Annotated in this window: 59 protein-coding genes, 2 pseudogenes, 1 riboswitch and 1 other annotated feature (1 of these 63 cut by a window edge); of the genes and pseudogenes, 17 read left to right on the forward strand and 44 right to left on the reverse strand. The window is 26.7% G+C overall.

What is annotated here, in order from left to right; translation table 11 throughout:
- Nucleotides 1-54: 54 nt before the first annotated feature.
- The 9 genes from HMPREF1092_RS08805 to HMPREF1092_RS08845 form a co-directional block, all read right to left on the reverse strand.
- Nucleotides 55-1,182, reverse strand: coding sequence for a BMP family ABC transporter substrate-binding protein (locus HMPREF1092_RS08805; RefSeq protein ID WP_002598318.1), 1,128 nt, complete (start codon nucleotides 1,180-1,182; stop codon nucleotides 55-57).
- A gap of 235 nt (nucleotides 1,183-1,417) precedes the next feature.
- On the reverse strand, nucleotides 1,418-2,263 hold the full coding sequence (locus HMPREF1092_RS08810) for a DegV family protein (RefSeq protein WP_002598319.1): 846 nt from the start codon (nucleotides 2,261-2,263) through the stop codon (nucleotides 1,418-1,420).
- A gap of 19 nt (nucleotides 2,264-2,282) precedes the next feature.
- Nucleotides 2,283-2,744, reverse strand: a complete 462-nt coding sequence (locus HMPREF1092_RS08815; RefSeq protein ID WP_002598320.1) for a tRNA (cytidine(34)-2'-O)-methyltransferase — start codon at nucleotides 2,742-2,744, stop codon at nucleotides 2,283-2,285.
- Between the two features lie 147 nt (nucleotides 2,745-2,891).
- On the reverse strand, nucleotides 2,892-3,737 hold the full coding sequence (locus HMPREF1092_RS08820) for a Cof-type HAD-IIB family hydrolase (RefSeq protein WP_002598321.1): 846 nt from the start codon (nucleotides 3,735-3,737) through the stop codon (nucleotides 2,892-2,894).
- A gap of 81 nt (nucleotides 3,738-3,818) precedes the next feature.
- Nucleotides 3,819-5,315, reverse strand: coding sequence for a VanW family protein (locus tag HMPREF1092_RS08825; protein ID WP_002598322.1), 1,497 nt, complete (start codon nucleotides 5,313-5,315; stop codon nucleotides 3,819-3,821).
- Nucleotides 5,316-5,518: 203 nt separating this feature from the next.
- Nucleotides 5,519-6,466: a glycoside hydrolase family 25 protein gene (locus HMPREF1092_RS08830; protein ID WP_002598323.1), complete on the reverse strand. Its 948-nt coding sequence runs from the start codon at nucleotides 6,464-6,466 to the stop codon at nucleotides 5,519-5,521.
- Nucleotides 6,467-6,516: 50 nt separating this feature from the next.
- Complete coding sequence (locus HMPREF1092_RS08835; RefSeq protein WP_002598324.1) at nucleotides 6,517-8,094, reverse strand: sensor histidine kinase; 1,578 nt, start codon at nucleotides 8,092-8,094, stop codon at nucleotides 6,517-6,519.
- A 9-nt stretch (nucleotides 8,095-8,103) separates the two neighbouring features.
- Complete coding sequence (locus tag HMPREF1092_RS08840) at nucleotides 8,104-8,808, reverse strand: response regulator transcription factor (protein ID WP_002598325.1); 705 nt, start codon at nucleotides 8,806-8,808, stop codon at nucleotides 8,104-8,106.
- A 182-nt stretch (nucleotides 8,809-8,990) separates the two neighbouring features.
- Nucleotides 8,991-9,902: a D-alanine--D-alanine ligase gene (locus tag HMPREF1092_RS08845; RefSeq protein WP_002598326.1), complete on the reverse strand. Its 912-nt coding sequence runs from the start codon at nucleotides 9,900-9,902 to the stop codon at nucleotides 8,991-8,993.
- Between the two features lie 205 nt (nucleotides 9,903-10,107).
- Here HMPREF1092_RS08845 and HMPREF1092_RS08850 point away from each other — a divergent pair, with 205 nt between their 5' ends.
- Nucleotides 10,108-11,001, forward strand: coding sequence for a DMT family transporter (locus tag HMPREF1092_RS08850; RefSeq protein ID WP_002598327.1), 894 nt, complete (start codon nucleotides 10,108-10,110; stop codon nucleotides 10,999-11,001).
- Nucleotides 11,002-11,035: 34 nt separating this feature from the next.
- Here the strand turns inward: HMPREF1092_RS08850 and nth are convergent, their stop codons facing one another.
- The 9 genes from nth to HMPREF1092_RS08895 all read right to left on the reverse strand — a co-directional run bounded on the left by nth (nucleotide 11,036) and on the right by HMPREF1092_RS08895 (nucleotide 19,358).
- On the reverse strand, nucleotides 11,036-11,671 hold the full coding sequence (nth, locus tag HMPREF1092_RS08855; protein WP_002598328.1) for an endonuclease III: 636 nt from the start codon (nucleotides 11,669-11,671) through the stop codon (nucleotides 11,036-11,038).
- 24 nt (nucleotides 11,672-11,695) lie between these two features.
- Nucleotides 11,696-12,400, reverse strand: a complete 705-nt coding sequence (locus HMPREF1092_RS08860) for a lysophospholipid acyltransferase family protein (RefSeq protein ID WP_002598329.1) — start codon at nucleotides 12,398-12,400, stop codon at nucleotides 11,696-11,698.
- Nucleotides 12,401-12,455: 55 nt separating this feature from the next.
- Entirely contained in the window at nucleotides 12,456-13,433 is a 978-nt protein-coding gene (queG, locus tag HMPREF1092_RS08865) for a tRNA epoxyqueuosine(34) reductase QueG (RefSeq protein ID WP_002598330.1), read from the reverse strand.
- 26 nt (nucleotides 13,434-13,459) lie between these two features.
- Nucleotides 13,460-14,047 (reverse strand): serine O-acetyltransferase EpsC, encoded by a 588-nt coding sequence (epsC, locus tag HMPREF1092_RS08870; RefSeq protein WP_002598331.1) that lies wholly within the window; start codon nucleotides 14,045-14,047, stop codon nucleotides 13,460-13,462.
- 38 nt (nucleotides 14,048-14,085) lie between these two features.
- Entirely contained in the window at nucleotides 14,086-14,994 is a 909-nt protein-coding gene (gene cysK, locus HMPREF1092_RS08875; protein ID WP_002598332.1) for a cysteine synthase A, read from the reverse strand.
- Between the two features lie 64 nt (nucleotides 14,995-15,058).
- Nucleotides 15,059-15,294 (reverse strand) — a binding site (T-box leader).
- Between the two features lie 92 nt (nucleotides 15,295-15,386).
- Nucleotides 15,387-15,977, reverse strand: coding sequence for an energy-coupled thiamine transporter ThiT (thiT, locus tag HMPREF1092_RS08880; protein ID WP_002598333.1), 591 nt, complete (start codon nucleotides 15,975-15,977; stop codon nucleotides 15,387-15,389).
- Nucleotides 15,978-16,060: 83 nt separating this feature from the next.
- Nucleotides 16,061-16,162, reverse strand: a riboswitch (TPP riboswitch).
- Nucleotides 16,163-16,236: 74 nt separating this feature from the next.
- Nucleotides 16,237-17,502, reverse strand: coding sequence for a magnesium transporter (locus HMPREF1092_RS08885; RefSeq protein WP_002598334.1), 1,266 nt, complete (start codon nucleotides 17,500-17,502; stop codon nucleotides 16,237-16,239).
- Between the two features lie 270 nt (nucleotides 17,503-17,772).
- On the reverse strand, nucleotides 17,773-18,423 hold the full coding sequence (locus tag HMPREF1092_RS08890; protein ID WP_002598335.1) for a hypothetical protein: 651 nt from the start codon (nucleotides 18,421-18,423) through the stop codon (nucleotides 17,773-17,775).
- 53 nt (nucleotides 18,424-18,476) lie between these two features.
- Nucleotides 18,477-19,358 carry a YegS/Rv2252/BmrU family lipid kinase gene (locus tag HMPREF1092_RS08895; protein ID WP_002598336.1) on the reverse strand — a complete coding sequence of 294 codons (882 nt, stop codon included), beginning with the start codon at nucleotides 19,356-19,358 and terminating at the stop codon, nucleotides 18,477-18,479.
- Nucleotides 19,359-19,583: 225 nt separating this feature from the next.
- On the opposite strand from HMPREF1092_RS08895, the gene pssA reads away from it, so the two are divergent.
- Complete coding sequence (gene pssA / locus HMPREF1092_RS08900) at nucleotides 19,584-20,105, forward strand: CDP-diacylglycerol--serine O-phosphatidyltransferase (RefSeq protein WP_002598337.1); 522 nt, start codon at nucleotides 19,584-19,586, stop codon at nucleotides 20,103-20,105.
- A gap of 28 nt (nucleotides 20,106-20,133) precedes the next feature.
- On the opposite strand, the gene HMPREF1092_RS08905 is transcribed toward pssA, so the two are convergent.
- The 9 genes from HMPREF1092_RS08905 to HMPREF1092_RS08945 all read right to left on the reverse strand — a co-directional run bounded on the left by HMPREF1092_RS08905 (nucleotide 20,134) and on the right by HMPREF1092_RS08945 (nucleotide 29,607).
- Nucleotides 20,134-20,514: a hypothetical protein gene (locus HMPREF1092_RS08905; RefSeq protein ID WP_002598338.1), complete on the reverse strand. Its 381-nt coding sequence runs from the start codon at nucleotides 20,512-20,514 to the stop codon at nucleotides 20,134-20,136.
- Between the two features lie 68 nt (nucleotides 20,515-20,582).
- Entirely contained in the window at nucleotides 20,583-21,017 is a 435-nt protein-coding gene (locus HMPREF1092_RS08910) for a hypothetical protein (RefSeq protein ID WP_207637625.1), read from the reverse strand.
- Nucleotides 21,007-21,555 (reverse strand): rubrerythrin family protein, encoded by a 549-nt coding sequence (locus HMPREF1092_RS08915; RefSeq protein WP_002598340.1) that lies wholly within the window; start codon nucleotides 21,553-21,555, stop codon nucleotides 21,007-21,009. Before HMPREF1092_RS08915 ends, HMPREF1092_RS08910 begins: the two co-directional genes overlap by 11 nt.
- Before the next feature lie 43 nt (nucleotides 21,556-21,598).
- Nucleotides 21,599-22,987, reverse strand: a complete 1,389-nt coding sequence (locus tag HMPREF1092_RS08920) for a SpoVR family protein (RefSeq protein WP_002598341.1) — start codon at nucleotides 22,985-22,987, stop codon at nucleotides 21,599-21,601.
- Between the two features lie 3 nt (nucleotides 22,988-22,990).
- Entirely contained in the window at nucleotides 22,991-24,169 is a 1,179-nt protein-coding gene (gene yhbH, locus HMPREF1092_RS08925; protein ID WP_002598342.1) for a sporulation protein YhbH, read from the reverse strand.
- A 6-nt stretch (nucleotides 24,170-24,175) separates the two neighbouring features.
- A complete protein-coding gene (locus HMPREF1092_RS08930) occupies nucleotides 24,176-26,098 on the reverse strand; it encodes a PrkA family serine protein kinase (RefSeq protein WP_002598343.1) in 1,923 nt (640 codons plus the stop codon).
- Nucleotides 26,099-26,200: 102 nt separating this feature from the next.
- Nucleotides 26,201-27,961, reverse strand: a complete 1,761-nt coding sequence (recQ, locus tag HMPREF1092_RS08935) for a DNA helicase RecQ (protein ID WP_002598344.1) — start codon at nucleotides 27,959-27,961, stop codon at nucleotides 26,201-26,203.
- 26 nt (nucleotides 27,962-27,987) lie between these two features.
- The gene (locus HMPREF1092_RS08940) at nucleotides 27,988-28,287 is read right to left on the reverse strand and encodes a hypothetical protein (protein ID WP_002598345.1); all 300 of its coding nucleotides are present in this window, start codon (nucleotides 28,285-28,287) and stop codon (nucleotides 27,988-27,990) included.
- Nucleotides 28,288-28,455: 168 nt separating this feature from the next.
- The gene (locus HMPREF1092_RS08945) at nucleotides 28,456-29,607 is read right to left on the reverse strand and encodes an MFS transporter (protein ID WP_002598346.1); all 1,152 of its coding nucleotides are present in this window, start codon (nucleotides 29,605-29,607) and stop codon (nucleotides 28,456-28,458) included.
- Nucleotides 29,608-29,733: 126 nt separating this feature from the next.
- Here HMPREF1092_RS08945 and HMPREF1092_RS08950 point away from each other — a divergent pair, with 126 nt between their 5' ends.
- Nucleotides 29,734-30,516 (forward strand): LysR family transcriptional regulator, encoded by a 783-nt coding sequence (locus tag HMPREF1092_RS08950; RefSeq protein ID WP_002598347.1) that lies wholly within the window; start codon nucleotides 29,734-29,736, stop codon nucleotides 30,514-30,516.
- A gap of 201 nt (nucleotides 30,517-30,717) precedes the next feature.
- Here the strand turns inward: HMPREF1092_RS08950 and HMPREF1092_RS08955 are convergent, their stop codons facing one another.
- The 6 genes from HMPREF1092_RS08955 to sdaAB form a co-directional block, all read right to left on the reverse strand.
- A complete protein-coding gene (locus HMPREF1092_RS08955) occupies nucleotides 30,718-31,029 on the reverse strand; it encodes a DUF5643 domain-containing protein (RefSeq protein ID WP_341349170.1) in 312 nt (103 codons plus the stop codon).
- Between the two features lie 479 nt (nucleotides 31,030-31,508).
- Nucleotides 31,509-31,715 (reverse strand): hypothetical protein, encoded by a 207-nt coding sequence (locus HMPREF1092_RS08960; RefSeq protein ID WP_002598349.1) that lies wholly within the window; start codon nucleotides 31,713-31,715, stop codon nucleotides 31,509-31,511.
- 10 nt (nucleotides 31,716-31,725) lie between these two features.
- Nucleotides 31,726-32,700, reverse strand: a complete 975-nt coding sequence (locus tag HMPREF1092_RS08965) for a diaminopimelate dehydrogenase (protein WP_002598350.1) — start codon at nucleotides 32,698-32,700, stop codon at nucleotides 31,726-31,728.
- Nucleotides 32,701-32,744: 44 nt separating this feature from the next.
- Nucleotides 32,745-33,503, reverse strand: a complete 759-nt coding sequence (locus tag HMPREF1092_RS08970) for a bifunctional hydroxymethylpyrimidine kinase/phosphomethylpyrimidine kinase (RefSeq protein ID WP_002598351.1) — start codon at nucleotides 33,501-33,503, stop codon at nucleotides 32,745-32,747.
- Between the two features lie 155 nt (nucleotides 33,504-33,658).
- Nucleotides 33,659-34,543, reverse strand: coding sequence for an L-serine ammonia-lyase, iron-sulfur-dependent, subunit alpha (sdaAA, locus tag HMPREF1092_RS08975; protein ID WP_002598352.1), 885 nt, complete (start codon nucleotides 34,541-34,543; stop codon nucleotides 33,659-33,661).
- 1 nt (nucleotide 34,544) lies between these two features.
- Entirely contained in the window at nucleotides 34,545-35,225 is a 681-nt protein-coding gene (sdaAB, locus tag HMPREF1092_RS08980; RefSeq protein WP_002598353.1) for an L-serine ammonia-lyase, iron-sulfur-dependent subunit beta, read from the reverse strand.
- 182 nt (nucleotides 35,226-35,407) lie between these two features.
- On the opposite strand from sdaAB, the gene HMPREF1092_RS08985 reads away from it, so the two are divergent.
- Entirely contained in the window at nucleotides 35,408-35,893 is a 486-nt protein-coding gene (locus HMPREF1092_RS08985) for a hypothetical protein (protein ID WP_002598354.1), read from the forward strand.
- 33 nt (nucleotides 35,894-35,926) lie between these two features.
- Here HMPREF1092_RS08985 and HMPREF1092_RS08990 read toward each other — a convergent pair whose 3' ends face one another.
- On the reverse strand, nucleotides 35,927-36,256 hold the full coding sequence (locus HMPREF1092_RS08990) for a hypothetical protein (protein WP_002598355.1): 330 nt from the start codon (nucleotides 36,254-36,256) through the stop codon (nucleotides 35,927-35,929).
- 240 nt (nucleotides 36,257-36,496) lie between these two features.
- Between HMPREF1092_RS08990 and HMPREF1092_RS08995 the strand changes: the two genes are divergently transcribed.
- Together HMPREF1092_RS08995 and HMPREF1092_RS09000 are read left to right on the forward strand one after the other, a co-directional pair.
- Nucleotides 36,497-36,994 carry a hypothetical protein gene (locus HMPREF1092_RS08995; protein WP_002598356.1) on the forward strand — a complete coding sequence of 166 codons (498 nt, stop codon included), beginning with the start codon at nucleotides 36,497-36,499 and terminating at the stop codon, nucleotides 36,992-36,994.
- 116 nt (nucleotides 36,995-37,110) lie between these two features.
- Nucleotides 37,111-37,611 carry a hypothetical protein gene (locus HMPREF1092_RS09000; RefSeq protein WP_002598357.1) on the forward strand — a complete coding sequence of 167 codons (501 nt, stop codon included), beginning with the start codon at nucleotides 37,111-37,113 and terminating at the stop codon, nucleotides 37,609-37,611.
- A gap of 41 nt (nucleotides 37,612-37,652) precedes the next feature.
- Here HMPREF1092_RS09000 and HMPREF1092_RS09005 read toward each other — a convergent pair whose 3' ends face one another.
- On the reverse strand, nucleotides 37,653-39,311 hold the full coding sequence (locus HMPREF1092_RS09005; protein ID WP_002598358.1) for a nucleoside kinase: 1,659 nt from the start codon (nucleotides 39,309-39,311) through the stop codon (nucleotides 37,653-37,655).
- A 131-nt stretch (nucleotides 39,312-39,442) separates the two neighbouring features.
- Here HMPREF1092_RS09005 and HMPREF1092_RS17540 point away from each other — a divergent pair.
- From HMPREF1092_RS17540 to HMPREF1092_RS09020, 3 genes and pseudogenes are all read left to right on the forward strand, one after another.
- Nucleotides 39,443-39,928: pseudogene (locus tag HMPREF1092_RS17540) on the forward strand (DUF421 domain-containing protein); the annotation flags it as partial.
- 327 nt (nucleotides 39,929-40,255) lie between these two features.
- Nucleotides 40,256-40,498 carry a YetF domain-containing protein gene (locus HMPREF1092_RS17760; RefSeq protein WP_317310769.1) on the forward strand — a complete coding sequence of 81 codons (243 nt, stop codon included), beginning with the start codon at nucleotides 40,256-40,258 and terminating at the stop codon, nucleotides 40,496-40,498.
- Nucleotides 40,488-40,868 carry a DUF4363 family protein gene (locus HMPREF1092_RS09020; protein ID WP_002598360.1) on the forward strand — a complete coding sequence of 127 codons (381 nt, stop codon included), beginning with the start codon at nucleotides 40,488-40,490 and terminating at the stop codon, nucleotides 40,866-40,868. Before HMPREF1092_RS17760 ends, HMPREF1092_RS09020 begins: the two co-directional genes overlap by 11 nt.
- Before the next feature lie 47 nt (nucleotides 40,869-40,915).
- Here HMPREF1092_RS09020 and HMPREF1092_RS09025 read toward each other — a convergent pair whose 3' ends face one another.
- A complete protein-coding gene (locus HMPREF1092_RS09025) occupies nucleotides 40,916-41,227 on the reverse strand; it encodes a DUF1540 domain-containing protein (RefSeq protein WP_002598361.1) in 312 nt (103 codons plus the stop codon).
- Between the two features lie 282 nt (nucleotides 41,228-41,509).
- Between HMPREF1092_RS09025 and HMPREF1092_RS09030 the strand changes: the two genes are divergently transcribed.
- The 7 genes from HMPREF1092_RS09030 to argF are packed head-to-tail and all read left to right on the forward strand — an operon-like array spanning nucleotide 41,510 to nucleotide 49,404.
- Complete coding sequence (locus tag HMPREF1092_RS09030) at nucleotides 41,510-42,730, forward strand: argininosuccinate synthase (protein ID WP_002598362.1); 1,221 nt, start codon at nucleotides 41,510-41,512, stop codon at nucleotides 42,728-42,730.
- A gap of 2 nt (nucleotides 42,731-42,732) precedes the next feature.
- Nucleotides 42,733-44,130 (forward strand): argininosuccinate lyase, encoded by a 1,398-nt coding sequence (gene argH / locus HMPREF1092_RS09035; RefSeq protein ID WP_002598363.1) that lies wholly within the window; start codon nucleotides 42,733-42,735, stop codon nucleotides 44,128-44,130.
- On the forward strand, nucleotides 44,123-45,157 hold the full coding sequence (gene argC, locus HMPREF1092_RS09040) for an N-acetyl-gamma-glutamyl-phosphate reductase (protein ID WP_002598364.1): 1,035 nt from the start codon (nucleotides 44,123-44,125) through the stop codon (nucleotides 45,155-45,157). The genes argH and argC overlap by 8 nt, the downstream gene beginning before the upstream one ends.
- 19 nt (nucleotides 45,158-45,176) lie before the next feature.
- On the forward strand, nucleotides 45,177-46,391 hold the full coding sequence (gene argJ / locus HMPREF1092_RS09045; RefSeq protein ID WP_002598365.1) for a bifunctional glutamate N-acetyltransferase/amino-acid acetyltransferase ArgJ: 1,215 nt from the start codon (nucleotides 45,177-45,179) through the stop codon (nucleotides 46,389-46,391).
- A gap of 14 nt (nucleotides 46,392-46,405) precedes the next feature.
- Nucleotides 46,406-47,263: an acetylglutamate kinase gene (gene argB / locus HMPREF1092_RS09050; RefSeq protein WP_002598366.1), complete on the forward strand. Its 858-nt coding sequence runs from the start codon at nucleotides 46,406-46,408 to the stop codon at nucleotides 47,261-47,263.
- Nucleotides 47,264-47,272: 9 nt separating this feature from the next.
- Entirely contained in the window at nucleotides 47,273-48,436 is a 1,164-nt protein-coding gene (locus tag HMPREF1092_RS09055) for an aspartate aminotransferase family protein (RefSeq protein ID WP_002598367.1), read from the forward strand.
- Between the two features lie 47 nt (nucleotides 48,437-48,483).
- Nucleotides 48,484-49,404 carry an ornithine carbamoyltransferase gene (gene argF, locus HMPREF1092_RS09060; protein ID WP_002598368.1) on the forward strand — a complete coding sequence of 307 codons (921 nt, stop codon included), beginning with the start codon at nucleotides 48,484-48,486 and terminating at the stop codon, nucleotides 49,402-49,404.
- A gap of 89 nt (nucleotides 49,405-49,493) precedes the next feature.
- Here the strand turns inward: argF and HMPREF1092_RS09065 are convergent, their stop codons facing one another.
- Complete coding sequence (locus tag HMPREF1092_RS09065; protein WP_002598369.1) at nucleotides 49,494-50,531, reverse strand: nucleoid-associated protein; 1,038 nt, start codon at nucleotides 50,529-50,531, stop codon at nucleotides 49,494-49,496.
- A 145-nt stretch (nucleotides 50,532-50,676) separates the two neighbouring features.
- Between HMPREF1092_RS09065 and HMPREF1092_RS09070 the strand changes: the two genes are divergently transcribed.
- Complete coding sequence (locus tag HMPREF1092_RS09070; RefSeq protein ID WP_002598370.1) at nucleotides 50,677-51,219, forward strand: class IV adenylate cyclase; 543 nt, start codon at nucleotides 50,677-50,679, stop codon at nucleotides 51,217-51,219.
- 66 nt (nucleotides 51,220-51,285) lie between these two features.
- On the opposite strand, the gene HMPREF1092_RS09075 is transcribed toward HMPREF1092_RS09070, so the two are convergent.
- The 7 genes and pseudogenes from HMPREF1092_RS09075 to HMPREF1092_RS09105 form a co-directional block, all read right to left on the reverse strand.
- Nucleotides 51,286-51,591, reverse strand: a complete 306-nt coding sequence (locus tag HMPREF1092_RS09075) for a PTS sugar transporter subunit IIA (RefSeq protein WP_002598371.1) — start codon at nucleotides 51,589-51,591, stop codon at nucleotides 51,286-51,288.
- Nucleotides 51,592-51,666: 75 nt separating this feature from the next.
- On the reverse strand, nucleotides 51,667-51,969 hold the full coding sequence (locus tag HMPREF1092_RS09080) for a PTS sugar transporter subunit IIB (RefSeq protein ID WP_002598372.1): 303 nt from the start codon (nucleotides 51,967-51,969) through the stop codon (nucleotides 51,667-51,669).
- A gap of 227 nt (nucleotides 51,970-52,196) precedes the next feature.
- Nucleotides 52,197-54,911: pseudogene (locus HMPREF1092_RS09085) on the reverse strand (sigma-54-dependent transcriptional regulator).
- Nucleotides 54,912-55,174: 263 nt separating this feature from the next.
- Nucleotides 55,175-56,008, reverse strand: coding sequence for a prephenate dehydrogenase (locus HMPREF1092_RS09090; protein ID WP_002598375.1), 834 nt, complete (start codon nucleotides 56,006-56,008; stop codon nucleotides 55,175-55,177).
- A gap of 20 nt (nucleotides 56,009-56,028) precedes the next feature.
- Entirely contained in the window at nucleotides 56,029-57,045 is a 1,017-nt protein-coding gene (gene aroF / locus HMPREF1092_RS09095) for a 3-deoxy-7-phosphoheptulonate synthase (protein ID WP_002598376.1), read from the reverse strand.
- A gap of 88 nt (nucleotides 57,046-57,133) precedes the next feature.
- Nucleotides 57,134-57,565, reverse strand: coding sequence for a type II 3-dehydroquinate dehydratase (gene aroQ, locus HMPREF1092_RS09100; RefSeq protein WP_002598378.1), 432 nt, complete (start codon nucleotides 57,563-57,565; stop codon nucleotides 57,134-57,136).
- Between the two features lie 4 nt (nucleotides 57,566-57,569).
- Nucleotides 57,570-57,671 carry the final stretch of a shikimate kinase gene (locus HMPREF1092_RS09105; protein ID WP_002598379.1) on the reverse strand. The gene runs 414 nt beyond the window's last position, so only the last 102 of its 516 coding nucleotides appear in the window; its start codon lies off the right edge, out of view — the gene reads right to left on this strand; its stop codon occupies nucleotides 57,570-57,572.

A 57,671-nucleotide genomic window follows, 5' to 3' on the forward strand; every position in this document is an offset into this window, starting at 1 on the left:
AGCATAAATACCATTATGTAAACAATTATATTGAGACTATCATTATATTTGCTTCTATTGTTCTTTAGCTTTTGATTTATGTTGTTCTTCTGATTGTCCTTCGGTTTCTTCTTTAAACTCTAACACCTCAAAAACTCTTTGTGGAACTTCAATTTCTTTATTTTTTAATTTTTTCATATAATCATTTAGTGTTCCAAATGTATTTTCAGAAACATTATTTTTTGTTTCTTTAGAATAATTAAATGCTCCTTCACTTATACCTAACTCTTTTAAATTTTTAATACCACTTTTAAACTTACCATCTTTAATTTCAGCACATATGTCAAAAATATTTTTATCCATATTTTTTACCATTGAAGATATTATTACATCTTTATATTCTGGATAATATTCAGCACAATCTACATCTACTCCTATTGCTTTATTTCCTGATTCTTTTGCAGCTTTAAACACACCTTCTCCAGCTGCTCCACAAGCTTCAAAAATTATATCACATCCACTTGCATATAACTCTTTTGCTTTTTCATATGCTTTTTTCTCATCTTTAAAATCTTCTGTATAGCGTACATAAGAATAATCAACAAGAGTCTCATATGCTTGCATATTATTTGTCTTAACTCCAGCTGCGTATCCACTTAAAAATCTAACTCCATTTGTATCATTTAATCCACCTATAAAACCTACTTTATTTGACTTTGTCTGTCCACCAGCTATTATCCCCATTAATAGTGCTCCTTCTTCTGATTTATATAAGACAGATTTTACATTTCCTTCAGCTACAACTGAATCTACCACTGCAAAATTTCTTGATTTTAATTGCCTTGCTGAAACTTTAACAGATTCTTTTAACCAATTTCCTAAGACAATTACTAAGTTATTATCTAAAGCTGTTTGATTCATTATTTTATTTATAACTTCTGGTTTTTCATCTAAATTTAATAATACTATTTCTGTCTTCATTCCAAGCTCTTTTCCAGCCTTTATAACACCTTTTTTCCCTATCTCTAAAAAAGGCTCATTTTCGTTATTTTCACATATTAAAGCAACCTTTAAATCACTATTAAAAAAATTTCTATCTCCAACACTTTTATTAGTACATCCTCCTAAGAACATAAGAACATAAAAGCACATGACAATTAATAACAGAACTACAATTTCTTTATTTCCTTTTATTCTTTCCATAAAATCTTCACCTTCTAAAAATACTTTTAAAATATTTTTTCCTCTTTAGAAAGTTTTAATTCATGAGTTATATAATTTATAAATAAAAATATTTTTATTATAATTTTTTATATTTATTTTTTATCTTTTAAATTACTATTTTTTAGTTTAAATATAAAATATTAATTCAATAATATTAATAAAAAAGCCTAGATTAATTAATCTAGGCATAAATATAAAAATAAATTATTGCGTTTTATTGATTTTCACTCATAAAGAAAACTCCAATTGCTTGACGTCCTGAGTGTATTGAAACTGAACATCCAACTGGTCCTTCTATATATTCAATATTATTTTTTTCTAAGTATTCTATAATTCCATCTTTTATTTCTCTGTTATCTCCAACACCAACTATTACAACTGGCATATCTTTTACTGGTTTTAATTCCTCCATATCAGAGATAATCTTTTTAACTGCTTTTTTGTTTCCTCTAACTTTCCCTTTAAGAGACATAACCCCATCTCTTACTTCTAAGATAAGTCTTATTCCTAAAAGTCCTGTAACTACACTTACAGCTTTAGGAAGTCTTCCTCCTCTTACAAGATTATCAAGAGATTCAAAACTTATAGAACTATCTATTGAACCTTTAACTTTTTCTAATTCTTCAACTATTTCTTCAATATTCATTCCAGAATCTCTTAATTTAGCTGCTTTTAAAACTAAAAGCCCAAGTCCAGCTGTTATAGTTTGTGAATCTACTATGTAAACATCATCTGTTTCTAACATTTGTTTTGCTAAACAAGCAGATTCATATGTTCCACTCATTCCTGATGACATAATTATTGATAAAACTTTATAACCTTCATCAATATATTTTTTATAAATTTCTTCAAATCTACTTGGAATTATTTGAGCTGTAGTAGGAAAAACATCTGTTTTTTCCATTTTATCAAATAATTCATTTGGAGTTATTTCGATTCCATCTAAATAACTTTCTTCACCAAAATTTATAAGAACTGGCATAACTTCTATGTCTAATTCTCTTAAAAGTTCTTTCGGTAAATCAACTGTACTATCTGTTATTATTTTTATTTTTTCCATTCCCTTATTTCCTCTCATTCTATTTCATATTTGGAAAACCTATTTGCCTTAAAGCTTCATAAGCTATTATTGCAACAGTGTTTGATAAATTTAAGCTTCTTGTGCTAGTTTTTATCATTGGAACTCTTATACCTTCATGTGCATTATGAACATCTTCAGGCACTCCACAAGTTTCCCTTCCAAACATTACGAAATCTCCTTCTTTAAACTCAACTTCATCATAATGTTCTCCTCCATGAGTAGTAGCTAAGTATATCTTTTTATCCCCATATTTTTTCATAAAGTCTTCATAGCTCTCATGAATTTCAAGATCCAATTCACTCCAGTAATCCAACCCAGCTCTTTTAACTTGCTTATCATCAATTTTAAAACCTAATGGTTTTATTAAGTGTAGTTTTGATCCTGTTAATACACAAGTTCTTGCAATATTTCCAGTGTTTTGAGGTATCTCTGGTTGATACATAACTATATTTAAATTCAAAAAACTCACCTTCTATTTCAAGCTTTGTAATTATCATAAGATGAGAAGTCTAAAGCACCCATCTTAATTTTATTTAAATTCTATACAACACATAATACTACATGTATTATTTTAAGTCAAAACTTTTTATTTTTAACTAAAAATTCATTAAATATCCTCTTCTCTTAGAATAAATTTTTCAACAGCTTTTCTTACTCCATCATTCTTATTCGTATCAGTAACATAATCAGCTATTTTTTTTAGCTTTGGAATTGCATTTCCCATAGCTATTCCAAGCCCAGCATACTCTATCATAGAAACATCATTTTCATTATCACCAATACAAATAACTTCTTCTCTCTTTATTCCATAATAATCAGCTAATATTTTTACTGCATTTCCTTTAGATACTTCTTTCATATTTATTTCCATACTTTTATTTCCTGATGTAAAGTAAGTAATTTCATCTATTTTGCCTATTTCTTTTCTAAACTCTTCCATTCTTTTAGCTGAAGTTGAGAATACAATAATTTTCGTTACTTTATCACTATATTTTTCCAATGCTTTTAACCATTTTTCTTTTCCTTTTATTGTTCTTAAATTCACTTTAAAATCTTCATGGTTTCTTCCTGGTAAAACTATTCTAGCAACAGTTGTACTCACATAACTGTTAGAAATTATACTACTAACAGTATGAAAATGTAATACTATCCTATATTTATTTGCTAATTCTAAAATTTTTTTAGTTATTTTTTCATTAAAACTACTTCTATATATTATCTCATTACTTCTTTTTTCTCTTATAATAGCTCCATTTGCCCCTATAACCGGAGAATCTACTCCTACTAATTCAGAAAAATACGCTGCATTATTATAAAGTCTTCCTGTTGTTATTACTATTTGTACTCCTTTTTCTCTTGCTTTTCGTAAAGCTATTTTACTTTCTTCTGATATTTTTCTTCCCTTCCCTAAAAGAGTACCATCCATATCAATACACATCATTTTATACTTCATATTTTCATCTCCATCTATAAAAAAGAGACATTCAAACAAATTAAATTTGATATGCCCCTTAATTATATAAATTTTACCACATTACGTTGTAGTTTCAACTGGTGGAGCCTCAGATCCTTCTTGTTGTTGCTGCTCTTCTTTTTTTGCAGGAACTTCTTCCTTCGGCTTATCTACTTTTATTTCTGGCTTTTTAGTTCCAACTTTAACAACTGAATCAGTTGTTGCATAAGTATCAGTTGACACTAGTTCTCTTTTTATTAGTTTACCATTTTCGTAAGTTAATTGATAGCCCTTTGATACATAACCTGTTTGACCTTTAGATTGAACTACTCTTTTTCCTTCTTCAAGATTAGAATCTTTCTCTATTTTCTCTTTTGGAGCAATAGTTCTTACTATTTCATTTTCCATATCATAAGTTTTCCCATTAAGAGCTGATTTATCTCCGTAAACATAAAATCTTATTACCTTTCCATCAGACATTCCCTTAATATAAATTGGAAAATCATATGGATTTTTAAATTTATAATCTAAATATCCCCAAGCTACTGTGGCATCAAGACTTGGTTTTGCATAACTAACAGTTAATGAATGATTATGTCTTTCTGTAGGTCTAATATTAGCTCTCATCATTGCTCTATAAAGTGCTGATGATACTTGACATATTCCTCCACCAATATCCATTTCAACTTTATTATTTATATAAACTGGTGCTTGTTTATATTTACTTTTATCAGTAGAAGTTGCCTTATCATAACTAAATTCTTCTCCTGGCATTAATACTGTTCCATCTACAAAACCAACAGCTGCTTGAATATTTGCTGATCTTTCAGGTGTAGATGTTGCAAAAGAAGACTCAAAGCTTCCCATTACATCTTTTATTTTTGACAGTTCTTCTTTAGTTACTTTTGGTTTTGACTCCACATAATTTAAGTTTATTATTGTTGGATTTTCTAAATCTCCATTTAAATTTTCTTTTAATGAATTGTTTAACTCTTCAACTTCTAATTTTTTTCCTAATATTTCTTCTGTAATATTCTTACTTGAACCTACTATATTTATAGTTGCATTTTTAGGTTCTATATTAAGATTTTTTTGAACATTTTCTTTTAGTTTTCCTAACTTTTTATCATTATATAAAAATTCTATTTCTAACTCTTTATTTTCTTTTCCTTTTATAATTTTATTTTGCTTAAACATGCTTTTATCTTTTCCATATTTAACAGCATCCTCTACAGCTTTATCTACATTATATTTTCCATCAATATCTTTATATTTACCTTTAAATTCTTTATCATCTACCTTAATTATTATATCTTTATTCGAAATTTTATCATTAAGATTATCATTTAAAATATTTTTAGCTTCTTCAGCTGATTTTCCTGATAAATCTACCCCTTTAACCGTTACTCCTGGATATATTTTATAATTCCAATCATTTAAATTATTTTTTATATTGGCAACATAGATTCCACCAGCTATTGCCACAGTTAATACACTTACTGTTGCAATACTTACACTTTTTTTATTTTTTTTCATAAAAGTAAGAAATCCCCTATCTTCACCACTTTTATTTCCCACAATTTTTTCCCCCTATTTTTTTGTATAAATTAAAATTTAATAGATAATTACATACTAATTATACATTATTTATTAACAAATTATAAGTATAATTTATAACTCTTTAAAAAATAATTTTAACCATATTCCAAATAATAGAAGCTATCTTAAGAATAACTTTTATTTTAAACATAGTTATTTTAAGATAGCTAAAAACTTTTATTTTATAATTTTAAAGTAACTTTACTTCTAACTTGTGATGCATTTCCTTCATAATCAAAAGCTTCTATAGAGAAAGTAATATTTCTTCCATGTGGCTTATATAGCTTAGTAATTGGTATTCTATATGAAGTATCTTGCCTATCTACTGTTCCAATCCAATAATTATCTGCAAAAATATTATATCCAGCTAAATCTATATCACTATTTTTAGTCCAAGATAAATAAACATTTCCATTTGAAACACTAGCTTTAAAGTTTTGTACTTGTCTTGGTTGAGTTAAAAGATCTAAATTATTTGGTCCCCAGTTAGCATCTACTGGATTATCTACACCATCTATTTGTTGACTATCAGTATATTGCCAAATTCTCCATCTTGTCCATCCCCCTGCATTTGGTGGGAAAGGAGGATTACCTGGTATTCTCGTATACATAGCTACCCAAAGTGGCATATTATTTAAAGGATATGTTCCATCACTTGATTGGAAGTTATTATTGTCTTGAATAAAGAATACAGATGCATAAAGCATAAGTCTTCTTCTTGTTTTAGATTCGAATCTATTTCTAAATCTATTAATCCATCTTAATAAAGCATCAGTATTCATATTAGGATTCATAGGTTCTTCTATATCTAAAACTGGCATTAAAGGTCCATAATTTTTATTTCCATAAGCTCTTTGCAATATGTCTATAAAATCATCACATTGCATATCTGCAGTACTTAAATCATATGAAGGAATTCCATAATGATATCCCCCTGATTTAATTCCATATTTTTTACACTCCTCTGCAAACTCTAAAAACTTTCTGTCTACCCTAAAGTAACCTGCTCTTGATCCTGAAGACCTTAAATAAATAAAATCAACTTTTGATGAAAGTACTTGAAAATTAGGATTTTGCGAATATTCATTTAAATCTATTCCAAAAGTACTATTAGGATTTCTATCTTGCATATTTCCTCCAAAAATAATATTGCTATTATATATTATTTTTGAATTCCGAATTAGTTACTAATACTTTTAATCTTTATATAAAAAGTTATATCATTTCCAACACATTCAGCCCACATATGACCTCCATGCATATTTACTATACTTTTTGCTATTGCAAGTCCAAGCCCAGTTCCTCCACTTTCTGTTGCTCGTGATTCATCACCTCTATAAAATCTATCAAAAAGCTTATTAAGCTTATCTTGTTCTATATTATCTCCTCTATTTCTAACAGAAATAACAGCTTCTCCTTCATTTTCGTAAAGTCCTATTATTACAGTTCCTGGTTTATAAGAATATTTAGAAGCATTACTAAGAATATTTTCTAACACTCTTACCATTTTATTTGGATCTAATTCACAAATTATTTTATCATCTATTATATTTTTTAAAAGAATTAAATCATTTTCTTCAAAAATCGGTGTCATCTCATCTGCTATTTGTGAAACAATATTGCTTAAATTGACTTTAGTCTTTTCTATTTTCATTTCTGCATTATTTAATTTAGTATATTCAAATAAATCTTCAATTAATATCTTAAGCTTTTCAGATTTATTAAATGCTATATTTAAATACTCATTCATTTCCTCTTCATTTTTATATCTTTTATCTTTCAAAAGACCTATATACCCCATTATTGAAGTTAATGGAGTTCTTAAATCATGAGAAACATTTGTAATAAGTTCTGATTTTGTTTTTTCTGCTGCTCTTTCTGATTGAATTTTCTTTTCTATTTCACTTGCCATTAAATTTATATTATTTGCTATATTTGAAACCTCATCTGCTCCTCTAATTTTTAATCTATATGACAAATCTCCATTGGCTATAAATTTTATTCCATCTGAAATTTCATCTAAATCTTTTACCTTTCTATTTATTACATATAAAAATGTAATAATAAATATTAAAGTTCCAACTAAAAGTCCTAACAACTCATTTGTTTGTCTATACTCATTTGTTTTTACAACAATCTCTGGAACTCCTTCATATATAAAGTAGTATTCTTTTCCTCCAATTTTTATTGGAAACATTTTAGTCATTTGCTTTGGTGAATATGAATTTATACTTCTTTCCCCTAAACCTATTCTTTCTTCAACATATTCTGTATCTTTATTAGGCATTTCACTAGCATTTACTAAAAGTTGAAATATACTAAATTGTGTTTCTTTTGCATCAGGACTTTTATAGATTACTTTACCATCTAAATCAGTTACATACCCTTTATGATTTTCTCCTAAAGCTAAGTTTTCTGATTTAAAAAATTCACTGAAAAATTTACTATCTTCTATAGTTATATTTCCTTCATCTACTTTCATCTTTAAACCTTCTGCTGCTGATTTTGCAGATTCAGTAAAAGCCTCTATCCCTACAATAGTCTCAACAGTTCTTCTGTTTTCTGAAAAAAATAATCTTGAAGACACCACTGCCCCTATTAAACTAATTATAAGGCAAAATCCAACTAAAAATATTAATTCATATTTTAAATTCGTCCTAATCTTATCAGATATTTTATTAAACTTCTCATTTCCTTTTATATAAAATTTTGATTTCGTAATATTTTCTTTTAGTTTTTCGATTCTCTTTATTCTCAAACCTCTCACCTACTTATCAATTTTATAACCTACTCCCCACACTGTTTTTATAAATCTTGGTTTTCTTGAATCTTCCTCTACCTTTTCTCTTATTTTTCTTATATGAACCATAACAGTATTATCTGATTCTAAATATTCTTGCTTCCATACACTTTCATAAATATTTGCTATTGAAAATACCTTACCTTTATTTTTTGCTAACAAAGTTATTATTTCAAATTCAGTTGGAGTTAATTTTATTAATTCATCTCCTTTATAAACCTGGTGTAAATCTAATTTTATTACTAAATCATCAATTATTATCTCATTTTCTAATTTCATACTTTCTGTACAACTAGACATATTTTTATATCTATTATATTTTCTTAAATGTGATTTTACTCTTGCAATTAGTTCAAGCGCATTAAATGGTTTACTTATATAATCATCAGCTCCCATATTAAGTCCAAATATTTTATCAATATCTTCACTTTTAGCTGAAAGCATTATTACAGGAAGCTCACTTTTTTCTCTTATTTTTATACAAGTTTGAATTCCATCTAATTTAGGCATCATAACATCTAATATAACTAAATCAATTTCTTCTCTATTTAAAATTTCTAAAGCCTCTAATCCGTTTTCACTTTTAAAAATTTCATAACCTTCACTTTTTAAATAAATCTCTATTAAATCTCTAATTTCTTTTTCATCATCAACAATAAGAATTTTTTCCATCTTAATCCCCCCCAATTTATACTCTAATGTTAACTTCTACTTCTTAATTTTTATCTAAGGTTTTTATTAATATTTCCTTAATATTTTATACACATATTGTATCATTATTTTATTTCTATATAAAATAAAAAGACTTTTTTATTTATAAAAAGTCTTTTTATCTACAAATTTAATTTTTTTATTTATCTTTTTTCATTTAAAGATTCTTCTATTATTTTATCTACTAAATCTGAATAGCTCATATTCAATCCTAATGCACTTTTAGGGAAAAGACTATTTTCAGTCATTCCTGGCAATGTATTAACTTCTAAAATATATGGAACCTTTTCTTTTGTAACAATAAAGTCAACTCTTGCATATACAGAACATTTTAAAGCTTTATATGTTCTTAACGCCATATCTTCAACTTCATTTTTTAACTCTTCATCTAACTGAACTATATATTCTTTAGCTCCTCCATCTTTATATTTTGATTCAAAATCAAAAAATTCTGATGTAGGCTCTATTGCTAATATAGGATAAACTTTATCTTTAATTATCGGACAAGTTATTTCTTCACCTTTTATAAACTCTTCAATCATAACTTCTGTATCTACTTTAAATCCTTCTTCAACTGCTTTTAAAACTTCTTCTTTTCTTTTAATAAAATAAGTTGCTACACTTGAACCTCCATGAGTTGGCTTTATAAATACAGGATATCCTAATTCCTCTATCTTTTTATAATCTAACTCTTCTATTGATTTTAAATTTATCCATTTAGCTGTTCTTATTCCTTCTGCTTTTAAAAGGCTTTTTGTCATATCTTTATCCATACATGCAGCACTACTTAAAGGTCCACAACCAGAATATTTTATTCCCATTGCTTGTAAAACTGCTTGAACAGTTCCATCTTCCCCAAATTGACCATGTAATGCTAATAGTGCAAAATCAATATTTTCTTTTTTTACTTTTGTTATTATATCTTCTTTTTCATCTATAATAATTTTAACTACATCATATTTTTCTTTATTTATATTTTTAAATATTGATTCTCCACTTTTTATAGATATTTCCCTTTCTGAAGAAATTCCTCCCATTATAATTCCTATTTTCATACTTTTTAATCCCCCATTATATCATCAAGTAAATATTTATCATTATACCATTTTATTCATTTAAAATACATATTTGCTAATTTTTTCTTTTTAGATAAAATATTTTTTCAAATTAAAACCTATATTTTATAACAATTATTATTTATTTAAACTATAATATAAGTGGTATAATTATTTTTAACTATATTTACAAAGGAGATACTTTATGAAAAATAAAAACAAAGCAATAATTCTTATTATAATTTCAGCTCTTTCATTTGCAGCTATGTCAACTTTTGTTAAGCTTGCTGGAAATAATATTCCATCTGTAGAAAAAAGCTTTTTTAGAAATTTAGTAAGTTGTGCTGTTGCATTCTATTTAATTAGAAAAAGTGGTGACAGATTATTTGGTAAAAGTGAAAATAGAAAATATTTAATTCTGAGAGCTTTATTTGGTACTTTAGGAATAATAGCAAATTATTATGCTATAGATAGACTTATACTTTCTGATGCTAACATGTTAAATAACCTTTCACCTTTCTTTGTTGTAATATTTTCCTTCTTATTCTTGAAAGAAAAAATAACAAAAAAACAGGTAATAATTTTATGTGTTGCATTTTTTGGAAGTTTATTTATTATAAGACCTACTTTTAGTCTTACTGTAATACCTTCTCTTGTAGGAGTTTCTTCTGCTTTATGTGCTGGAGCCGCATATACTTTTGTTAGATATTTAGGTGGTCGTGAAAATGGACCTACTATTGTATTTTTCTTTTCATTCTTTTCAATAGTAGCAACTGCTCCATTTGTTATTGCAGATTTTAAGCCTTTTACTCCTATAGAGTTATTTTATTTACTTATGGCAGGTGTAGTTGCTTCAGTAGCACAATTTGCATTAACAGCTGCATATAAATATGCTCCAGCTAAAGAAATTTCAATATACAATTATTCTCAAATAATATTCACAGCACTTATTGGTTTCTTATTATTTAATCAAATCCCTGATGTTTGGAGTATTATAGGATATATTATTGTACTTGGTGCATCGTTCTATATGTTCTTATACAATAAAAAACTTGACCAAAATATTGAAGAAAAAAATAAAATTCAAGAATTAAAATAAAAAATACCACATAGATAAAATCTATGTGGTATTTTTACATATAATCTTTTTTATCTTCCCATTTACAAATAGTATTTAATGGGCATTCAAAACATTTTGGCTTTCTTGCAATACAACATCTTCTTCCATGAAAAATTAAAAGATGATGTGTAAGTGACCATTCTTCTTTTGGTAATTCTTTTTGTAATTGTTTTTCAACTTCTAAAACATTATCAGAATCAGCAAGATCTAGTCTATTAGAAACTCTAAAAACATGAGTATCTACTGCAATTGAAGGAACTCCAAATGCATTTGATAAAACTACATTTGCAGTCTTTCTTCCTGCTCCCGCAAGAGAAGTTATTCCTTCCATAGTCTTTGGAACTTCTCCATTAAACTTTTCTTTTAATTGCTTACACATAAGTACTAAATTTTTAGCTTTATTTCTATATAATCCTATAGATTTTATTCTTTCTTCTATTTGCTCATTAGTTAAAGTTAAGAAACTATCTAAATCTGGATAATCTTTAAATAACGTATCTGTAACTTGGTTAACTTTAACATCAGTAGTTTGGGCAGATAGACAAGTTGCTACAAGCAATTGAAATGGAGTTTCATAATTTAACTCACATTTTGCATCTGGATAAGTTTCCTTTAAAATTTCTAATATTTCCTTCGTTCTCTTTTTCATTTATTTCACCTCTAATTCTAAAGGCTATTTATAAACTCCTCTATAACTTTCTGGTAAAAGATTTGCAATAGCTTTCATCATTGTGTACATGCATCTATTATCATAGTCATGCTTATCTTCATCTTTTCCTTTTTTATCTAAAATTACTGGGTCTCCAAATTTTACAGTTACATCTGCATCTTGCCATTTTTCTTCACCCATATCTTTATTATCACTTATTGGTAATAGCTTCTCAGTACCAGACATCCCTATTGGAATTATAGTAGCCTTAGTCATTCTTGTTAAAAGAAGTATTCCTTTTTTCCCTTCTATCATGGCACCTGTTCTACTTCTTGTACCTTCTGGGAATATCATTATATTTTCCCCATTCTTTAATGTTTTAACCATTTTAGTCATAGCTTCCTTATCAGCTGTATTAGGTTTAATTGGAATATTTTTAACCATTTCCATTCCTATATTAGTTATAGGATCATCTGATAATTTTTTTCCTGCTATAAAATATGGATCAAAATCCTCTTTTAAAATTTTATTTAAAACTAATCCATCTGAATTACTTAAATGATTGCATATAAAAAGTTTTGGTCCTTCAATTTTTTTAATTTTTTCTAAACCTTCAACTTTTAAATTAGCATGCTTTCTTATATATCCATCAGTTATTTTTTTCCCGAAAAAGACCATTAAACCTGTAGGTAAGCTAGTTATTATTTTTTTAGCAAACGGTGATAACATCTCCCTCTACACCTCTTCCTATGAATTTTCTTCAACTTTATTATATGATAGAAATTTATAAAAGTCTATCAATGTAACCTTTTATGTATGGTGACTCACTTTTTAAATCTTTTATGTCCTCATGTTTGCATTTTCTTTTTCTTATTATTGCATTTCTTATTAAAATATTTTTTCCTCTCCAGCCACAGGATGTATTTTTAAAACTTTCTTTAAATATTCTATTATTCATGTTTATTATATTTTCTAAATTTTCTACTTTCATAAAATTTAATGGTTTAAATTCAGGTATTTTACTTTCTTCTACTTCTTTATTATAAATACATTTCTTTTGACAACTATCACATCCAAATATTCTTCCATTTAAAAGACTTATTTCTTTATCTGTTAACTCTTTTTTTTGAGTTAAGTAAGAAACACAAATATTTGTATTTTTTCTAAATCTATTTATAGCTTTAGTAGGACATTCTTTATAACAAATTTCACAATCTCCACATTCAGAATATTTTAAAAGAGTTTCTAAATTTCTCTCTTCTTTTTCTACTAATTCTAAATCAGTAATAATTTCCCCTAAAAATACATAAGATCCGTACCTTTTAGTTATAAGCATATTATTTTTCCCTATAAATCCTATTCCAGATAAATAAGCAATATACCTTTCAGGTAAAGTATTACTATCTACTAAAGGTATTGCTTTTCCACCTTTTTCTTCTATAAACTTACATATTTTATCTAAATATGAATGTACAACTCTATGATAATCTATTCCCTTTGTGTAAACTGAAAATCCATTTTCTTCTCCATTCTCGTAAAAGAAGTAAGGGAAAGCTATAGATATTATAGTTTTCCCATCTTCCATATACGTAAAATGATCTATCCTTTTCTTTATATCATTTTCTTCAAATTCATTTTCAGCTTTCCATTCTTTTCTTTTCAAAAATAAATCTTCAAGCTCTATGAATTTTCTCATTTTCACAAAACCAACTAAATCTAATTTTAATGTTTTACAAAACTCTAAAATTTCTCCTCTATCCATATTTTTATCCTTTTCTTTTAAATAAACTATATAATCATATCATTATATATTTTTTTCTTTTTACCTGTAAAGTCCTCTATTTCAATAATATTATTGTTATTTAATTTTTCTATTACTTTTGCAGGTATCCCAACTGCTGTTTTATTATCTGCAATATCTTTTAGAACAACTGAATTTGCTCCTATTTTAACATTATTTCCAATATTAATAGGACCTAAAACTTTAGCTCCACTTCCTATAATAACATTATTCCCAATAGTTGGATGTCTTTTACCTGTATCTTTTCCAGTTCCACCTAAAGTAACTCCATGATATATAGTAACGTCATCTCCAATTTCAGCTGTTTCACCAATAACTACTCCCATTCCATGATCTATAAATAATCCTCTTCCTATAGTAGCACCTGGATGTATTTCAATTCCTGTTAAAAATCTTCCTATTTGTGATATTAGCCTTCCTAGAAAAAACCACTTTTTTCTATATAGTTTATTTGAAATTCTATAAAAAATCATTACATGCACACATGGATATAGAATAAATACTTCTAGCTTACTTCTAGCGGCTGGATCTTCTTTTAAAATTCTATTTAAGCCATATTTTAAATTATTAAACACCGCTTTATCCTCCTGTTAAAATTAGATTTTAAATTTAATTAATCATATAATCCTGTTGATATATATTTTTCTCCTCCATCAGGAGCAATAACTAATATTTTTTTACCTTTACCAACTTTCTTAGCTAAGTCTAAAGCAACTTTTATAGCAGCTCCACTTGAAATTCCTACTAATGCACCTTCTTCTATTCCAAATCTCTTTGCAATATCATATGCATCCTCATCACTTACAGTTCTTACTTCATCTACATATTTTTCTTCATAAATTGAAGGTACAAATCCTGCTCCAATTCCTTGAATTTTATGTGGACCTGGTTTTCCTCCACTTAAAACTGGTGATTTTTCTGGTTCTACAGCAATAGTTTTTAAATTTGGTAATTTACTTTTTAAATTTTTAGCTATTCCTGTTAATGTTCCTCCAGTTCCAACACTAGCTATAAAATAATCTAAATCAGGAATATCTTTATATATTTCTTCAGCAGTTGTTTCATAATGCTTTTCAGGATTAGCTACATTTTCAAATTGTTGAGGAATAAAATATCCATCTTTTTTACCAAGCTCATTTGCTTTTTCAATAGCACCTTTCATTCCTTTTGCTCCTTCTGTTAAAAGAAGTTCTGCTCCATAAGCTTTAATAAGACTTCTTCTTTCTTTAGACATAGTATCAGGCATAACTATTATTACTTTATATCCTTTTAGTTTTCCAATCATAGCAATTGCTATTCCTGTATTTCCACTAGTAGGTTCAACTATTACTGAACCTTTTTTTAATAAACCTAATTCTTCTGCCTTTTCAATCATTCCAAGAGCTGCTCTATCTTTTACACTTCCACCTACATTAAATTTTTCTAATTTTACGTAAACTTCAGCACTATTTTCATCAGTTAAATTATTAACTTTTAATATTGGTGTATTTCCTATCATTTCTATAATGTTATTATAAATCATTTTCTCATTTCTCCTTTTCAATTAAATTTATTTTTGTAAAAAAAAACTCCACCTCTATAAAACTTATAGAGACGAAGTATTTTCGCGGTCCCACTCTAATTGAATTAAAAACAATAATTCCACCTTTATTCAAGCACTAACATGCTTTATTACTATAACGGGCACTCCCGTAAACTCATACTTTATTTCTGAGTTTAAGCTCCAAAGGGCACTTCATTTAAAATCTAAATAAGGGTTTCCAGCACTCCCCTCTCTCTGAAATTCTTCTTTTAAACTACTCTTCTTTTTCTTAGCTTTTAATTCTTACTATTTCGATATGCTTTATATAATTTATTATATTCTTATATCATCATTTGTCAACATATATTTTTTATTTAATATATTAAATAATTTTATTTTCCTATTCTCTCTTTTAACATTTTAATAGGTAAAATCATCATGAATATACTTGTTATTAAGGCTTCAACACCTGTACTTGAATAATTATATACTATTGAATAAACCCAAATATTCATTCCTTTTGGAGCATATTGTGCATAGTATAAAACTCCTGATAAAGTATTTAAACCTGCTGCTATAAAGCCAACTACTATACATCCCAAGAAAATTTTCCATTTTTTATCTGTTCCAAACATTCCTGAAAGTCCAATTACCATTGTTGATAGTGTATAATCTAATAAAAATTCTGCTGGATTTATTATTCCTCCACCACCAATAATTTTTAAAAAACCAAATATAAGTCCACAAGTTAATGCTTCTCTTCTTCCATATATTACTCCTAAAAGCATTACTGGTAACATTGAAAATAAAGTTATTCCTCCTCCTTGAGGATATTTTATTAGAGGTATCATATACAATACAATTGATATTGCTGCAAATAATCCTATTAATACAATTTTCCTTGTAGTAAACTTCTCCTTTCTTAAATCCCAAAAATATAGTAATAAAAGTGCAATTCCTATAACTACAATTGCTATTCCCATGGTATATCCCCCATTCATCTTTTGTTTTATATAAAAAAAGCTATATCCTATACGGATATAGCTTTTAAATTTGCATCATAATTCTAATTTTAGATTTGCTTCCCTTCGCTGGCATTATCCATACAGGTTCAAGGGTTAATATTTAAATATATCTCTCAGCCTAAAAGGCACCCCTAGCTTATTTAATTTATTTCATTATCTAAAATTATATTCTTATAAATTCAATTGTCAATAACATATATTTTTATTAACTAATTCATTAATCTTTTAACTTTCTGTTCTTCTTTTTCCAAGTTGGATATAAATATTCATCTATAATATCATGTATAATTATTATTCCTACTAAAATTTCTTTTTCATCTACAACTGGCACAGATAAAAGATCATATTTACTAGAAAGCTCAATTGCACTTTCTATTCCATCTTCATGTTGAAGAGTTTGAAAATTGTCACTCATTATATTCTTTAATTTTTCATTTCCAGGACTCAAGATTAAATTTCTTAAAGATATTACTCCCTTTATTCTATCTTCATTATCAGTTATATAAATATAATACATTTCTTCTTCATCAGGTTTCATCTCTTTTAAAATTTCAACTGTTTCAGATACTGTAACATCTAAATTTAATGATATAAAATCTTTTGTCATAACACTTCCTACAGTCTCATCTTCATATTCTAAAAGTTCTTTTACTTCTTCTGCATCTTCTTTTTCAAGATTTACAAGAATTTTTTCTCTTTCTTCTTCATCAAGGTCATCTAATATGTCTGCAATTTCATCACTTGCCATATTCTCTAAAAGCTCAGCTGTTTTTGTTTCTGATAATTCTTTTATTACTTGACCTTTATATTCTTGTTCAAGTTCTTCTAAAGTATCTGCTGCTAAATCTTCATCTAAAGATTCAAAAACTTGTTTTCTTGAATTTGTATCAAGTTCTTCTAAAATATCTGCTAAGTCTGCTGGGTGTAGTTTTGAAAGCTTTTGAAATGGTACTTGTAATTTTAAATTGTTATTTACCATTTCTAAAGATTCAACATCATCCCACATAAGAACTGTTCCATCAATATTTTTTCTTAAAAGTTTATATATGAACTTCATAAATCTATCCAATTTAAACTTTCTATATTTATTAAGTCCACCTGTTTCTACTGCTACAACTCTATATTCACCAGCTATTTCAGCTATTCTTAAATTATCAACTCTTACTACTTTTTTACCATTTATATCAACAATCTTTTTATCTAAAAGATGTCTTGATAAAAGATATGAGTATGTTCTTGGAAGTATTTCTTTACTTCCTTTTGTTTTAATTATTATTTTTCCATCATTAGAGAAATATTGTATAGTTCTAAATTCAAAGTGATAAGTTATTCCATCTCTTTTAACTTTATATCCTATTATTCTCGGATATCCTTGTTCTGTTGTTACATAAATATCCCTCAATATACCAAGAACATCTCCAAATTCATCATACATTTTATTTCCTAATATATCTGTAAATGAAAATACTGATAATCTTTTCATAAATAGTTCCTCCTTATTATCTTTAGAGAAACTTATTTAAAAATTAATTTTTAAACAGAGGTTTTTCTCTAAAGTATTTTTTGGGTTTTGGATTTTCTTTATTCATATGAGGTCCACCCTCCATTTAAAAACACCACCTTTATTTATAAATCTACATAAAAAATGGCTTTCTTAAAAAAGCCATTAAATGCTACTAATATTACATGTTATATAATTAATTATAGTATATATAAGGACAAATTAAAAGTGATTAAAGCCTTTTCATTTATTTTATCTCTTAACTTTTTTAAATCCACCAATCGCTCTTTCTACTATTATTAAAAATATAAATTCACTTATTATTGTATATGGTAATATGCTAAATTTCATAAGTATCAAAATATTTTCAACTAATATTACAATAAGTATTAATATTAAACTACATATTCCCTTTTTATTAATATTAGGCTTGTCTATAAATATAACACTAAATACTAAGAAAAGACCTAATATTATTACAATAATAGCAGTAATAAATTCGCCATATTTCAATTGCATTATATATCCAAAATTTATATCTAAAGTTACTATTCCTGTACTAAATACCATTCCTATAATATATAAACAAATTAATATAGATCCTATTCCATAAATAATATTAAATGATAAATTATCAAATCTTAAATATATAAAAAATAGTGCAAGAACTACTAATGGTATAGAAAGATAATTTAGATAAACAAAATTTTTAAATAAATATACAGTTTCAACATTTTTTAAAAGGCATATTAAAAGAAGTGTTAAGTATCTAATTAAAAATACTCCTAAAGCTATTCTGAAGTACATCTTTAATTTCTTCGGTGATTTTTCTTCGTTTTTCATTATTAAATTTAAAATTAAAAAAAGTATAAACAGCAATATTGTATAATAGATAAAACTCAAAATGGTCTTCCTCCTCATTACATAATTGTTATTTATACTTATTATTATTCTTTTTAATTTATTCCTAAAACTTTTAATCCACCTTTTATACATTTAACTTGAAGTGGAAAATCTGGACCTTTTTCTCCATCAATATCTGTAACAATATCTTCTTCACATTCCACTAAAAGACTATCTGTTTTAAAGTAAATTACTTTTTTTGAATCTAAATGCTCTCCTCTTAAAACTTTTAAGAAAAGTGGTAAAACTTCAATTATTGGCACTGGTTTAAATAAAACAACATCTAATTTACCATCTTCAACATCAGACCTACTTGCTATATTTAAATTTCCAGCAGTTTTTCCATTGAACATTAACATTAGATACATATATCCTTCATAATTATATTCGTTAGAAGTTAATTTAACTTTTAATTTTCTAAAGTTTTTTATTTCATCTATTCCTTTTAGATAATATGCTAATTTACCAAGTGTATTTTTTAAATTTATATCTACTTTTTGAGAAACATCTGTAAATAATCCAGTACTAGCTACATTAACAAAATACTTATCATTTATTTTACCTATGTCTATTAAACGAGGTTCTACAGTTGATACTATTCTTTTACATGCTTCTTCTACATCTGCCGGAATATCTAATAATTTACCAAAATCATTTGCTGTTCCTACTGGAAGTATTCCAAGTGGTAAGTTTATATTTTTTTTCATCATAATATTTACAACTGAATCTACAGTTCCATCTCCACCTGCAACAAGAATATATTCATAATATTCATCAATTGAATCAAAAGCTTCTTCTATATTGCGACCTCTTTCAATTCTATAAGGACATATTGTATATCCTGCTTTTTGATGTATTTCAATAACCTTGTCTAATTTTTGTAGTATTACGCCTTCTCCTGAATAAGGATTATATATGAACCTTACCTTTTTCATGTTTTTCCTCCCTTATAAGCTACACTATTTTAGAATTATATCATTATTAAATTTTATTGTCGAGATTTTATCAAACCTTATTATATATATTTATTTATATTATTTTTATATAATAACATTTTTATCTAAAGATATTCTTAAACTATAAAATTTCTCTTATATTATAAAATTATCTATGATATAATTATTCAATGTAGGTTATATATAAATTTTAGGAGTGATTATATGAAAAAAAGTTGTATTCCTAATATATTTACATTTATAAATTTATCTTGTGGGGTATTATCTTTATTATCCGTTTTTGATGAAAGATATCTTCAAGCTGCTATTTTTATCATATTAGCTGCACTTGTTGATAGATATGATGGAAGAGTTGCAAGATACTTAAATGTATCTAGTGAATTAGGAAAAGAATTAGATTCTCTAGCTGACCTAGTGTCTTTTGGAGTGGCTCCATCAATATTAATATTTGTATTATTTGATTTTAGCCAATTAGGGCCAAAAGGTATATTAGGCTACGCTATTCTTTTAGCATTTCCTATTTGTGGTGCATTTAGACTTGCAAGATATAATGTATCTACATTCGATGGAAATTTTAGAGGTATTCCAATAACTGTTGCTGGTTGCTTTATGGCAGTTTATGCAATTATATCTCTATACGTTAAATTACCTGTTTTATTAACAGTAATTCTTATGATAATAGGTTCATATTTAATGGTTAGTAATATAAAACTTAAAAAACTATAAAATAGCAGAGATTATATCTCTGCTTTTTTTATTCTTCATCATTTTCTCGTCCTATTTGATTATTTTGAAAATATAATTCATCATTTATTTCTGTTTGAATTACATTATTTATTTCCTTTTCCATTATTTTCTTTTCATATTTTGTATTTATAACTTTATTTTTAAGATGTATATATTCAAGATATTTTTCTCCATGCGTTTCAATAACTTTTATTAAATCATCAATTACCTCTCCAACTTCATCAACTCTGTCTAATGCATCTTCAACATCTGACTTTTTTCTAGGGTAAATATTATTCAATTCAGCAGCTCCTCCTATAAGAAGTCTATATGAATCTACTAATCTTTTTAAAAGCTCAGTTAAATTCATTAAGTCCTCATATTGAGTATCCATTAAATGCTTTCCCATACTCCACTCCTATAAAATTAATTTATAAATATAGACTGCACCTAAATTAGATACAGCCTACACTTATCTTACTCTTCTCTATCTTCTTTGCATTTACAATTACATTTGCACTTTTTTTCTTCTTTTTCTAACTCATGAATATAATCTGCATCAGCCATATCATAGATTTCAAACTCTTTTACATCACAAAAATATTCATCTTTTTTCTCTTTTTTGCAACTCTTACATTCAGTTTCTTTTTTATGTTTTTCTCCTTCGCATGCTTCACATTTATGTCCTTCATGTTTAACATGTTCTTTTTTACAACTTTCACATTTATCATCAACATATTTAACATGTCCTTTTTTACAAGCACACTTAGTTCTTTCATCATAAATGTTATCTTCTAAATCGTCACCTCTTAAATCTGATGACTCTTCTTCAAAATCTATTAATCCTTCTTCCTTTTCAACTTTGAAAAAATATTCTTTTGGGAATCTACAAAACATATTATCACCCTTCACATTTTTTTAATTCACTTTCTTGTCTAAAATATCCTCTTTCATATTTACAAAGTGGACAAACAATTGGAGCTTCATATCCTTCATGTATATATCCGCAATTTAAGCACTTCCATAATCTTTTACAATCAGACTTAAACATTTGTTTATTCTTTAGAAGTTCACTTAAAAATAAAAACCTCTCTTTATGTGATTCTTCAACTTCTCTAAGTTCGCGATAAAAAGTCACTATCTCTTCAAAGCCCTCTTTCTTAGCCACTTCTTCAAATTCTTTATATATCCTTTCAGTTTCTTCAAATTCTGCACAAGCAGCATTTAAAAGATTTTCTTCTGTATCTCTAACATTATCTAAAAATCTTTTATAAGCCTCTCTTGAATGAGCAAATTCATTCTCTGCTGTTTCATCAAACACTTGAGCTACCCACATATATCCTTCTTCACGTGCTTTTTCACTAAATAAATTATATTTTCCTCTAGCTCTTGATTCTCCAGCAAAAGTCTTGTATAGATTTTTTTCTGTTTGGCTACCTGAAATTTTCAAAGATTTTCTCCTATATGATTGCTATAATATATACTTATTCATACTATATTCTTTTGTTACTTTCAGTAATTAAAATTTTACCTTTTTCATTACACGTTATGGTAAATTCTTCTCCCTCTTTGTTTTGAGTATTTAATTTTACTTTATATCCCCATAATCTTCCTATATATTTAATAGTTTCTTTCGCATAAGAAATTTCCAATTCTCTTCCATCAAAAACATGCTCTAAAGTTAAACAATAGTCTCTTTTATTTAAATCAATTACTCTTATATGTGGAATTCCTTGTATTCCCATTTCTTCTGACATCTTATCTCTTATAGACTTCCAACCTTTTTCATCAGCAACTTCTTCTACAACAAAATCAAATACCTTTTTTCCATATTGGAATAAATTTAATTCTTCACATAACTCTTTAGTTAAATATCTTCTTATAAAAGATGAATCCCTTTCTAATTTCCTAACTTCAAAAACTTTTTCTATTCCATACTTCTCATAAAGGTCCATAAAAATTTTAAATCCAACATAATAAGGATTCATTCCTCCTAATATAGGAGACACAACATCATTATGTCTTTTTAAAAATTCTAAATATAAACCTTCATCTAGATTTAATCTTTTTAAAATATTATAATGACAAAAACAAGCCCAGCCTTCATTTATAGTTTTTGTTTCTATCTGTGGAAGAAAATATTCAGATTCCCTTTTCACTATTCTTAAAATATTTTTTTCCCATTCTTCAAGTTTTCCATATTCAATTATAAATCCCATAACATCATCTCTAGGTTCTAATGGAATTTTATCTACTTCTGGAACACTTACTTCTTCATACATATCTAACAAATCTCTATTTTCTATTTCTTTTTTATAATCCTCTATTCTTCTACTTCTTATTTCTTTATCAGATATTTCTTTAACTCCAATAGTCCTTCCTATAGAATATCTAATTGAATGAGCTGCATCTAATATTTTCTCTACTTTTTCATATCCTATATTGGGGTTATTTATATAACTTCTTATTATTTCAGCATCTAACTTAAACATTTCTAAAGTTCTCTCTGCGTTAGTTCCTTCTTTAAATAACCTATTATTTTTAAAGAAATCATTGTGTCCATAAACATGGGCAATAGTAAGGATTTGAAGTAATAAAGTATTTTCATTCATTAAATATGCAAGACAAGGATTTGAATTAATAACCATTTCATATGGAAGTCCTGTCATATTTAAAGAATATAATGTTTTATTTTTTTCATATGCCTTTCCATAACTCCAATGAGGATATTTAGAAGGCATACCTACATATGCCTCATATCCTATCATTTCATTAAAACTTATTATTTCAAATTCTTGGGGATAGTAATCTAATCCAAAATCTTTAGCAACTTTTTCAATTTTTTCATTCCACACTTCTAAATCTCTTAAGTTATATTCCAAAGCTTACTCCTCCCCTAACTCTTTATTTAATATTGTTTTTAAAGCTTCCCATAAATCTTTCTTTTCTTTAACTATTACTGGTATAAAATTATCTTTCTCAATTTCCTTTGAAAATCTATAATACATAGTTGTAGAATAAGTAGAAGGTAAAAGCTCACAATATGCAAACATATTGCTTATATCACAAAGTTCTTTAACACTTTTAATAGCCTTATCATTATCTTCTGTCCAGTTATCTCCATCACTGGCGTACACAGGATAAATGTTCCACATTTCAGCTGGATATTTTTCTTCTATAAGCTCTAAAGCTTTAACTATTCCACTTGAAATATAAGTTCCACCAGATTCTGCTTTATGAAAAAACTCAAATTCATTTACTATTTTTGCAGTAGTTGTATGAGATATAAATTCAAAAGCTATATTATTGTATTTTTTATTTAAAAATCTTGATAAAACAAAGAAAAATGATCTAGCAAGATATTTTTTTGTGCTGTCCATAGATCCTGAAACATCCATTATAAAAATCATTAATGCATTACTTTCTCTTTTTGGTTTTTGTTTTACTCTGTAATATCTTAAATCATCTTCTCTAAATGGAAATCTCTCCATAGAATCTATATCTTTTGAAATTTCTCTTAATGCTCTTTTCTTTCCTTGTTTTCTAGCTATCTTAGACATTACTGTTTTCTTTTTAGCAAGTCTTGGTCTTATTCCATATTTTTGATAACCACATTTTCTGCCTGAACTTTCAACTAATATTTCAGAATATTTTTTTCTATCTAAATTTGGTAAATCTAAATCTTCTACTATATAATCTAAAAGTTCTTCTAATGTTATTTCAGTTTCATAAATGTCATCACCTTCACTATTTCCAGCACCTCTTCCACTTCCTTTGCCAGATTTAGGCGTACCATTTCCAATTTTATCTCCACGCTTTTCTTCTCCAGTTCCTGATGCCACTCCACCAGAATTTTTTCCATATATAAATTGATATTCCTTTATTCCTCTAATAGGTATTTTAAACTTCTTATTTTTTCCCTCACCTATAATGCTTTCTTCTGATAAAATATCACCTAAATTTTCCTTTATAGACTTTTCAACTAATTGTCTATGTCTTCTTCTATCTTCAATTGATCTATCATGATCAACTGGAGTTGCTGTATTATCTCTAAATATAGCCATTAAAAATTAATCCTTCCAAAGATTATTTGATGCATATTTTAGTATTACATCACAACAATGTAGGCAATATCCATTGTTTTGCATTTCAGCAACCATAGCATTATATTTTTCTTTTTGCTCTTTATTTCTAACTCTAGATTTTGTTATTATTCTTGAAAGGTCTTTTACAGATGCCATAAGTTTCTTTTCTATAGCCTCTTTTAAAGGCTCATAAGATGTGTAATCAATATTAGCTCCATTTCTTACTAAATAGAACATGTAAGATGTAACATCAGCTCTAAAGCCTTTACTTGAAGATTCTGATACACCTATATATTCTTCAATACTTCTCATAAATTCTTCATCAGGATTTAATTCCTCTCCTGTTGATGAATCTTTTATTTTACTTTTATTAACAAATGCTTCTGCATTATCTATATAATTATTAAAAAGACTTTCTGCTTGCTCTCTAAATGAATGAATAAATGCTTTAGTAATTTCTTTTTCAAGAATTTTATTATATTCTTTTCTTATAGTATCTTGAATAAATCCAAGATATTTCTTTTTATCATCACTAGAAATATCCATTTCCTTAACAGATTTAATTATACTTTCCATTATGCTTAATGGATTTATACAATTATGCTCTGAATTTGAAAGTGCATTATCAATAGCCTTAACTATAAATCTAGTTGAAATCCCCTTCATTCCTTCATAAGCACCAGCTTCTTCTCTAAGCTCTCCAATATCAATTCTCTTTGTTGAACCTTTTTCAACTATTTCTTCTCCATTATAAATTTTAAGCTTAGTTATAGGATCAACTTTATTTGAACTCATAAGTCTCGTTAATATAGCAAACATAGCTGCAATTTCAATTGTATGTGGAGCAATGTGTGCATTAAAATTACTCTTTTTAAGAATCTTTTCATAAATTTTTATTTCTTCATCAAGTTCTAAACAATAAGGAACTTCTATTTTTACTATTCTGTCTAAAATAGCTTCATTTGTATGATCTGATTTAAATTTATTCCATTCAGCTTCATTTGAGTGAGCAACTATAACTCCATCAAAATAAATCATTGAGCCTTTTCCTGGTGATGGGATTGATTTTTCTTGAGTTGCAGTAATTATTGTATGAAGATATTCAACATCATTTTTAAATACTTCTATAAACTCAACCATACCTCTATTTCCAACATTAAATGCACCATTTAAAGAGAATATTCTTGGATCATCTTCTGCATACATATCCATTTTAGAAATATCAATTGAACCTGTTAAAATTGAAGTATCTTGATTATTAGGATCAACTGGTGGAACTACTCCTATTCCTTTTCTTGAACGAATAGAAAATCCTTTCTTTTCAATTGGCATTTCTTCATATTTACCACCATATTCATTTATAAGTCTATACTTACAAACAGGACATAGATCACCTTCTATTTTTACTCCTAACATTTTTTCAAAATCTGGTCTTAAATGTTTTGGAATAAGATGAAGAGGCTCTTCATGCATTGGACATCCTTTTATTGAATAGATTTGTTCACAAGATTCCAATGCTTTTTTTAATGATTCAACAAGTGAAGATTTTCCTGCACCAACTGGTCCTACAAGATATAAAACTTGTCTCGCTTCTTCTCCTTGCATTGCTGCTGAATGAAAATAATTCATAAGCTTCATAATAACTTTATCTATTCCAAAAAAATTATCTTTAAAAAATCCATATTTTCTTATTATTTCATTTCCATAAATTCTTTTTATCTTATAATTTTCTTCACCTTTTAAAACTTCTACACCTTGTTCTGAAATCTTATCATATAATCTTTTATGTGATAATTTTACAATGTCTGGATTATTTTTTACAATCTCTAAGTAATCTAAAAATGTTCCATTAAATTTTTCTTTTTCTCTATTCTCTCTATCAGTTTGTATAAATTCTCTAAAATCCATATTATACCCCTCCTTTTTATTAAAATATATTCTTAAAATTTTCTTTTATATACCAAAAAAAAGAATTAGAAATCTTTTTTTTCTAATTCTTTTAACTCTAATTTACATATTACTTATTAACTTTAATATATCTTCCCCATATTTTTCGAACTTTTTCTCTCCCATTCCTCTTATAGAAAGTAGTTCTTCCCTAGTCTTTGGCTTAATATTAGCTATATTAATAAGAGATGTATCTGAAAAAATAATATATGGTCTTACACCTTCTTTATTAGATACTATACGTCTCCAAGTCTTTAATGCATTATATAAATCTTTATTTAATATCTCTTCTTCAATACTTTCTAAAACCATTAATACATCTTCTTCAGATTTTAAAACTTTCATAGAAGAATTATTTAATTTTAGCATAGAATATGTTCCTTCCTTTAATGAAACATATCCCATTTCTAAAAGTCCATTTATTATTTCTCTTATATATTTTGAAGAATATTCTTTCATAAGACCAAAAGTTGTAACTTTATCTAATTCATATTTTATTACTTTAGGTCCTTTTATTCCTTTTAAAATATCTACCAAAACTGATATACCAAATTTTTCTCTAGTTCTAAAAACTGTAGAAAGTATTATTTGTGCTTCTCTTGTAAAATCTCTTGCTTTATCTGAATTTAAGCAGTTAGAACAGTTATTGCAAAAATTCATTTTTCTTTCATTATTAAAATAGTCTAATAAAAATCCTCTATAACAATCATCATATTCACAATAATCAATCATGCTTTGAAGTTTCCTAATTGCTATTTCTCTTCTACTTAAAGGAATACTTTTATTTATTAAAAATTCAACTCTACTTATATCATTTCTACAATAGAAAAGGTAACAATCACAAGATGTTCCATCCCTTCCTCCACGGCCTATTTCTTGATAATAGCTCTCTAAATTTTTAGGCATAGTAAAATGAACTATAAATCTTATATTGCTTTTATCTATCCCCATTCCAAAAGCATTTGTAGCTATCATTACATTTTTTTCTTCATCTAAAAAGGCATCTTGTGATTTTTCTTTGTCCTCTTCACTCATTCCACCATGATATTTTAAAACACTATATCCTAAATCATTTAAAATATAATAAAGTTCATCTACTTCTTTTCTTGAAGAACAATAAATTATTCCTGATTCATCTTCATGATCTCTTATTATATCTTTAACTTCTTCTTTATCTATCTCTTTTAATACAGATATTTTTAAATTATTTCTATTTATATCTCCTTTATATATGTATGGATTATTTAATCCTAAAAGTTTTATAGAATCTTCCATTACTTCCTTTGTTGCAGTTGCTGTAAATGCAGAAATAACAGGTCTCTTTTTTAAACTATTATAAAAAGGTTTTATAGCCCTATAGCTTTTTCTAAAATCATGTCCCCATTCTGAAACACAATGAGCTTCATCAATTGCAATATGAGATATACTTATTTCTCTTATCATCTTTTTAAAATACTCTGATTCTAAACGCTCAGGTGATATATATATTATTTTATATTCTCCAAACATAGCATCTTTAAGTATTTCTTTTATTTTTTCATTGCTTAAACTACTATTTATAAAAGTTCCCTTTATTCCAAGTTCTCTTAAATTATCTACTTGGTCTTTCATTAAAGAGATTAAGGGAGATATAACTATAGTAACTCCATCTAATATAATAGAAGGAATCTGATAACAAACTGACTTTCCTCCTCCAGTTGGAAGAAGACAGAAAACATCTTTATTAAACGCTATTTTTTCTATAACTTCTAATTGTCCTTCTCTAAAGCTTTTATATCCATAAAATTTATTTAATGCATAATATGCTTTATCTTTTATATTCAATTTGTCGTCATCTCCTTCCTAATATTTTATTTTACTTTTTTTCTTATCCCTTCATAAAGATAAACAATATAGTCTATACTAAAACCTTCTTTTAAAATATTATCTATTCTTATCTTTGCTCTTTCAATACTTTCTCTAGCTTCTCTTTTATCCTTAGCTTTTAAACATCTACTTGTATAATCTAAAAGATAGTCTATCTTTATTACATCCTTCGCTAAATCTTCTCTATCTTCATTTACTAAATTTAATACAACTTCATAAACCTTTGGTGATAAATCGCTTCTAACATCATTTAAAAAATCATTATTTTTACTTGTTTTTTTCATATAGAACTCCTGTTTCCTTTTTTATTATAATTTTAATATACCATTTATTTTTTATCTATATCAACTTTATTAAAATATTTCCATTACTCGAGAAAAACATACAATTTTAAATAAAAAAATAGAGAGGCTTTCTCAAAATTAAGAAAGTCTCTCCTTTTTATTTAATATCTAATTTTTTTCTTTTATAAATCTAGGAGATAAGACTAATACTATTCCTAAAATTGTTATTATAACTCCAAATATTATTAAAGATGTCATAAGGCCTAATATTACAGATAAAATTCCTATTCCTATAGTTGGAACAGCCATTCCTGTATACCCAGCTAAATAATAAGTTGAAATAACACTTGAAGATTCTTCTTTTGTAGAAATCATTCCTGCTAATTGAATACTAGATTGAAAAGTTAATCCGTTTCCAAATGCTAAAATAATCATTCCTAAGAAAAGAAGTATCATATTTACTCTAATTCCTGATTCTATTACAATCCAAGTTCCTAATATAAGAAGTACAATACCTATTTGAATTCTTTTTTCTTTTTCTCTAGGAACTCTTATTAATTGAGCCATAAATCCTCCACCTAAGAATATCATAAGCAATATTCCTGAATAAGCTAAATTGCTGGATTTAAGTATATTACGTACAAAAATAGGAATCAATGAAATTACTACACCATTAAGGGCTAACATTATAAATATAGTAGGACAAATAAACATTAAAAATAAAATCTTAGAATTCTTAGGTATTCCTAAACTAAATTTAATTTTTTCTTTCTTATTAATCTCTTCTTCACCTTTTTTAACTGTACTTAATATTATGGCAGCTATAATTAATAGAACCATTAAAACAATATAAGGAAGTACATAAGGATTTATATTTATGTATTGAGCTATTAATCCACTTATAAATGGTCCAACTCCAAATCCAAATAAAGTCATTATACCTGATAATGATAAAGCTTTAGTTATGTTTGAGCTATTTTTTATAAGCAATCCATTACTAGTTCCCATAAAAATTCCAAGGGCAGTTCCTTCAACAGCTCTTGCAAAATATAACATCCATGCTTCCTTAGTTAATATAAAAATTATAGATGATATTATTGCTAAGATAACTCCTGTAAATACTACAGGCTTTGTTCCATTTCTTTTCACTAAAGAAGTAGATATTAGTAAGCTTGGTAACATACATGCTGTATATATAGCAAATAATAAAGTTAAGTCAAAATTATTTAAATTAAAATGAGATTGATATATAGGAAATAATGGTGCTGGTAGATTTGCACTAGCAGCCATTATACATATAACAAATAAAATTCGCTTCATTTTAAATTCCTCCTTCAATTAATTTTCATTCTTATTTATGAGTTAATTATATATTTAAAAATAAATAAATTCTAATACATAATTTGATATAATATTATGTATTAAAATACATATAAGGAGAAGAAAATGGAATTATTACAATTAAAATATTTTATGAAAGTTGCCAAAGTTCAACATATGACTAAAGCAGCTAATGAACTATACATATCACAATCCTCTTTAAGCAGAACTATAAATAGACTAGAAGAAGATTTAGGTGTAGAACTATTTAAAAGAGATGGTAGACAAATAAAATTAAACGAATATGGAAATATTTTTTTAAAAAGAGTTGAAAAAGTTTTTTACGAACTTGAGGAAGGCAAAATCGAAATTAAAGAACTACTTGGAATGAAAAGCAGAACCATAACTGTTGGAGCTACAATAACCATGCTTTTACCAGATGTGTTTAAAGAATTTTTAAGAATAAATCCTAATATTAAATTTCAATTGTTTCAACTATCAACAAAAGAAATTGAAAAAAGATTAGAGGAAGGAACTATTGATTTTGCAATTTCAACGCCTCCTATAAAAAAGAAAGGAGTTATATCTATTCCTCTAAAAAAAGATAAATTTTTCTTAGCTGTAGATAAAGATCATCCTTTTTCTAAAAAGAAAAGTGTAAAAATTAAAGAAATAAAAAATGAACCTATTATTGCTTTAACTACAGATTACATATTTCAAGAAAATATAAAAGATTTATGTATTGAAAATGGATTTGAACCTAATATAATGTTTGAAAGTAATGATATTGAGGTAATGTTTAAATTAGTTTTAGATAATTTTGGTGTAGCATTTATGCCAGAATATTGGTGGGACACTGATAGAACTAATTTTCCAGTAAAGATTGAGTTATCTGATGTTTCTACATAAAGAACAATAAGTTTATCTTGGAATGAAAAAAATACTCTAACTAAATATCTTGAAGAATTTAAAACATTTTTAATTCATTTTTTCAAATAAAATTTTTCATAATTAAAAGGCCATCTTTTAAGATGACCTTTTTTAACTATTAATTCTTTTTCACTTTTTATAACAGAATATTTTTCTATATATAATTTTCCCAAAATCTCTTTAATTTATTTTTACTTTTTTCATAGTTCCATCTGAAAATTTAACTTTAATCTCTTTTGTATCTTCTGAAACTCCGCCAAATTTATATACTACTTTATCTGAATCACTATTAAATCTATTTAAAGAATAAATTTCTTTTCCTTTATCATCATATAAAAATATAGTAGCTTCATCTGTTTGCATTATATTTTTAGGACCTTTAACTACTAATTCAGTATTTAATTTTCCTATACTAATTTTCTCAATTTCTATATTTCCATTCTTTATATTAGTATTTATTTCTTTTATTCCCTTTTTATATTCTACAGTAATATTAAATTTCTAATTTCTAGATACTCTAGGAACATTGTCCTCTACATAATTTAAAGCTACATTTTCAAATTCTACATTAATATTAAAATTCTTTGGAATATCTTTTTTTCCATTAAAAGTTTAATTACATATAGATGCATAAAGGATTTAAAAGTTGCAAAAAATAAGAGTACTTATATTAGCACTCTTATTTTTATATTCCAAAATGTACAACACAATATTCTTTATTTTCAGATGAAATTTTTAAAAATTTCTCTAGCGCTTCTAAAGATTTTAATACTTCATCCTTTTTTAAAAATATTTTCTTGTATTGACCACACTTATAATATTTTTTTCCAAATTCATCATATTCAAGCTCATTTTCAAAAATATATTCTCCAGTTAACTTAATAACTTCATCTCCATTTGAAAATAAATTTTTCCAAGCTTCTATTATATCTTTTGCTTTTTTAGCATTTTCATCTTTTATAATTGTTATACTATGATATTCCTTTTCTAACTCCTAATTCATAAAAATCGCTCTCAAGCCATTTTAATGTATCAAAAATATATAAAATCAAATCATCTCTTATTTTCACAAAAGAAATTTCATCTTTATTGTTATTAAAATAATTAGATATTAATTTATCAAATTTATTTTTGGTATTTATAGTAGTCTTTTTTACTAAAATAAAATCATGATACATATCTTAACTTCTATAAAAGTTCTTTTCTTAATTGCTCAGGGCTTTTATTAGAAAGATATCCAAGTGGCATATCAAATACTGTTATAGCTCCAGTTTTACCTTCTTTAGCCATCTTATATACACCTCTTGCGTAAGCTACAAGTACACTTGAAGTAAATTCTGGATTACTATCTAAGTTTAATGAAAATTCTATTTTTTCTCTATTTCCAACTCCAGTAAGCCCAGTTCTTATAACAAATCCACCATGTGGCATACCAACATGATTTTCTTTTAATTCTTCTTCACTTATGAAATTAACTTCTGTATCATAATCTGAAAAATAATTTGGCATTTCTTTTATTTCTTTTTCTATTTTTTCTTTAGAAGCTCCTTCTTCTAAAACAACATAACATAATCTACTATGCTTTTCTCTAACTGCTAATTCTGGGTTTCCACCATTTCTAACTTTTTCTAATGCTTCTTCTTTAGGAACAGTATATTGAATAGCATTTTTAACTCCTTCTATTCTTCTAATTGCATCAGAATGTCCTTGGCTTACTCCTTTACCCCAGAATGTATAGTCTTTTCCTTCAGGAAGTATAGTTTCTCCCATTAATCTCATAATTGAAAATAATCCTGGATCCCATCCAACAGATATTAAACCTAATTTTCCACTAGTTTTTCCGATACTGTCCATTTCTGAAAAATAATCTGGAATATTAGCATGAGTATCAAAAGAGTCTACTGTATTAAACATTTCTAATATCATAGGTCCTTGCTCTGGTAAATCTGTTGCAGATCCACCGCAAAGAATCATTACATCTATTATGTCTTTATAATCTGCTATTTTAGCTATGTTTACTGTTTTAATTCCTTCAATTTCTAATCCTTCTCTTCTAGTAAAAACTGCTTCTAAAGCTATATCTTCATTTTGTTTTATAGCACTTACAACTCCACGTCCTAAATTTCCATATCCTACAATTCCTACTTTTATCTTATTATTCATAACTACCTCCTTGGATAATATTGTTTTTATAATTTTATCACTTTTTAACTTTCAATTCCAATAAATCTTTTTGTATTTTTTTCTTCTTTTTCTATATATTCTTTTCCTGATTTTATTGATGTCTTTAAACTAAAACCTTTTGCTATACTTGCGGCAATAGCCGCTGACATTTTTTCTCCTATTATATATGTATCTTGAATATTTAAATTTTCACTTTTAAAATAAGTTAGCTCCTCTCCATCATAAAGAATATCTATTTCATCATCTTCTGACTTTAGGTTTCTTATAAGTACATTTAAAGGACCTAAAGCTTTTAACTTTTCTACTATATCTTCTATTTTATTTATATCATATATTTTAATATCAAGAATCTCTTCAATATCTTTTTTACTTAATATTAAAAGATATGCTAGTGGAAAAATTTCTTTTATAAGAGCTTTTTTTTCACTTGAAGATAAAATACTTTCTCCATTTATATTTATTAATTGGGGATTTACAACTATATTAGGAATACCTCTAGTTCTTCTTAAAGTTTTTCCTACCATTTTTATAGCTTCTGTATTTACAATAGTCCCTATTTTTATAACACTAAAATCTACTTCCTCAAAAACAGCTTTTATTTGTGATTTTATAATATCTGGACTTACTCCTTCTATTTTAAATTTACTCATTTTATTTTGTGCTATTATAGAAGTAGTTACACTTGAACATAAAATATTGCTCTTTATGAAGGTTTCCATATCTTTTTGTATTCCAACCATACCTATACAATCAGCACTTGATATAGTTAAAGCTCTTCTCATATTAATCACTCCTTTTCTCTTATATTTTTATAATTCTTTATATTTTATTTAATTATATCTAAAAAGACTACCTAGTTAATTAAAAATATATGTCAAAATAAAAAAAGGATATAAGAATTTAATTATAAATTCTTATACCCTAATAGATTTATATATTATTCTTCCCCAAAAGCTTTCTTTTTTAATTCTAATCCAGCTTTAGTTACAGCTACTCCACCTAATGCTGTTTCTCTTAATGAAGCTGGCAATTCTCTTCCTACTTTGTACATTGCACTTACTGCATCATCAAATGGAATTTTAGAGTCTACTCCAGCCATTACTAAATCTGCTGTACAAAGAGCACTTACAGCTCCTGCAGCATTTCTTTTTGCACAAGGAATTTCAACAAGTCCAGCAACTGGATCACATACTAATCCAAGTATATTTTTTATTACAATTGCACCAGCATCCATACTCATTTTTGGTGTTCCTCCCATAAGAAATACTACTGCACCTGCTCCCATAGCTGCTGCTGAACCACATTCTGCTTGACATCCACCTTCTGCTCCTGAAAGAGTTGCATTCATTCCTATTATTGTACCAATTGCAGCTGCTGCAAAAAGTCCTTCTATCATTTCATCTTCAGTTTTTCCAAGCTTACCACCAGCTGAAAGAATAACTGCTGGAAGTATTCCACAAGAACCTGCTGTTGGGCAAGCAACTATTTTTCCCATTGAAGCATTTACTTCTGAAGATGCAAGAGCCATTGACATTGCCATAACAGTAGTTGTACCTGTTAAAGTTTCACCTTTTTTTAAATATTCATTTACTCTAAAGCCATCTCCACCAATTAATCCTGTAACAGAATATACTTCTTTTGACATTCCTTCTGTTACTCCATCAATCATTACTTTAAGATTAGCTCTCATTTTTTCTATTATTTCTTCTCTAGATAATCCTGATTTATCTACTTCCATTCTTATAGCGTATTCACTTAATGATATATTTTCTTCTTTACATATATTTATAAGTTCTTCACCACTTCTAGCTATTTTTTGCATATTAAACTTCCTCCTGTACAGGATTTATCATTATTACTTTAGATACATTTTCTAAAGTTTTTATATTTTCTATTATTTCTTTCTCTATTGGATTATCCAATTCAAAAATCATAGTTGCTATTTGTCCTTTTTGCTTTCTAAATACACTCATAAATGCGATATTTATTTCTTTTTCATAAAGGAAGGCTGTTACATTTGATACTACTCCAGGAACATCTTTTTGAGATATTATTAAAGTTGGATATTCTCCTGTAAATTGAACTCTATTTCCATTTACTTCTGTTATTTTAATACTACCTCCACCAATTGATGATCCCATAACTTCACAATGACTTCCACTCTTAGTTTTCATTATAAATTTAACTGTATTTGGGTGTTCGTCACCTAAATCTGCTTCTTTAAAAATATATTTTAATCCCACTTCCTTAGCTATATCCATTGAAGTTCTAAGTCTTTTATCACTTGGTTCCATTCCTAATATTCCAGCTACTAAAGCTCTATCAGTTCCATGCCCTTTATATGTCTTTCCAAATGAACCATGCAATAAAAATGTAACTTCACTTATCTCCTCTCCTGCAACAGATCTTGCAACTTTACCAAGTCTTGCTGCACCTGCGGTATGAGAACTTGATGGTCCTATCATAATAGGTCCTAATATATCAAATACTCCAACACTTTTCATTTTTTTCACCTTATCCTTTTATGTAATATTTTTATTATTTTATATACACTCAGTTTAATATATTTTTAGCCAATTAATCAAGAGTTAAAAATTAACCCCATTTATAAACTTTATTAATATTTTAATAATATTTTTGTGATACTATTAGAAGAATTTTTATAACTTAAAGGAGGACTTTTATTATGAATGCTTTATTTATTATTGAAGTTATTTTTATAATTATTAACTTATTCTTTTTATTAAGAACATTCTTTAAAAGAATGAATATAAAAAAAGAAGGTAAATATACAATAATCAGAAATTTTAATTCTATGTTCTTTACAACTGCTATAGTTGCAATAGTATTTTTAATTTACATATTTATATATACCAAAGAATTTACACCTTTAACAAAATGGTTAGCTATATTTATAGTAATAGTATTGCTTTTAACTAGTTATTCTAATACAACTATTTTATTAGGACATTATAATTTTAGCTATATGTTTTATAATAAAAGCTATAAAGATTTAAAATCTGTTGGAATTGCAAATAGAAATAACGGAAAGGTTTTTGCTTTCATGTTTAAGGATAGTTCTAAATTTTCTTTTACTATTTCTAAAAATAATGGTTCTATATTATCAGAAGTATTAAAAAGAAAATCTGTAACTGTTAATCACATTAAATAAAAAAAGCCTAAGATTAATTCTTAGGCTTTTTTATTATTTGAAAAGACTTTTATAAAAATTATCAAATCCATCATCACTTATTTTTACTTCTGAATCATCATTTACATAAAATTTATTCATAGTTGAAACTATTAAATCAAATTTTTGAATATTATTTTCTTCTAATAATACTGTATAAAGATATGCTAAATGATCTTGCATATACTCTTGTATTTTTTTCATATCTTCATCTGTTATTTTTCCTTCTTCATACATCTTTTTAATAGGCCCATTTCTAAAAGAAAAATAAGCTGATGCTTTAGCTATATTTTGTATGTATTCTTTTGCTTCTCTCTTTTCTTCTTTACCTTCAAATTTAATCAAATCTTTCACCTCTTAATTTATTTATATATTACTTTTATTTAACAATAAATAAATAGATTTATCAATATTCCTTAGTATTTCATTTAATTTTAATATTTAGTTCATTTTTATTTAATATAATATTCTTTTTATATTGATATTATTTATTCATATTTATATTTATGGATTATTTTATCTCTTTTTGGATAATATAATATATATTTTTCATATTAATTAAAAAAATGGAAGGGAGATATATTTATGCAAATTTTAATTTACATCGTTATAATCGGATTAATATTTGTTTTATCAAAAAATATTATAAAACCTTTTGGTGCTCAATTAAGATTAAGAAGGTCTGCTGACTCAATAACTATTTCTAATCTTGCCCCAATAACTTTTACATATGTTATAGTAGTACTTCTAATTCTTGCGTATACTCTATATGATGTTAAAAGCTTAAACCCAATTATACTTGCAATTTCAGCTGTATTTATAATTTTAGCTGTAACTTCTGGAATAGTTAACTCTAGAATTGTTATGGGAAATAAAGAATTTTCTTATATGTATAGTATGATGAAATTTTCTGAAATGACAAAAATAGTTATTACTCCTAATATAAAAAGATCTGAAAGATATGATATAACAATTAGAAAAACTAATGGCGGAGAATTAAAATTCTCATTAGATGAATCTAAAAAAGAAATGTTTAAAGATTATATGAATAAGCATGGTAAACGTGCTATTGAAAGAAATTAAGAGAAAGTTATACCAATAAGTATTTTATTAAAAATATTGTTGGTATAACTTTTTTAATAAATTTAAGTATTTTACTCTATATTCTTCATAATTTTAATACGAAAGAAGGTCTTATTTTGAATACTGCTATATCTAATATTATATTCGCAGCTTTAATAATTTACTTTGCATTTAGTTTAAAAAGAACTTTTGATAGAAAAAAAGATATCTACTCTCAAGGTAAGTGTAATGAATTTTCTTATTACACTGTTAGCTTCTTTGTTTATATAGCTATTGATATAATTTTATTTATACTATTAATATTTAAATATAAAAATTTAGACATAATAGAAATAATTCTGGGTTTTATATTTATATTAATTATGGCTATTTCTACTTTTTTAAATACAAAAGTTATTCTTTCTCCAAAAGGATTATTTTTCAATTATTATTTTGTTCAATATAAAAACGTATCAAAATTAGATATAATTTCTATTAAAAATAAATATAGAGCAAACTTTTTAAAAGCCGATAAAATAATATTTTCTATAAAAATAAATAAAACAAATAAAGATATGATTAAAAAATTTATCTCAACCCATTCTAATATAGAAATAATAGAAATATCTGAAAAATAAAAAGACTTTTTCAAATTTGAAAAAGTCTTTTTTAATTAATTTTAATAGTCATAAAAACAGCTTCCGCCAATAAACTCTCTAAATATAGAGTTTTCTGGAACATATTCCATTGGTATTTCTTTAAAGAAACTTAAGAATGATTTTAATCTATAAGCTTCTGCATAAACCGGACTATCTTTTTTTATTTTATTTAATTCTTTTAATGCAAAAGGTTTTAAAACTGATAATTCATAAACAAGAGTTGAGTTAAACATATCTTCGCAATCTTCTTGATATACAAATATATTTTTCTTTTCTCCTCTTTTTATAGAAGGCCACATTTTTAATGTATCTTCTCCTCCATATCCCCTTGATAGATAATCTCTTACTATTCTTCTTATTTTTCTTACATCAGTAGTATGAATTCTATTATGATTATCAAGATTTAATTGAGTTAAAGCTGAAATATAAATTTTATATTTGTTTTCTTCCTTAACTTTTTCTGTTAATTTAGGATTTAATGCATGAATTCCTTCAACAATAAGTATTCCATTCTTAGGTAATCTAAGCTTATTTCCATGCCATTCTCTTCTTCCAGTTTTGAAATTATAAGAAGGAATCTCAACCTCTTCTCCATTTAAAAGCTTTATAAAATGCTCATTTAGTGTTTTTAAATCCAATGATAAAATAGACTCAAAATCATATTCTCCATTTTCATCTTTTGGGTTATCTTCTCTATTTACAAAATAATCATCAAGGGAAATAGGAACAGGAACAAATCCATTTACCCTTAATTGAATACTTAATCTTTTTGAAAATGTAGTCTTTCCTGAAGAAGATGGACCTGCTATAAGAACCATCTTAACTCCATGTTTATTTGTAATATTATCTGCTATATAAGCTATTTTCTTTTCATGTAATGCTTCTGACACCATTACAAGCTCTCTTATTTTTCCGTCTTCTATTTTTTTATTTAGACTTCCCACATCTCCAACTTCTAATATTCCTAACCATTTTTCAGTTTCATAAAAAATATTAAAAAGTTTTTTTTGTTCTTTAAATTCTGGCAAATTATCAAGATCTTCTCTCTCTGGATATCTTAATATAAAACCGGGTTCATAATATTTTAAATCAAAAGTTTTAATTATTCCTGTAGAGTTTGCCATTAATCCATAAAAGTAGTCATATCTATCCCCTATTTTATATAAATCTATCGAATCTAATTCCATTGATTTTAAAAGAGACACCTTATCATCCATTCCTTCTTTATCAAACAATTCTATTGCCTCTTTTTTAGTAAAACTATTTTTTTCTATAGGAAGATCACTGTTTATTATTTCTATCATTCTCTCTTTTATTTTTTCTACTTCCTCTTTACTTAAAATAGTTTTTTTATGAATTTCTCCAAAAATGCATTTGCTTATAGAATGTTCTATAGTTATTTTTGATTGAGGAAATAAATCAAATGCTGCTTTCACAAATACAAATTGTAATGTTCTTTTATATACATTCATTCCTTCTTCAGAATTTAACTGTACTAAAGTTAAGTTTCCTGATTCTTTTATTTCAGAATTTAACTCGTAATATTCATAATTTAATCTACATAAAATTACACTATCTTTTATTGAGCTATAATGACTATTTATTATATCTATAAATTTTGTATTTTTCCCAACTTCAATTATACTTCCATCTTCAAGCGTTATATTATATTTTTCCATAATAAATGCCTCCTCTCTTCTATTATCATTATATTACTTTGAATATTTCTATGAAACAAATTTTATATATTATTTTATGAATATTTGTTTTATTTTTGAGAATATTATTTTTATAAGGAGGGGCTTAAATTATGCTTATACTTTTAGCAAGAACAGTAATATTATACTTTTTAGTTATATTAGTAATGAGACTAATGGGGAAGAGACAAATTGGAGAACTTCAACCTTATGAATTTGTAATAACTATTATGATTTCTGACCTTGCATTACTTCCAATGCAAGATGTAAAGTTACCTTTACTTCTCGGAATAGTTCCAATACTAACATTATTATTATTGAAACTTGGTTTATCTCAATTACAACTTAAAAGTCAGTTTGCTAGAAAAATAATAGATGGTGAACCTACTATTTTAATATATAATAGTAAAATACAATATAAAAATTTAAAAAACCAACAAATAAACTTAGATGAACTGATGGAAGAATTAAGACTTGCTGGCTATTTTGATTTAGAAGAAATTCAATATGCTATTTTAGAAAACAATGGAGATATATCAATCCTTCCTAATCAAGCACAAAGTTCTAGTTCTCAAGGCTCAGGTGGCTCTCAAAGTTCCGGTTCACAAAACTCTGGTAATCAAGCCTCTGGTTCTCAGAATTCTAGTAATCAAGCTTCTGGTTCTCAAAACTCCGGTAATCAAGCCTCTAGTTCTCAAAATTCCGGTAATCAAGCCTCCGGTTCTCAAAACTTTGGCGCTCAAGAATTAGGTTCTCAGAATTCTAGTAATCAAGCTTCTAGTTCTCAAAATTCTGGTGCTAAAGGTTCTAGATATAAGAAACCTAAAACAAAAAAATCTAAATCAAAGAAAACAGGTAGTAAAAATACTAAACCCCAAAATTCTGGATCTCAAAGCTCTAATTCTAAGAACACAGAAGCTCAAACTATGTCCGAAAATTCCAATTCAAATAAATTATTATTACCTAAAATTCTAGTTTGTGATGGCAAAATAAATAAAAATTCTTTAACTAAAGTAAATCATGATACTGAATGGATAACTAATAAACTTAAAGAATATGGTATAGATGACATGAAAAAAGTTTTAATAGCTTTCTTTGATACACAAGGAAATTTCAAATATCAACTTTTTGATAACTACACTAAGGAGAATACACAAAATGAAAAATAATATCATTTCATTAGTACTTTTTGTACTTTTAATTGGATTAGTATTTTTTGCCCGTGGAAGGCTTATGCATTTGTGTGCGCATATAGAAACATCTTGTGATTCAATTGAAATGGCATTAGACAATAAAGATTATGATAAAGCCTATAATGAATCTGTAAATTTACTAAATATTTTAGAAACTGACACTGCATTTCATGCAATGTACATATCTAATACAGATATTGAAAACCTTATAAATAACTGTACGTCTATAGCTATATATTCTAAATTAAAAAATGATAGTGATGCTTCAGCAGCATTACATATCCTTAGATTATCATCTAGATCTATAAGAAATTTACAAGAACCAACTTTAGAAAACATATTATAAATTTATAAAAAAGCTTAAATTGATTAACAATCTAAGCTTTTTTTATATTATCTTTCCACAAAGGTATTACATTGTGTATCTGACTCATAACTTTTCAGATTGTTTCCAACTTCAATCTCTTTTGCCGTACACATTTGAGCTTTATTATAGATGCATTTATCTACGCAACAATTTATGTATAAATTAGGATTTATATCTCTTATGTCACTGCTTAAAGCTTCGTACTTATAATCGAAGTTTTTGCATCTCGTATCACTTGGAATCTCAGCCTCTTGTCCTCCTACTGTTATTTCAATATTACAACAACAGTTTTGTTTATTATGATTACAATCAGTAACTCCACATCTTAATGTAGTCATTTAACATCACTCCTTTGTTTCTTGATATATTTTTATTATCTGTAGTTTAATTTTTAAAATACCCTTGTCTACCTAGTATTCTACTCTCATTTGTGTTATTTTTTTACTTCATCTCAACTTGATTTTATGCAAACATAATTAAAATTTATGCATAATTTATGCATAAAAAATAATTTTTTATTTATTTTATTAAATATATTGCATAAATATTCTAAAAGCTATATAATACCAATAAATAGAAAATTTGTATTTAAATTCTTATTTTAAAAAGGGGGCTATTTTATGAAAAAATATAATAAGGTTGTTTTAGCATATTCAGGAGGACTTGATACATCAATTATAATTCCATGGCTTAAAGAAAATTATGGCTGTGAAGTTATTGCTGTAGTTGGAAACGTGGGACAAAAAGATGAATTAGAAGGATTAGAAAAAAAAGCAATAAATACAGGGGCATCAAAAATATATATTGAAGATTTAACTAAAGAGTTTGTTTACGATTATATATTCCCTACTATAAAAGCAAATGCTGTATATGAAGGAAAATATCTTCTTGGAACTTCTTTTGCTAGACCTATAATAGGAAAAAGAATGGTGGAAATAGCATTAAAAGAAGGGGCTGATGCTATTTGTCATGGATGTACTGGAAAAGGAAATGATCAAGTTAGATTTGAACTTGCAATAAAAGCCTATGCACCAGATATGCCAATAATTGCACCATGGAGAATTTGGGATATAAAATCTCGTGAAGAAGAAATTCAATATGCAATGGATAAAAATATTCCTATAAAACTTACTCCTGAGACTAACTATAGTAAAGATAAAAATCTTTGGCATTTAAGTCATGAAGGTCTTGATTTAGAAAATCCTAATAATGAACCAAATTATGAAAAAATATTAGAGCTTTCTAAAACTGTTGAAAAAGCTCCTGACAAACCAACTTATATAACAATTTCTTTTGAAAAAGGAATTCCTGTTGCATTAAATGGAAAAAAAATGAATGGGGTTGATATTATTTTAGCTCTTAATAAAATTGGTGGAGAAAATGCTATTGGAATTTGTGATATGGTTGAAAATAGATTAGTTGGAATGAAATCAAGAGGAGTTTATGAAACTCCTGGTGGAAGTATTCTTTACTATGCTCATAAAGATTTAGAATCTATTTGCTTAGATAAAGAAACTATGCACTATAAAGAAATGGTAAGCTTAAAGTTTGCTGATATTGTTTATAATGGCCAATGGTATACTCCATTACGTGAAGCACTTTCAGCTTTCATAGATAAAACTCAAGAAACAGTTACTGGAGATGTAAATTTAAAACTTTATAAAGGAAATATAATAAGTGCTGGAATATCTTCTCCATACTCTCTATACAGTGAAGAATATGCAACTTTTAATGAAGATGAAGTTTATAACCAAAATGATTCTGCTGGTTTTATTAATCTTTTTGGACTTCCTATAACAGTAAAAGCCAAAATGGAACAAGCTCTTAAGGAGAAAAAATAATTATGAAATTATGGGGCGGAAGATTTAAAGATGGAACAGATCCACTTGTTAATGATTTTAATTCATCAATAAGAATTGATAAAAGAATGTATAGAGAAGATATTCTAGGAAGCTTAGCCCATGTAAAAATGTTAGGTGCTAATGGAATTATTCCATTAGCTTCTAGCAAAAAAATTGAAGAAGGCTTATTAGAACTTCTTAAAAGATTAGATAATGGAGTTATAGAAATTGATATGGCCTCTGAAGATATTCATTCTTTTACTGAAGGTTTACTAACTTATTATATTGGCCCATGTGGAAAAATGCTTCATACAGGAAGAAGTAGAAATGATCAAGTAACTCTTGATTTAAGACTTTATCTTAAAGGATATATTCCTATTATTATTAAAGATTTAAATCTTCTTTTAAAAGTACTTTATAAAAAATCAGAAGAAAATATAGATACAATAATGCCAGGATATACTCATCTTCAAAAGGCTCAACCAATAACTTTTGCACACCATCTTTTAGCTTATTGCGAAATGTTTAAAAGAGATATAAAAAGACTTAAAGATGCTCTTGTTAGAATAGATGAAATGCCTTTAGGTAGTGGGGCTCTTGCCACTTCTACTTATCCTATTGATAGAGAAATGGTAGCTAAAGAACTTAATTTTTCTAAAATTACTTTAAACAGTCTTGATTCTGTTTCAGATAGAGATTATGTTATAGAAACTCTTTCTTGCCTTTCTATTATAATGATGCACCTTTCAAGATTTTCTGAAGAAATTATTCTTTGGTGTACAAATGAATTTAATTTTATAGAACTTTCAGATAAATATAGTACAGGTAGCAGTATTATGCCTCAAAAGAAAAATCCTGATGTTGCAGAACTTGTTCGTGGAAAAACAGGGCGTGTATATGGAGATTTAATTACTCTTTTAACTGTCATGAAAGGTATTCCTCTTGCATATAACAAAGATATGCAAGAAGATAAAGAAGCTTTATTTGATGCATTAGATACTGTAACTTTATCTATTAAAACTTTTAATGGAATGATAGATACTATGAAAATTAAAAAAGATATTATGAAATCTGGTGCTTCTAAAGGATTTACAAATGCAACAGACCTTGCTGATTATCTTGTAAAAAAAGGAATGGCTTTTAGAAATGCTCATGAAATAGTAGGAGAAGTTGTTCTTTATTGTATAAAAGAAAATAAAGGAATTGAAGATTTAACTTTACTTAAATTAAAAGAATTTTCTTCTATATTCAAAAGTGATGTTTATAATGCAATTGATTTAAATACTTGTGTTCAAGAAAGAAAAGTTCTTGGAGGACCTTCTAAAGAATCTGTTCTTATTCAATTAGATGAGTTAAAAAAATTTATTAATGCTATAGAAGGAGAATTTATTAATGATTAAAGTTGGAATAATTGGCGCTACTGGTTATGTTGGAGCCGAACTTTTAAGATTGCTTTTAAATCATCCTAAAGTACAAGTTTTTAAAATAAGTTCTGTTTCCTTTATAGGCGAAGAAATAAGCTCTATCTATAAAAATTTTATAAATAAAACAAACTTAATATGTGAAAATGCTGAAGAAGTTCTTTCTAATTGTGATGTAATATTTACTGATCTTCCTCATGGTTTAAGTGAAGAAATTGCAGAGAAAGCTTTATCAGAAAATAAACTTTTAATTGATCTTGGAGCTGACTTTAGACTTTCTTCAGAATCAGAATATTTAAAATGGTATAATAAAAAATTTGATAAGCCAGACATTCATAAATATAGTGTCTACGGCTTACCAGAATTAAATAAAGAAAAAATTAAAAAAAGTAAGCTAATTGCTAATCCTGGTTGTTATCCAACTTCTATAGAATTAGCTCTTCTTCCTCTTTTAAAAAATTCTTTAATCCATACTTCAAGAATTATTTGTGATTCTAAATCAGGAACTACAGGATCAGGACGTTCATTAAGTCTAACTTCTCATTATACAGAAGTAAATGAAAATTTTAGTCCTTATAAAATTGGATGTCATAGGCATCTTCCTGAAATAGAAGAAACTTTAAACTCAATTTCAAAAGAAAAAGTAAAAATAACTTTTACTCCTCACCTTCTTCCAATTAATAGAGGAATAATATCTACAATTTATTTATCTCCTAAAAATAAAATTAATTTAATTGAATTGAGAAAAATTTACTTAGATTTCTATAAAAATGAGCCTTTTATAAATATTTTACCTTTAGGAGATATAGCTCAAATAAAGCAAGTTAGACTTTCTAACTACTGTAATATATCTCTTCACCTAAATCACAGAGAAGATGGACTTATAATAGTTAGTACAATTGATAATATGATTAAAGGAGCTGCTGGACAAGCAATCCAAAATATGAATTTATGCTTAGGATTTGAAGAAACAGAAGGTTTAAACCTTATAAGTCCTAGCTTCTAAATTTTATGGGGGGATTATTATGAAAATTATAGAAAATGGGTCTATAACTACTCCTAAAGGCTTTAAAGCTTCTGGAGTTCACTGCGGATTAAAAAAAAGTAAAAAAGATCTTGCATTAATTTATTCAGAAGTTAAATGCAATGCAGCTGGAGTATATACAAATAATATAGTTAAAGGTGCTCCAATTTATGTTACTAAAGAACATTTAAAAGATGGTACAGCACAAGCAATAATAATAAATAGTGGGAATGCAAATACATGTAATGGAGAAATAGGAATTCAAGATGCAAAAGCAATGGCTTACTTTGCTTCTTTCGATCTTCATTTAAAACCTGAAGATATTCTTGTAGCTTCAACTGGAATAATAGGTGTTCCTCTAAATTTAAAACTTATAATAAATTCCTGTTCTAAACTTGCACTAGGTCTTTCATATGATAGTTCCGATGCTGCTTCAGCTATTCTGACAACAGATACTAGAAAAAAAGAATGTGCAGTAAGCTTTACTCTTTCAACTGGAGAAGAAGTTAAAATAGGTTCTATTTGTAAGGGTTCTGGAATGATAGAACCTAATATGGGAACTATGCTTTCCTTTATAAGTACTGATATTAATATTTCAAAAAATTTATTAAATGAAGCATTAAAAAAAAGTGTAGAAAAAACTTATAATAGAATTTCTGTAGATGGTGATACAAGTACTAATGACATGGTGTTAATACTTGCAAATAAATTAAGTGGAAATAATGAAATAACAGAAAAAAATAAAGATTATTTTTTATTTTTAGATGCATTAACTAAATTAAATCTTATTCAAGCTAAAAGAATAGCTAGTGATGGCGAAGGTGCTACTAAATTAATAGAATGTACTGTCTGCTCTGCTCCTTCAGTTACAGATGCTATCACCCTGTCTAAAAGTGTTATAAATTCAAGTCTAGTTAAAACTGCAATTTTTGGATCAGATGCCAATTGGGGAAGAATTCTTTGTGCACTTGGATATTCTAAAATAAACTTTAATCCAAATAAAATCTCTGTTTCATTTAAAAGTACTAATAGTGAGATAGAAGTTTACAAAGAAGGAATGGGCTTAAAATTTAATGAGACTAAGGCAAAAGAAATACTAATTCAAGATACAATAGAAATAATAATTAATATGAATAGTGGAAATTCAAGTGCAACATGTTTTGGATGTGATTTAACTTATGACTATGTAAAAATAAATGGTGATTATAGAAGTTAATTAGGAGGGCTTTTATGGTAAATGCAGATTATAAAGCAGAAATTTTAGTTCAAGCATTACCTTATATACAAGAATATAGTGGAAAAACTATAGTTGTAAAATATGGCGGAAATGCAATGATAAGTGATGAACTTCGTAAATCAGTTATAAATGACATCATATTAATGAAATGCGTAGGTTTTAATCCTGTTGTAGTTCATGGTGGAGGCCCATATATTTCATCTTTCTTAGAAAAATTAAATATTAAATCCAAATTTATAAATGGGCTTAGATATACTGGTGAAGATACTATAGATATAGTCCAAATGGTGCTATCAGGTAGTGTAAATAAAGATTTAGTTTCTTTAATTGGAAAATATGGTGGAAAAGCTATTGGTCTTTGTGGAATTGATGGAGGTTTAATAAAAGCTAAAAAATTAAATAATGAAGTTGACTTAGGCTATGTAGGTGAAATAACTTCAATTGATATAGAGCCATTAAAAATGGCATTAGACAATGGATATATTCCAGTTGTAGGAAGTATAGCTATTGGAGAAAATGATGAAAATGTATATAACATCAACGCTGATACTTGTGCTTCTAAAATAGCTTCTGCTCTAAAAGCAGAAAAACTTATTTTATTAACTGATGTACCTGGAGTTTTAACTAATCCTAAAAATTCAAATACAATTATATCTAAGCTTAGATTACACGAAATTCCTAAACTTTATAGTGATAACATAATTAAAGGTGGAATGATTCCTAAAATTGAATGTTGTGTTGAAGCTGTTCGTATGGGAGTGACTAAAGCACATATTTTAGATGGTAGAATACCCCATTCTATTTTGCTTGAACTTTTTTCAAATGAAGGTATTGGAACAATGATTTATTAGGAGGTTGTGATGGAGAATTATTTAATGAATACTTACTCTCCTTTAAATAAAATATTTATTAAAGGAAATGGAGTGTTTCTTTATGATAAAGAAAATAGAGAATATATAGATTTTTCAAGTGGTATAGGTGTAAATTCAATTGGATATGGAGATAAAGATTTTATTTCTGCAATATCTAATCAAGTCTCTACTCTTCAACACATTTCTAATATATTTTTAAATGAACGAGCTTTAGAATTGTCTAAATTATTAGTTGAAAAATCTAACATGAGCAAAGTATTTTTTGCAAATTCAGGAGCAGAAGCAAATGAATGTGCAATAAAACTTGCTCGTAAATATAGTTCTGAAAAATATCATACAAAGACTAGAGGAACTATAATCACTTTAACTTCATCTTTTCACGGAAGAACATTAGCTACACTTAAAGCTACAGGACAAGAAAAATTTCATAAGAATTTTTTTCCTTTTCCTAATGGATTTAAATATGTAGAAGCAAATAATATTTCTAGTTTAAAAAACTCTTTAACTTCTGATGTTTGTGGTTTAATGGTTGAAAGTATACAAGGAGAAGGTGGTGTTCATCCTTTAGATGAAAACTTTATAAAAGAAGCTTTTGAAATATGTAAAGAAAATGATATATTGACTATTTTTGATGAAGTTCAATGTGGCATTTATAGAACAGGTAAATTATTTGGCTTTAATCACTATAACTTAAAACCAAATATAGTTACAATTGCTAAAGGACTTGGTGGAGGACTTCCTATTGGAGCTGTATTATGTGATGAAAAGCTTAAAGATACCTTTAAACCTTCTGACCATGGTTCAACTTTTGGTGGAAATCCTGTTTGCTCAGCTGGAGCTATTTGTGTTTTAAATAAATTATCTAAAAAAGAAGTAATTAAAAATATAAATTCTAATTCAAATAAACTTTTCTCTTTTTTAGAAAAAAATAAAGGAGAAAACATTATAGATATTCGTGGAAAAGGACTTATGATTGGAATAGAAATTAAAGGTTCTAGTTTAAAAATTCAAAAAGAAGCTTTAAAACGTGGGTTAGTTGTTCTAACTGCTGGGGAACACGTAATAAGACTTCTTCCACCATTAATAATAAATGAAAATGAATTAATGAAAGGATTAGAAATTCTTATTAATGTAATAAATAAAAAAATCTAAATTTATCTTATAATAAATGAAATTTAAAATAAAAGGGGGCTATTTTAATGAAAAAAGACTTATTAAAAATGAATGATTTATCTAAAGAAGAAATACTTGATATATTAAACCTTGCTGACCAATTAAAATATGAGAAAAAACATAATATAATTCATCACCACTTAAAAGGAAAATCTCTAGGTATGATTTTTGAAAAATCATCAACAAGAACAAGAGTATCTTTCGAAACAGGAATGTTTCAACTTGGAGGAAATGCTTTATTTTTAAGCAGCTCTGATTTACAAATTGGACGTGGAGAACCTATCTGTGATACTGCTAAAGTTCTTTCAAGATATTTAGATGGAATAATGATTAGAACTTTTAAACAAAAAGAAATTCAAACTTTGGCTGAAAACTCTTCTATTCCTATAATAAATGGATTAACTGATGATGAACATCCTTGCCAAGTTTTAGCTGACCTTATGACAATTAGAGAATATAAAAATTCTTTTGATGGACTTAAAGTTTGTTATATAGGTGATGGAAATAATATGGCAAACTCTCTTATAGTTGGATGTCTAAAGGTAGGAATGCACTTCTCTATTGCCTCTCCCAAAGATTATACAATAAAAGACGAATATTTAACTCTTGCAAATGAAATTGCTGATAAAGCTAAAGTAAACTTTACTCTTACTACTTCTCCAAAAGAAGCTATTAAAGATGCTGACATTGTTATTACTGATGTTTGGGCTAGTATGGGACAAGAATCTGAAGCTCAAAAAAGAATTAAAGACTTTAATGGATATTGTATAACACCTCAACTTATGAAAGGTGCAAAAGAAGATTCAATAGTTCTACACTGCCTTCCTGCACATAGAGAAGAAGAAATTTCTACTGAAGTATTTGAAAAACACCAATCTTCTATTTTTGATGAAGCAGAAAATAGACTTCATGCACAAAAAGCTGTATTAGTTAAATTACTTAAATAATATATAATTCAATCAACTCTAAATCAATTTATTATGTTATAAAATAATTTATAAAAAATAAGACACCTATTTAAAGAGATGTCTTATTTTTATTTTTCTATATAATTAGTTACAAATTTTATTGTCATATTAACTGTTCCATCACCATTTCTAGTAACTTCAAACTTAGAAGAATCTAAATAATCTTGTTCATCTATGTATAAATCAATACTATTATCTATTTTTAATCTAATCTTTTTAAGCTTTTTTTCTGCCCAAGTCTTATCTATTTCAACTTCTTCTACACCTTGGTCTTTTATATAGCTACTAAAGTTTTTAACATTTTCTTTATCTTCTCCAAAAACTTCTTGTGAAAACTCATCTATATTTATAGATTCTTCATCACGTAATTTCTGTTTAACTGCATCACGCACTTTCATTGCTTTAGCTGGCTCTTCACTGAAGTTCTCTCTTGTCCATGCTTCAGCTGCATTAACAAAGCTTTTAGTCATGTCTCTTTCATTCGATATAACTGTACATCCTAAAAAATTATTTATAAAATAATTTGCTCCATATTCTTCATCTTTTTTACTTTTTCTTTGCTTATCTAAAACCATAAGATTAAAATGTTCACCATCTCTTATTGGCTTTATAAAAGCTGCTTTTTGAATTTTTTGACCACTTCCTGGTAATCCAGCTGATTGAGGAACTATTTCTATTCCTATCTTTTCATCAATAAAATCTATATGATGGATAAAATTCTTAACATAATCCATTTTAAGTATAGCTATCATTGGCCCTTTATCTGTAACTATAGAAGCCACAATAAGATCACATGATGGTATATTAGTGTTTCCATTCATTATTGCAAACATTTGTCTTGCAAGCTCCTTAGAAAGTTCTATAAGATTATTGTCTATACCATTTAAATAATCTTGGCATACTTCTTTAACTATACTTCTTTCTGGATTAAAAATAGCATATTTTAATTCTTCATCTTTAAGACATTTATCTATATGCTTAAAAATAAATTTATATATATCATCTGTTAAATCTAAAGAATATTCATTTAGTATTGGATCTCCGCCATTACTATCTAAAATATGAATAACAGCTTCATTTACATTTATATCATTTACATATTCCATGTTATATTTCCTCCACAAAAACAATCTAAATATTATTCTATCATAAATTTAAATGAAAATTTCTAAAAATATTCTTTTTATAATTAAAATTAGAAGTCAAATATAGTATAGTAAAAATTAAGAAAACTATTTAGGAGGATTTTTTATGGCAAAAGAATTAGAAACTAGAATTATAAACATAGATTTAGAAGCTCTTAGAAAAAGACTAAAAGAATTAAATGCACAAAAAGTTAAAGTTGAAGATCAAATAAATGATATATATGATTTTTCTGATGGTAGACTTTTAAATGCTAAAGGATATGCTAGAATAAGAACTGTTTATGACAGATTAAATGAAAAAGAAATTATTTTTATGACTACTAAAAAACTTTTATCTCAAGGTAAATTTAAGGAAATGGAAGAAAACGAAGTAATAGTAAGTGATAAAACTATGGCTGAAGGAATATTTAAATCTCTTGGTTTAAAATTACACCAATCTATAAAAAAATATCGTGAAAGCTATAAATTAGAAAATGGATTAGTTGAAATTGATATTAATGATAAAGCTTTCTGCCCTTTCCCTTATATAGAAATAGAAACTGATTCAGAAGAAAATTTAGAAACTATAGTTTCTCTTTTGGGTTATTCTATGAAAGATACTACTTCAAAAACTATTTATCAACTTATAAAAGAATTTAATGAAAAGTAAAAAGAGAGGTGGCTTCCTCTCTTTTTTGATTTATATACTTATCTATATTTTATCTTTATTGTATTATTATTTATTTAATAATTGCTCTCTGATATCAATGATTTCAGCAGCAATATCTTTTAATGTAATAGTTGTCATTAAGTGGTCTTGTGCGTGTACTAATAATAAAGAAACTTCAGTTTTATTTCCTGCAGCTTCACCTTGAATTAATTTTGTTTGTGAGTGATGAGCTTCTGTTAATTGAGCAGTAGCTTTTTCTAGTAATTCTCTTGCTTCGTCTATTTTTCCATCTTTAGCTGCTTGCATAGCTTCCATAGCATAACTTCTCGCCTCTCCGCTATACATTATTAAATTCATAATTATTTCTTCCATATCCTCTACCTCTTTCAAAATCTAATATTTATATCACATTTTAAAAGTGGAGTTTTAGCTCCACTTATTAAAAAATTAACCTATTAATTCTAAAGCTCTATCTAAAACTTTTGCCCCATTCATTGTTCCATAAGCAACTGTATCAATAACTTCTATTGGTAAGTTTGCTGGAGCTTCTTTCTTGAATTTTGATAATAAGAATCTAACTTGTGGTCCTAATAATAGAACATCAACTTCATTCAATTTTTTGTGAGCATCTGCTTCTGCTAAAGCTTCAATATGACATTCTACACCTTTTGCTTTTGCAGCTGCTTCCATTTTAGTAACTAAAAGACTTGTTGACATCCCTGCTGAACATACTAATAATATATTTTTCATAATATTTCCTCCTCGTAAGAACTAAGAATTTAATTCTTAATACTCCTTTGTATTTTTAATTTCTTTTGTATACTTATATCTATAGCAAATACCATGCCAAAAATGAAATCCTTTTTATTTTTGAAATATAACTCCTCAATCCCTTATATATAGCCGTTTCTTACACCTTGTCCCAAAAATATTAGAGTGTAATTTATTTTACACACTTATTTTTTAATTAAGCACACTTATTGTTTATTGTTTAAAACCATCCTAACAATATGTCCTATTTCATTATCCCCTATACTAATATTATACTCCATTTCAATTCTTTTGAAAGCACCCTTAATTATTGTAAATTCTTTAATTTTTTCATTTTTATATTCAATTAATCCTATAAACGGAGTTTCTAATCCACCACTTTTAAGCTTATCTATTAAAAAGCAAATATGCATAACTATTCCTAATTTTACATCAGCTGATATATTAACATTTAAGCTTGCTTCTATAGTAGATAAAATAGTTTTTATTTCCTCAACTAACATATATGAATCTATACCTTTAATTTGACTCTTTAATGAATCACTAACATTTATATATTGTATTTCTTCACTTACAAGAGAATTTAGTCTATTTATCCCTTCTTCTGTAAATACTTCTACAGCTGATATAAATGGAACTCCTTCAAAATACATATTTACTGTTCCAACTATTGCAACTATTGTATAGTCTTTTTTTAATTCTTCCATATTATTTAAGAATCTTTCTTTATCCATTATATCTATAGGAATAACTCTTACTTTATCTTTAATATATATTTTCTCCTCTATTACACTTCTTAATCTTTCTGCAGAACCCTCTCCAGTAAAACAAGTAGTTACAATTGCTAATTCTTTCTTTACTCTCTTTGTTTTGTTTTCTCTATCAGAATAAATATTTATATTTCTACATGATCTATATATAGAATCTATATCTCTACCACATAAAGCTTTTCTTCCAACTTCTATAGCTGTAATAGTGCTTACCATATCAATAGTTCTTATATCAATTCCCGTTTCTTCTTTAAGAATATCTCCAAAATTAACGAGAGAACCCATATCAGCTAATATTATTACCCCTTTACCTTGATTTATTTCTATTACTTTTTTCTTTACTCTCTCAAGCATAACTTCTGCTTTCATAGTAAGTGGCATATCTAAAGCTTCAACATATTCTTCTCCTATAAGAGTATTTGCTACCTCAACCATACTAGTTGCAGTTGACTTTCCATGCATTATGACTAATACTCCTACATTCTTTTCAATATCCTTGTTAGAATCACTTCCACTTGGCTTTAGGAACATTGTTATATATCCTATCTCATCAAGAGTTACATCTACTCCAAATTTATCTTCTATCACTTTTGCTATATCCATAGCTATCATAAACTCATCTTTAAACTTAGATTTTATATAGTTAAGTTTAGGATGATAAATTCTATTTCCATTTCTTATTCTCTCTATACTTCCTTGCATATGAAGAGCTAATCCATAATAAATTTTTTCATCATATTCTCTATCTAATTTTTCTGAAGCATAATCTAAACCTTTTTCAACTATATCTAATACTTTTTCATCTACAATTTTTAATATCTCTGCTTTTCTAAAATTACTTTTAAAAGTGCTCATATATTTTTTAAAATATTCATCTATATCTACATTTAAAATATTTTTTATATGACCCTCATCAAGCCCTTCCTTTTTTAAAGCATCAACTTTCTCTTCTATTGCATTGTAGAAAAATTCTATATCATTTTTCTTAACAGCCTAATCTAATTCAAAAACTTTATTATTTTTCTTTTTATAAGAAAAAGAAATAATATCACTTAAGTTATTAAACAATTCTTCTATTTCACTTCTATTGTCTTTAAGTCTCATTATTCCTCTTTTAACATTAGATTGTAGATCCTGTTGTTCAATCATTATTATGCTTTTACTTCTTGATTTATAATTTAAAAAAGCTTTTGCACAAGCTAATTGAATATCACTTTTAAGTTGTCCTATATTATTTGTACATTCATATAATAAAAATGATATTAATGCATTTTTATCAAAATATATATCTTGTGATAAACGTAAAGATTCATTTTTTATGAATTCTTCTAAAAGCTCATAACGTTCCTTTAAAGTTCTTTCTTTTAATGGTGGTAAAGTAATGGTCATTGGAATTCTTCTAGTAAATGTTTTTAAAAGATAAGATTTTGGTTCTTCTGTTGTAGCTGCTATTATTTGAACTTTTACACTTATTTCTTTTTCACTTTCACCAAGTGGTCTAAACTTTCCTTTATCTATAAAAGTAAATAACATTTCTTGTCCTTGTGGAGATAATCTATGAATTTCATCTAAAAATATTATTCCACCATCAGCTTGCTTTAAAAGTCCATCTCTATCTTTGTCAGCACCTGTAAAAGCTCCTTTTTTAACACCAAATATTTGTGATATAAGTAACTGTGGATTTTCAGAATAATCTGCACAGTTAAACCTTACAAAAGGTGAGTTTTCACTTAAAGTTTTTGACTCTTTTGCAAAGCCATACATTGCTTCTGCAAACATAGATTTTCCTACCCCTGTTTCCCCTAAAATTAAAGTATGCAAACCATTTGGAGGATAAAATATAGCAGCTTTAGCTTGTTGGATTGGTATTTGAAGAGAGGCATTTGCGCCTACTAAGGAATCCAAACAATTTTTTTCTAAATCAATACTTATTTCCTCTTCTGTATTTGAATTATCTTCTATAGCTTTATATAGTACAGGTCTTCCTTCTATCTTAGTTAATCTATTTTCCTTAAATAAATCATTTAAATATCTGCTTATAGTTGCTCTATCTAATTTCATTGTTTGGCTTAATTCAATGGCAGATATTCCTCTCTTTTCTGCTCCGCTTAACTCAATTAAGCCTTTTAGAACCTCTTCTATTCTCTTCATTTCATTCCTCCGTACTTACGTCTTCTTAACTAATTATCATAAATTAATTATACACTATATATACAAAATTACTTAAATTTTATACCTTATTTATTATTTATTAAACTTTTCATACCATTAATTTAACTTTTTTCTAGATAAAATTATAGCTAAAAGATAAAATTTATAAAAGTACTTTTTAGAAAATATTCCAAATATTTCTTTTAAAATATTCAAACTATTTTTATATACTTTTCTAAATATCTTTTAGCTATTTAAATAATTTATAATTTTTCTCTTCTCTCAGAAGATTTTTCAAATAAATTTATTAATGCTTCTCTTTCTTCATTCATGATAGCATATTTTATTAAATCTAATTCTTTTTCAAAATTTATTATTGTTTGAAGCAAATTTTCTTTATTTCCCAGGAAAAGTTCACTCCATAATTCTTCATTGATATTAGCAATTCTAGTTAAATCTCTATAACTATCTCCAATAAATGAACCTGTATCTCTTCCTTCTTCATCACTATTTATAAGTGCAACTGCTAGTGCATGAGGAAGTTGACTTGTAAAAGCAATCATCTTATCATGATAACTTGGAGTTATCCTTCTTATTTTCTTAAATCCTAATTCTTTTGCTAATTTTTCTATTAACTTTATATTTTCTTCTTTATTTATTTTTGTTGGCGTTATTATATAATTTGCTCCTTTAAATACTTCATTTGAAGAAAAATCTATTCCCTTTTTCTCACGTCCAGCCATTGGATGACCAAATACAAAATCAATATTATTAGGAAGTATTTTTAAAATATCATCCATAAGCATTTCTTTTATCCCAGTAACATCCGTTATTACAGTTCCAGATTTAAAATTGTTTATATTTTCTCTTATAAATTTTAAAACTAATTTAGGATATATAGCGAGGATTACTAAATCACTTTCTTTTAGAATATCCTCACTATTCATAAATCCTTCTTTTATTATCCCCATTTTTTTAGCTTTATCTAAAGTATCTTTACATATATCTAACCCATAAACCTCATTGTAGTTTGCTTCTTTTAAACCTTTTGCAAAAGAAGCACCTATTACTCCTAATCCTACAATTAAAATCTTCATTATATACCCCTTAAAAATTTCTATTTTATAATTTTACCTTCTATTTCTGCACAAACTCTTATTTTATCCATTAACGCTCTAAAGTTCTCTGGTTTTATTGATTGTTGTCCATCACTTAGAGCATTCTTAGGATCATTATGAACTTCTATCATTAATCCATCTGCTCCAGCCATAATAGCAGCTTTTGCAAGTGGCTCAACAAGATACCAATATCCTCCTGCATGGCTTGGATCAACTATTACAGGTAAATGACTTAATCTTTTTACCATGGGTATTGCACTTAAATCTAATGTATTTCTTGTATATGTTTCAAAAGTTCTTATTCCTCTTTCACAAAGAATTACATTTTCATTTCCACCTGCTAATATATATTCTGCTGACATTATCCATTCTTCTATAGTAGCTGAAAGACCTCTTTTTAAAAGTATTGGCTTATTTGTTTTACCTAATTGCTTTAAAAGATCAAAGTTTTGCATATTTCTAGCTCCAACTTGAATTACATCAACATTATCTACAAATTGATCTATATAATCTGTAGACATTATTTCTGTAACTATTGGAAGCCCAGTTTCTTTTTTAGCTTTTTTTAATAATTCTAATCCTTCAAGTTCTAATCCTTGGAAACTATATGGTGATGTTCTAGGTTTAAACGCTCCACCTCTTAAGAAGTTTCCTCCTGCTGCCTTTATATCTTTAGCTATTTTTATTATTTGTTCTTCACTTTCAACTGAACAAGGTCCTGCAATTATTCCAAGATTTCCTCCTCCAATTTTTTTTCCTTCTATATCTACAATTGTATCATCTGGTTTAAACAATCTATTTGCTTTTTTAAATGGTTCTTCTACTTTTAATACTTTTTGCACTCCATCAAATCTTAAAAGTTTATTTGAATCCAGTTTCCCTGAATCTCCTATTACTCCAATTATTAAGTAACTTTCTCCTCTAGAAGAATATACACCTAATCCATTACTTTCTATGCATTCTTGTACTTTATTTATATTTTGTATTTCTGTCTTTGGATCCATTATTATTATCATCTTTATTTGTTCCTCCTATAACACTTCTATCCTCCAAATAAAAGCATTTAACTATATCCATTTAAAAACCTTATATTCATCCTAGTTTTTAATTTTGTTTTTCTAATGCATAAATTCCAAGTAAATATCCTATTTTCCCAAATCCTGATATTTGTCCTATACAAGCACTAGCAGTTACTGACTTACTTCTAAATTCCTCTCTGCTATGTATATTCGATAGATGTACCTCTACAGTTTTTATATTTACAGCTTTTATTGCATCATGTATTGCATAGCTGTAATGTGTATAAGCGCCTGGATTTATTATTATCCCGTCAAATTTTTCAAAATAAGCTCTATGAATGTTGTCTATTATTGCACCCTCACTATTACTTTGAAAAAATTCAACTGTGTGCATTCTCTTCTTACACTCTTTTTCTACCATTTTTTCTATACTTTCTAAGTTGTCTAAGCCATATATATCTTTTTCTCTAACACCTAACATATTTAAGTTAGGCCCATTTATTACCATTATTTTCATAGCTTCACTCCTTAATTTTTCCTTTTACCTCTCTTTTTATAGAATCTATTGTATCTCTTATAAAGCCTTCATTTATTATTTCTATATCTGCGGCCTTTTTATATTT

This window comes from Clostridium thermobutyricum, from assembly GCF_000371465.1.
In the GTDB taxonomy this organism is placed as follows: Bacteria; Bacillota; Clostridia; order Clostridiales; family Clostridiaceae; genus Clostridium; species Clostridium thermobutyricum.

Bases quoted from the DNA above. Each gene is read 5' to 3' on its own strand.
- HMPREF1092_RS08950 (WP_002598347.1), top strand. From the start codon at position 29,734: ATGGAATTATTACAATTAAAATATTTTATGAAAGTTGCCAAAGTTCAA.
- argF (WP_002598368.1), top strand. From the start codon at position 48,484: ATGAAAAAAGACTTATTAAAAATGAATGATTTATCTAAAGAAGAAATA.
- aroF (WP_002598376.1), bottom strand. From the start codon at position 57,045: ATGATAATAATAATGGATCCAAAGACAGAAATACAAAATATAAATAAA.
- sdaAB (WP_002598353.1), bottom strand. From the start codon at position 35,225: ATGAAAAGTGTTGGAGTATTTGATATATTAGGACCTATTATGATAGGA.
- thiT (WP_002598333.1), bottom strand. From the start codon at position 15,977: ATGGGAATAGCAATTGTAGTTATAGGAATTGCACTTTTATTACTATAT.
- HMPREF1092_RS08970 (WP_002598351.1), bottom strand. From the start codon at position 33,503: ATGAGAAGAGCTTTAACTATATCAAGTGCTGATTGTATAGGTATGGTT.
- HMPREF1092_RS08845 (WP_002598326.1), bottom strand. From the start codon at position 9,902: ATGAAAATAGGAATTATAATGGGAGGAATTTCTTCAGAAAGGGAAATA.
- HMPREF1092_RS17760 (WP_317310769.1), top strand. From the start codon at position 40,256: ATGTCCGAAAATTCCAATTCAAATAAATTATTATTACCTAAAATTCTA.
- argH (WP_002598363.1), top strand. From the start codon at position 42,733: ATGAAATTATGGGGCGGAAGATTTAAAGATGGAACAGATCCACTTGTT.
- HMPREF1092_RS09055 (WP_002598367.1), top strand. From the start codon at position 47,273: ATGGAGAATTATTTAATGAATACTTACTCTCCTTTAAATAAAATATTT.
- argJ (WP_002598365.1), top strand. From the start codon at position 45,177: ATGAAAATTATAGAAAATGGGTCTATAACTACTCCTAAAGGCTTTAAA.
- HMPREF1092_RS08965 (WP_002598350.1), bottom strand. From the start codon at position 32,700: ATGAATAATAAGATAAAAGTAGGAATTGTAGGATATGGAAATTTAGGA.
- HMPREF1092_RS08840 (WP_002598325.1), bottom strand. From the start codon at position 8,808: ATGGAAAAAATTCTTATTGTTGATGATGAAAAAGAAATTAGAGATTTA.
- HMPREF1092_RS08885 (WP_002598334.1), bottom strand. From the start codon at position 17,502: ATGAAAAGATTATCAGTATTTTCATTTACAGATATATTAGGAAATAAA.
- HMPREF1092_RS09075 (WP_002598371.1), bottom strand. From the start codon at position 51,591: ATGGAAGAAATAATTATGAATTTAATAATGTATAGCGGAGAGGCGAGA.
- HMPREF1092_RS08995 (WP_002598356.1), top strand. From the start codon at position 36,497: ATGCAAATTTTAATTTACATCGTTATAATCGGATTAATATTTGTTTTA.
- argC (WP_002598364.1), top strand. From the start codon at position 44,123: ATGATTAAAGTTGGAATAATTGGCGCTACTGGTTATGTTGGAGCCGAA.
- aroQ (WP_002598378.1), bottom strand. From the start codon at position 57,565: ATGAAAATAATGGTAATAAATGGGCCTAACTTAAATATGTTAGGTGTT.
- HMPREF1092_RS08960 (WP_002598349.1), bottom strand. From the start codon at position 31,715: ATGTATCATGATTTTATTTTAGTAAAAAAGACTACTATAAATACCAAA.
- sdaAA (WP_002598352.1), bottom strand. From the start codon at position 34,543: ATGCAAAAAATAGCTAGAAGTGGTGAAGAACTTATAAATATATGTAAA.
- HMPREF1092_RS08985 (WP_002598354.1), top strand. From the start codon at position 35,408: ATGAATGCTTTATTTATTATTGAAGTTATTTTTATAATTATTAACTTA.
- HMPREF1092_RS08805 (WP_002598318.1), bottom strand. From the start codon at position 1,182: ATGGAAAGAATAAAAGGAAATAAAGAAATTGTAGTTCTGTTATTAATT.
- HMPREF1092_RS08905 (WP_002598338.1), bottom strand. From the start codon at position 20,514: ATGGGAAAGCATTTAATGGATACTCAATATGAGGACTTAATGAATTTA.
- HMPREF1092_RS09025 (WP_002598361.1), bottom strand. From the start codon at position 41,227: ATGACTACATTAAGATGTGGAGTTACTGATTGTAATCATAATAAACAA.
- HMPREF1092_RS08895 (WP_002598336.1), bottom strand. From the start codon at position 19,358: ATGAAAAAGGTAAGGTTCATATATAATCCTTATTCAGGAGAAGGCGTA.
- HMPREF1092_RS09005 (WP_002598358.1), bottom strand. From the start codon at position 39,311: ATGGAAAAATATAATATAACGCTTGAAGATGGAAGTATAATTGAAGTT.
- HMPREF1092_RS08930 (WP_002598343.1), bottom strand. From the start codon at position 26,098: ATGGATTTTAGAGAATTTATACAAACTGATAGAGAGAATAGAGAAAAA.
- HMPREF1092_RS08830 (WP_002598323.1), bottom strand. From the start codon at position 6,466: ATGCAAGATAGAAATCCTAATAGTACTTTTGGAATAGATTTAAATGAA.
- HMPREF1092_RS09090 (WP_002598375.1), bottom strand. From the start codon at position 56,008: ATGAAGATTTTAATTGTAGGATTAGGAGTAATAGGTGCTTCTTTTGCA.
- nth (WP_002598328.1), bottom strand. From the start codon at position 11,671: ATGAAAAAGAGAACGAAGGAAATATTAGAAATTTTAAAGGAAACTTAT.
- HMPREF1092_RS08945 (WP_002598346.1), bottom strand. From the start codon at position 29,607: ATGAAGCGAATTTTATTTGTTATATGTATAATGGCTGCTAGTGCAAAT.
- HMPREF1092_RS08820 (WP_002598321.1), bottom strand. From the start codon at position 3,737: ATGAAGTATAAAATGATGTGTATTGATATGGATGGTACTCTTTTAGGG.
- HMPREF1092_RS09070 (WP_002598370.1), top strand. From the start codon at position 50,677: ATGGCAAAAGAATTAGAAACTAGAATTATAAACATAGATTTAGAAGCT.
- HMPREF1092_RS08860 (WP_002598329.1), bottom strand. From the start codon at position 12,400: ATGTTATCACCGTTTGCTAAAAAAATAATAACTAGCTTACCTACAGGT.
- HMPREF1092_RS09065 (WP_002598369.1), bottom strand. From the start codon at position 50,531: ATGGAATATGTAAATGATATAAATGTAAATGAAGCTGTTATTCATATT.
- HMPREF1092_RS09080 (WP_002598372.1), bottom strand. From the start codon at position 51,969: ATGAAAAATATATTATTAGTATGTTCAGCAGGGATGTCAACAAGTCTT.
- pssA (WP_002598337.1), top strand. From the start codon at position 19,584: ATGAAAAAAAGTTGTATTCCTAATATATTTACATTTATAAATTTATCT.
- HMPREF1092_RS08810 (WP_002598319.1), bottom strand. From the start codon at position 2,263: ATGGAAAAAATAAAAATAATAACAGATAGTACAGTTGATTTACCGAAA.
- argB (WP_002598366.1), top strand. From the start codon at position 46,406: ATGGTAAATGCAGATTATAAAGCAGAAATTTTAGTTCAAGCATTACCT.
- queG (WP_002598330.1), bottom strand. From the start codon at position 13,433: ATGGATAGAGGAGAAATTTTAGAGTTTTGTAAAACATTAAAATTAGAT.
- HMPREF1092_RS09030 (WP_002598362.1), top strand. From the start codon at position 41,510: ATGAAAAAATATAATAAGGTTGTTTTAGCATATTCAGGAGGACTTGAT.
- HMPREF1092_RS08940 (WP_002598345.1), bottom strand. From the start codon at position 28,287: ATGAAAAAAACAAGTAAAAATAATGATTTTTTAAATGATGTTAGAAGC.
- yhbH (WP_002598342.1), bottom strand. From the start codon at position 24,169: ATGGCTATATTTAGAGATAATACAGCAACTCCAGTTGATCATGATAGA.
- HMPREF1092_RS08850 (WP_002598327.1), top strand. From the start codon at position 10,108: ATGAAAAATAAAAACAAAGCAATAATTCTTATTATAATTTCAGCTCTT.
- cysK (WP_002598332.1), bottom strand. From the start codon at position 14,994: ATGATTTATAATAACATTATAGAAATGATAGGAAATACACCAATATTA.
- HMPREF1092_RS09020 (WP_002598360.1), top strand. From the start codon at position 40,488: ATGAAAAATAATATCATTTCATTAGTACTTTTTGTACTTTTAATTGGA.